General features: G+C 39.8%; 36 protein-coding genes, 1 tRNA gene and 1 pseudogene (2 of these 38 cut by a window edge). 27 read left to right on the forward strand and 11 right to left on the reverse strand.

The features are described from left to right. From ACED29_RS00205 to ACED29_RS00260, 12 genes are all read left to right on the forward strand, one after another. Nucleotides 1-864 carry the 3' portion of a cell division protein FtsZ gene (locus ACED29_RS00205; RefSeq protein ID WP_371696610.1) on the forward strand. It extends 111 nt beyond the left edge of the window, so the window shows 864 of its 975 coding nt (coding positions 112-975); its start codon lies off the left edge, out of view; the stop codon is at nt 862-864. A gap of 146 nt (nt 865-1,010) precedes the next feature. After that, nucleotides 1,011-1,943 (forward strand): hypothetical protein, encoded by a 933-nt coding sequence (locus ACED29_RS00210; RefSeq protein WP_371696612.1) that lies wholly within the window; start codon nt 1,011-1,013, stop codon nt 1,941-1,943. Beyond that, the gene (locus ACED29_RS00215; protein ID WP_371696613.1) at nt 1,930-2,919 is read left to right on the forward strand and encodes a hypothetical protein; all 990 of its coding nucleotides are present in this window, start codon (nt 1,930-1,932) and stop codon (nt 2,917-2,919) included. Before ACED29_RS00210 ends, ACED29_RS00215 begins: the two co-directional genes overlap by 14 nt. A gap of 43 nt (nt 2,920-2,962) precedes the next feature. Continuing rightward, nucleotides 2,963-3,991, forward strand: a complete 1,029-nt coding sequence (locus tag ACED29_RS00220) for a helix-turn-helix transcriptional regulator (RefSeq protein ID WP_371696615.1) — start codon at nt 2,963-2,965, stop codon at nt 3,989-3,991. A gap of 175 nt (nt 3,992-4,166) precedes the next feature. Next, complete coding sequence (locus ACED29_RS00225) at nt 4,167-4,868, forward strand: hypothetical protein (RefSeq protein WP_371696617.1); 702 nt, start codon at nt 4,167-4,169, stop codon at nt 4,866-4,868. A 179-nt stretch (nt 4,869-5,047) separates the two neighbouring features. Further along, nucleotides 5,048-5,551: a type II toxin-antitoxin system RelB/DinJ family antitoxin gene (locus ACED29_RS00230; protein ID WP_371696619.1), complete on the forward strand. Its 504-nt coding sequence runs from the start codon at nt 5,048-5,050 to the stop codon at nt 5,549-5,551. Nucleotides 5,552-5,576: 25 nt separating this feature from the next. Next, complete coding sequence (locus ACED29_RS00235) at nt 5,577-8,090, forward strand: type I restriction-modification system subunit M (RefSeq protein ID WP_371696620.1); 2,514 nt, start codon at nt 5,577-5,579, stop codon at nt 8,088-8,090. Next, entirely contained in the window at nt 8,087-9,613 is a 1,527-nt protein-coding gene (locus ACED29_RS00240; RefSeq protein WP_371696622.1) for a restriction endonuclease subunit S, read from the forward strand. Before ACED29_RS00235 ends, ACED29_RS00240 begins: the two co-directional genes overlap by 4 nt. After that, nucleotides 9,613-11,157 (forward strand): DUF262 domain-containing protein, encoded by a 1,545-nt coding sequence (locus ACED29_RS00245; protein ID WP_371696623.1) that lies wholly within the window; start codon nt 9,613-9,615, stop codon nt 11,155-11,157. Before ACED29_RS00240 ends, ACED29_RS00245 begins: the two co-directional genes overlap by 1 nt. After that, the gene (locus tag ACED29_RS00250; RefSeq protein ID WP_371696625.1) at nt 11,150-13,156 is read left to right on the forward strand and encodes a DUF262 domain-containing protein; all 2,007 of its coding nucleotides are present in this window, start codon (nt 11,150-11,152) and stop codon (nt 13,154-13,156) included. The genes ACED29_RS00245 and ACED29_RS00250 overlap by 8 nt, the downstream gene beginning before the upstream one ends. After that, nucleotides 13,149-16,301 carry a type I restriction endonuclease subunit R gene (locus ACED29_RS00255; protein ID WP_371696627.1) on the forward strand — a complete coding sequence of 1,051 codons (3,153 nt, stop codon included), beginning with the start codon at nt 13,149-13,151 and terminating at the stop codon, nt 16,299-16,301. Before ACED29_RS00250 ends, ACED29_RS00255 begins: the two co-directional genes overlap by 8 nt. Continuing rightward, nucleotides 16,301-17,026, forward strand: coding sequence for a M48 family metallopeptidase (locus tag ACED29_RS00260; RefSeq protein ID WP_371696628.1), 726 nt, complete (start codon nt 16,301-16,303; stop codon nt 17,024-17,026). Before ACED29_RS00255 ends, ACED29_RS00260 begins: the two co-directional genes overlap by 1 nt. 458 nt (nt 17,027-17,484) lie before the next feature. Here the strand turns inward: ACED29_RS00260 and ACED29_RS00265 are convergent, their stop codons facing one another. From ACED29_RS00265 to ACED29_RS00275, 3 genes are all read right to left on the reverse strand, one after another. After that, complete coding sequence (locus ACED29_RS00265; RefSeq protein ID WP_124014877.1) at nt 17,485-18,792, reverse strand: site-specific integrase; 1,308 nt, start codon at nt 18,790-18,792, stop codon at nt 17,485-17,487. Nucleotides 18,793-18,930: 138 nt separating this feature from the next. Beyond that, nucleotides 18,931-19,188, reverse strand: coding sequence for a hypothetical protein (locus tag ACED29_RS00270; RefSeq protein ID WP_165870017.1), 258 nt, complete (start codon nt 19,186-19,188; stop codon nt 18,931-18,933). Between the two features lie 447 nt (nt 19,189-19,635). Continuing rightward, nucleotides 19,636-20,088, reverse strand: coding sequence for a hypothetical protein (locus tag ACED29_RS00275; protein WP_124014876.1), 453 nt, complete (start codon nt 20,086-20,088; stop codon nt 19,636-19,638). Nucleotides 20,089-20,358: 270 nt separating this feature from the next. Here ACED29_RS00275 and ccoN point away from each other — a divergent pair, with 270 nt between their 5' ends. The 11 genes and pseudogenes from ccoN to ttcA all read left to right on the forward strand — a co-directional run bounded on the left by ccoN (nt 20,359) and on the right by ttcA (nt 30,746). Continuing rightward, the gene (gene ccoN, locus ACED29_RS00280) at nt 20,359-21,786 is read left to right on the forward strand and encodes a cytochrome-c oxidase, cbb3-type subunit I (protein WP_124014875.1); all 1,428 of its coding nucleotides are present in this window, start codon (nt 20,359-20,361) and stop codon (nt 21,784-21,786) included. 12 nt (nt 21,787-21,798) lie between these two features. Then, a complete protein-coding gene (gene ccoO / locus ACED29_RS00285; protein ID WP_124014874.1) occupies nt 21,799-22,425 on the forward strand; it encodes a cytochrome-c oxidase, cbb3-type subunit II in 627 nt (208 codons plus the stop codon). Nucleotides 22,426-22,434: 9 nt separating this feature from the next. Then, on the forward strand, nt 22,435-22,611 hold the full coding sequence (locus tag ACED29_RS00290) for a cbb3-type cytochrome c oxidase subunit 3 (RefSeq protein WP_124014873.1): 177 nt from the start codon (nt 22,435-22,437) through the stop codon (nt 22,609-22,611). Between the two features lie 5 nt (nt 22,612-22,616). Beyond that, nucleotides 22,617-23,585 carry a cytochrome-c oxidase, cbb3-type subunit III gene (gene ccoP, locus ACED29_RS00295; RefSeq protein ID WP_371696630.1) on the forward strand — a complete coding sequence of 323 codons (969 nt, stop codon included), beginning with the start codon at nt 22,617-22,619 and terminating at the stop codon, nt 23,583-23,585. 116 nt (nt 23,586-23,701) lie between these two features. Beyond that, nucleotides 23,702-24,181 carry a FixH family protein gene (locus ACED29_RS00300; RefSeq protein ID WP_124014871.1) on the forward strand — a complete coding sequence of 160 codons (480 nt, stop codon included), beginning with the start codon at nt 23,702-23,704 and terminating at the stop codon, nt 24,179-24,181. Between the two features lie 57 nt (nt 24,182-24,238). Beyond that, complete coding sequence (locus ACED29_RS00305) at nt 24,239-26,632, forward strand: heavy metal translocating P-type ATPase (RefSeq protein WP_371696632.1); 2,394 nt, start codon at nt 24,239-24,241, stop codon at nt 26,630-26,632. Further along, nucleotides 26,629-26,769 (forward strand): annotated as a pseudogene (gene ccoS, locus ACED29_RS00310) (cbb3-type cytochrome oxidase assembly protein CcoS); the annotation flags it as partial. The gene ACED29_RS00305 and the pseudogene ccoS, both read left to right, overlap by 4 nt. A gap of 137 nt (nt 26,770-26,906) precedes the next feature. Then, on the forward strand, nt 26,907-27,596 hold the full coding sequence (locus tag ACED29_RS00315; protein WP_182697356.1) for a sulfite exporter TauE/SafE family protein: 690 nt from the start codon (nt 26,907-26,909) through the stop codon (nt 27,594-27,596). 337 nt (nt 27,597-27,933) lie between these two features. After that, nucleotides 27,934-28,683: an electron transport transcriptional regulator EtrA gene (gene etrA, locus ACED29_RS00320; protein ID WP_124014868.1), complete on the forward strand. Its 750-nt coding sequence runs from the start codon at nt 27,934-27,936 to the stop codon at nt 28,681-28,683. A 98-nt stretch (nt 28,684-28,781) separates the two neighbouring features. Beyond that, a complete protein-coding gene (gene uspE / locus ACED29_RS00325) occupies nt 28,782-29,711 on the forward strand; it encodes a universal stress protein UspE (protein WP_273058074.1) in 930 nt (309 codons plus the stop codon). Between the two features lie 90 nt (nt 29,712-29,801). Then, on the forward strand, nt 29,802-30,746 hold the full coding sequence (gene ttcA, locus ACED29_RS00330) for a tRNA 2-thiocytidine(32) synthetase TtcA (protein WP_371696635.1): 945 nt from the start codon (nt 29,802-29,804) through the stop codon (nt 30,744-30,746). 61 nt (nt 30,747-30,807) lie between these two features. Here the strand turns inward: ttcA and ACED29_RS00335 are convergent, their stop codons facing one another. Next, complete coding sequence (locus tag ACED29_RS00335) at nt 30,808-31,455, reverse strand: DUF2987 domain-containing protein (protein WP_371696636.1); 648 nt, start codon at nt 31,453-31,455, stop codon at nt 30,808-30,810. Then, on the reverse strand, nt 31,448-32,266 hold the full coding sequence (locus ACED29_RS00340; protein ID WP_371696637.1) for a glucosaminidase domain-containing protein: 819 nt from the start codon (nt 32,264-32,266) through the stop codon (nt 31,448-31,450). Before ACED29_RS00340 ends, ACED29_RS00335 begins: the two co-directional genes overlap by 8 nt. Before the next feature lie 268 nt (nt 32,267-32,534). Between ACED29_RS00340 and yvcK the strand changes: the two genes are divergently transcribed. Further along, nucleotides 32,535-33,470: a uridine diphosphate-N-acetylglucosamine-binding protein YvcK gene (gene yvcK, locus ACED29_RS00345; RefSeq protein ID WP_124014863.1), complete on the forward strand. Its 936-nt coding sequence runs from the start codon at nt 32,535-32,537 to the stop codon at nt 33,468-33,470. 109 nt (nt 33,471-33,579) lie between these two features. Here the strand turns inward: yvcK and ACED29_RS00350 are convergent, their stop codons facing one another. The 5 genes from ACED29_RS00350 to thrS form a co-directional block, all read right to left on the reverse strand. Next, complete coding sequence (locus ACED29_RS00350; RefSeq protein WP_182697353.1) at nt 33,580-34,773, reverse strand: amino acid aminotransferase; 1,194 nt, start codon at nt 34,771-34,773, stop codon at nt 33,580-33,582. Nucleotides 34,774-35,217: 444 nt separating this feature from the next. Then, entirely contained in the window at nt 35,218-35,574 is a 357-nt protein-coding gene (gene rplT, locus ACED29_RS00355) for a 50S ribosomal protein L20 (RefSeq protein WP_025823422.1), read from the reverse strand. 15 nt (nt 35,575-35,589) lie between these two features. Then, nucleotides 35,590-35,784 carry a 50S ribosomal protein L35 gene (rpmI, locus tag ACED29_RS00360; RefSeq protein ID WP_011496149.1) on the reverse strand — a complete coding sequence of 65 codons (195 nt, stop codon included), beginning with the start codon at nt 35,782-35,784 and terminating at the stop codon, nt 35,590-35,592. Nucleotides 35,785-35,866: 82 nt separating this feature from the next. After that, complete coding sequence (gene infC, locus ACED29_RS00365) at nt 35,867-36,409, reverse strand: translation initiation factor IF-3 (protein ID WP_124014861.1); 543 nt, start codon at nt 36,407-36,409, stop codon at nt 35,867-35,869. 3 nt (nt 36,410-36,412) lie between these two features. Beyond that, the gene (gene thrS, locus ACED29_RS00370; RefSeq protein WP_371696639.1) at nt 36,413-38,341 is read right to left on the reverse strand and encodes a threonine--tRNA ligase; all 1,929 of its coding nucleotides are present in this window, start codon (nt 38,339-38,341) and stop codon (nt 36,413-36,415) included. Nucleotides 38,342-38,838: 497 nt separating this feature from the next. Here thrS and ACED29_RS00375 point away from each other — a divergent pair, with 497 nt between their 5' ends. Further along, nucleotides 38,839-39,039 (forward strand): CPXCG motif-containing cysteine-rich protein, encoded by a 201-nt coding sequence (locus tag ACED29_RS00375; RefSeq protein ID WP_124014859.1) that lies wholly within the window; start codon nt 38,839-38,841, stop codon nt 39,037-39,039. A 47-nt stretch (nt 39,040-39,086) separates the two neighbouring features. On the opposite strand, the gene ACED29_RS00380 is transcribed toward ACED29_RS00375, so the two are convergent. Beyond that, the gene (locus ACED29_RS00380) at nt 39,087-39,701 is read right to left on the reverse strand and encodes a riboflavin synthase subunit alpha (RefSeq protein WP_124014858.1); all 615 of its coding nucleotides are present in this window, start codon (nt 39,699-39,701) and stop codon (nt 39,087-39,089) included. Nucleotides 39,702-39,730: 29 nt separating this feature from the next. Between ACED29_RS00380 and ACED29_RS00385 the strand changes: the two genes are divergently transcribed. Further along, entirely contained in the window at nt 39,731-41,092 is a 1,362-nt protein-coding gene (locus ACED29_RS00385) for an MATE family efflux transporter (protein WP_371696641.1), read from the forward strand. A 177-nt stretch (nt 41,093-41,269) separates the two neighbouring features. Next, nucleotides 41,270-41,291: transfer RNA gene (locus tag ACED29_RS00390), tRNA-Val, on the forward strand (it continues 155 nt past the right edge of the window).

A 41,291-nucleotide genomic window follows, 5' to 3' on the forward strand; every position in this document is an offset into this window, starting at 1 on the left:
GCCATCAATACCGATCTACGCTCATTAAGGGGCAATGTAGCAGACGACACCATTCAAATTGGCCAATCTTTAACGAATAACTTAGGCGCAGGCGCTAATCCAGATGTAGGACGTCTTGCTGCAATTGAGTCTGAAGCGGAAATATCAAAGGCTATTGAGCAAGCCAGTATTATTTTTATGACTGCCGGCATGGGAGGCGGAACAGGCACTGGTGCTATATCAGAGGTTGCAAGAATAGCTCAAACTCACAATATTCCAGTGATTGCGCTAGTCACAAAACCTTTTAGTTTTGAGGGGATGAAAAAGGCTAGATTTGCTGAAGAGGGCATTAACGCATTACAGCAATATTGCAATGCATTAGTCGTGTTACCGAACGACCGATTATCCAAAGTGCTTGGCGGTAAAGTAAGGCTTATTGATGCGTTTAAGATCAGTAACCAACTGTTATTAGATACCTTGTCAGGGTTAAGCTTCATGCTAAGCGTAACAGGACTCATCAATATTGATATCAGCGACTTTAAAACGGTCATTCACACGCAAGGTTTTGCTTCAGTTGGCATGGCTAAGGCCAAAAATGCCAGCGATATCGAAACGGCAATTAATCGGATATTAGACAACCCATTGGTTGAAAACATCGACATCAGTTCGGCGAAGGGCACGATAATTAACATTGTATCCCAACATGAACTCGCACTAGATACCTATCATCTGATAGGTAATATCATCCAACAACGTATTAGTGCAGAGGCCAATCTCATTGTAGGATTAACCATCGATCCAACCATAAAAAATGCTATCGAAGTGTTTTTGCTCACAACAGGCATTGCGTTCAATCCCAAACCAATTTTACAAGTCTGTGGCTGATGTATTTAAGCTCAAGTTGTTATAGAAACATTGGGTAATCAAAAAGTTAATTTACCTTTTTAATTATAATACTTGATAAACATAAGACACAAGTTGTCGCACCGTTCAGTATAATAATAACCAACAAGGTGCTAATAGAGGTTCTTATGGATGGTTTGGTAACAGAGTCTATCAATTTACTGACTTTTCTAGAGTTAGGGGAAGTACCAGATTATGAGCAATTAAAGCCTGAAGATATGGTGCGACTATTTCCAGAACAATGGTTAACCTTAACCGATGATTGGAACGGATTATATTGTCATGCACAGCAAACTGTTGAGGGTTGGTACGATCATTTACTAGTTGCTCGAGTATTGCAAAATGAAGCTTCACAAGCTCCGAATTCCGATATATTAGCCATTAAGCAGTTAATCGTTTCACGTAATACTTATGAGCCTTATCAAGACTATCCTGCATTATCGCAAGTGTTGGATACCTTTTATCGCAATGAAGACGGTTTTAAACGTATTTTTAGTGCGGTTGCTGATGTAAATCGCTTCTTAATTGAAGAAGCTGAATCATTACTCCAGTCGTTATTAGTGACGTTTTCTGTGCAACAACCAAATATTGAATCACTCGATTGGGAAACTTATCAGCAAATGGCCGAAGCGATAAAGAATAATGGTGAATTATTTTTTTCGAGTTACTTCAATCATTTGATCCTTGCCGCTGAATTACTTATACAGTTAACACCTAATAGTGCTGTACTCAAGCAGGTTGCACTTTGTTGGCCTCCCTATGTATTGAGTTCGAGTACGGGAGAATTATTTTTAATCCGTAAGTTGCTAGCGCATTGTTATAAAAACGAAGGCGTTGAATTTCTACTCGCTTATGTTGAGCACATAATGCCGGAGCATTTATTGTTTTTATTGGCTCAATCGTCAGCTTCTGACTGCATTATTATGAAAAAGGCCTTTACTGATACATTTGCTGCACAAGGTTATTACCCTGGCGCAAATTGTTCTCTCCAAGTTTACGATGACTTTTTTACGTTAATCATTAACCGAAAATCTAAGAGGCTGATAAATGATCATCTTTAAATTATTTAAAAAAGAAACTGAATCGTTATTGTCTCTCCTTGATGATGAGAATAAATTTGGCATTGGTTATTCAGAGCGTCCAAGTCTGACAGCGCGCGTATGGATCCAAGAATCTCAGGAGTTTGATTGGATTGATAATTTTCTGAGAGATGACGACAACAACCCGTGGGCCGAAGAATATGATATGACATTATTGGTTCGTCTCGCATTAGATTGCTGGGAAAGTAAGCTTCCAAACCCCGCTAGAAATGTAAAAGCCCTTTGCGGTTCGCGCTCAGGAAAATACGCCATGAAAGAAGATTCGCCTTTTTATAGCTTATGGACACTGTTTCTCAATAGAAATGAATCATTGATGGATTTAATGTCAAAAAGCAGCGATCCCGCTTTGCAACCGAGTGTCTTACTTGAACAGGCTGAATTATTACTTGATGCGCATTATCTGACGATTCAAAGGTTAAATCGTCGCTATGGCGGAGACCCCCGCAGTTGTACTAAACATAAATGGTTTAAATCGAAATTACCCTTGCCAGCAGGGAAGAGTAAAACAAAGGCAAGTAAGTCAAATAAAGCCTTCAATCGGGATTTTGTGCCTATAATGCTGGCGGCAAAAATAGTCATGCATTTTCATCCCCAAAGTAGCTTACTGCAAGCCTTGGCGCTTGCGCAAGAACATTACTCCGTTGGAGAATGGGGCTATGAATACTGGTTTCGCAGAACCTTGCAAAAACACTGTGCCATGCAGCAAGGTTGGTTATTTATGTTGATGAACATGCCAAGGTTCGCACCCGAGGAATTAATGTATTTAATGAGCCGAGTCCCCGTTAGCACCAATGAATGTGACACACTAATCGACGTATTTGAAGAATATTATGATGAAGATAATCAAGAAAGAACAAAATATTGGTACCGAGATAAATCAGAATATATGGATTACTTTGAGAAATATTTTCAGGTAGGTTATCTGCTTAATCACTAAGTCTTTGTCGTGTCATGGTTCATCATTAGATTAAAGGTCTACTATGTCTAAGAATAAAAATGCTAATACGCTTCTAAGGCAGCAAACATTACTTAAATTTATTCCTGCGAATGCGGGAATAAAAAGTGCTGATCTGCTCAACAAGCTTAAAAGTGAAGGATTTGAGGTAACTCAACGCACATTACAAAGAGATCTCGAAGTGCTGTCGCAGTACTTTCCTATTTATTCTGAAACCGACACAAAACCCTATCTATGGCGTTGGTCTGGTCTTGGTATCAATCGAACACATATCGACAGCTTAAGTTTAACCGATGCATTGTCGTTAATGCTGGTAGAAAAGTCGCTACAGCAGCTATTGCCTCCGGCGATGCAACGCCATTTACAACATAATTTTGAGCATTCGCGGCAGCTATTAAACACTTTAAAAGATGATGATAATGCCCAATGGTTTGATAAAGTCGCCAGTGTAATGCCAGATAGTGGTTTTAAACCACCATCAATCGATGAGAGTTTGTTAACTGAAATACAAGGAGCATTATTAAAAGATCAAACCATTGTGGTTAGTTATCTCAAAACAAAAAACACAACAGCAGTGGAGTATTCGCTTATGCCACTGGCCTTAGTGCAACGAGGCCACGTGCTTTATGTTATTGCTCAAGATATCACTAAGGGTGCAAATACCGCACAAATCAAACGATTTGCTATGCACCGTTTTCAAACGGTAACCCGCATTAACGAACAAGGGATCCGTCCGCAAAATTTTAATCTTCAACAATATTTACAAGATGGTGCAATGCAATTTGGCAACGGTGACAAATTAGCACTCAAAGCAAAAGTGACCGAAGAACTTGCCTTTTACTTAAATGAAAGCCCTATGTCAGATGATATGAAGATTATCCAATCAGAGGATGGTGCATATCAACTCAGTGCAACAGTCATTAATGGTTGGCAATTAAACTGGTGGCTAAGGGGACAAGGGGCAAACATTGAGGTACTAGAGCCACAAGAGCTAAGGACTAGAATGCGTGACAATTTACTTAAAACGTTAGCTGCATATAAAATTGTTGATTAGTGAAGTTGATCGCAAAGTTACACCGATACAAATTTTATTATCTCAAACAACATTACACTAACAGAATAATTGTAAGACTCTAAACTCTTGAATAAACTTTAATTTTATAGTATTCATTTGTTTGCTAACAATCAGGACTATGTACAGTATTTGCTGTAACCAACAAGGAATATAGATGAAACATGTTGTAGAAGTGACTCAATCGGCGTTAACACAAATGCTACTGAACGGATTTGAAGCATTCGTAATAAAACATGGCAATAACAAGCGTAGTGGTATTGAGTTCTATGCATCCGTTTATGGTGATATTGAACTCAATGAAAAAGACGATGAATGCCGCAGTATTGTACAATTTGTCTCTGTTGATACATCCGCAACAATGAAGAGTGGTTCAGTTGAATCAAACGAAGCGGCAGAAGACCTAAAAGAACAATTAGCAGAACAACTGGGGTATTATCGTTTAGGAAACATGCACAGTCATCCATATTTACTTGCTGAAATGTCATTAGATGAAGTGAGAAAAAGAGGATGTGAGTTTTCAGATGGCGATATTGAATGCTTCAAGCAACAACTTGAAAATTACGAAGCAGACGATGCCTATGTTCTTGAGTTTGTACTGACAATTAAACAGTTAGAAAAACAAAACACTTCAAAAGATGGTCGAATAGACGACAATGTAATTGAATTCTCTGTTGGGAATTGTAAATGTTTCCTACGTGCACAAGTATTTACTAAAGATGATTCAGAAGGACTAATTGAATCACCTACTCAATTAGTCTGTGACTACCTTCAAGAATTCACCCACCTTACTGCTGAGTTTGGAAGAGTCAAAGCAAAGCCGAATCGTAAAAGAGTACTCGAATACAAACCCGTTTAACAATAGCGAGTACGGCTTTAAAGTTTCAAATAATATGTAATAATCACTAGTTGTTATAATCACCGTATTTCACAATTCCCACTGAAATACGGCGGTTTTATCTGGTTTACTCAGCACTTGAGTGATATCTTACAAATCGACAATTTTGTATTTTTGTATCGTTAAAAATTGAGGTTTGCATGGAGCTAAATATCGAGCAGGAATTGCTTAATGAAGCATCACAATTGTTTAGTAAGCTAGGTCTGACAACTGAGCAAGCCATCCGCATTTTTCTCACAAAATCAATTTCATCTAATGGCTTGCCTTTCCCCATAATCCTTGATGAACAAGACGGGTCTGCCAAAACCAGTATCACCAACAGCCAAATTACAGACACCTTGTTAACTTTGGTCGAAGATGGTTTACCAGAGTCAGAATTGCTCAATTTACAAAATCCAGACTACTGCAAAGAAGTCTTCGCTTTATCCTTTGCGGTACTCAAACTAGCTAAAACAAATCAACAAGCTGATATCAAAACAGCAGCGCAAGATGCAAAAGGCTATAACCGCTACTCCACTAAAAAAGTTGCTCGCCACCAAGGGCAATATTACGTCATTTCTACCCAGTGGACCGACAGGCATCGTGCGCTATTTACCCATTGGCATAAGCAAATTCAACGCAACACATCATCTGTTAGCCGTTAAAAAAATTCATTGATAGGAAAGCCTCATGGCCATTAAAAAGAACGAACTGTATTCATCATTATGGGCAAGCTGTGACGAATTACGTGGCGGTATGGATGCCAGCCAGTATAAAGATTACGTGCTGACCATGTTGTTCATGAAATACGTTTCCGACAAGTTCAAAGGCGACCCCTATGGCATGATAGTGGTGCCTAAAGGTGCCACGTTCGATGACATGATAGCGGCTAAAAACGATAAAGAAATTGGCGACAAGATTAACAAAATCATTGCCGCGCTTGCCGAAGAAAACGATCTTAAAGGCATTATTGACGTTGCCGACTTTAACGATGAAGACAAGCTTGGCAAAGGCAAAGAGATGGTTGACCGTCTCACTAAACTGGTAGGGATTTTCCAAGGCTTAGATTTGTCTGGCAATCGCGCCGAAGGGGACGATTTACTTGGCGATGCCTATGAATACTTAATGCGTCACTTTGCCACCGAGTCGGGTAAATCAAAAGGGCAGTTTTATACTCCCTCTGAAGTCTCGCAAATTCTGGCTAAAGTGGTCGGCATTACTAAAGACACCTCACAAGACGCGACTGTTTACGATCCTACCTGTGGTTCTGGCTCCTTGCTATTAAAAGCGAGCCATGAAGCGCCCCGTGGTTTATCTATTTTTGGTCAAGAAATGGATAACGCCACCAGTGCACTGGCTCGCATGAACATGATTTTGCACAACAATGAAACGGCTAAAATTGTTAAAGGCAATACCTTATCATCACCCGAATGGAAAGACGCTGCCGATAAACTCAAAACCTTCGACTTTGCAGTGGCTAACCCGCCATTTTCAAATAAAAACTGGACCAGCGGCTTAAACCCACAAAGCGATCTCTATGGTCGTTTTACCTGGGGGATACCCCCTGAAAAAAACGGCGATTACACCTTTTTACTGCACATTATCACCAGTTTAAAAAGTACCGGTAAAGGCGCGGTTATTTTGCCTCACGGGGTGTTATTCCGTGGCAATGCCGAAGCCAATATCCGCCAAAACTTAATTAAACAAGGTTACATTAAGGGCATTATTGGCTTACCTGCTAACCTGTTTTACGGTACTGGTATTCCTGCCTGTATTATCATTATCGATAAAGAGCATGCTCAAAGGGCAGTGCTGTCAAATGAGTCTGCAACAACTGGCCAAGCAGACATCGCCATAGCAGGTCGGTCAATCTTTATGATTGATGCCAATAAGGGCTTTATTAGAGATGGCAACAAAAACCGCCTGCGCAGCCAAGACATTCATAAAGTTGTCGATGTGTTTAATAAAGGCCTAGAACTCGAACGCTTTAGCCGTTTAGTCACGATTGATGAAATTGCTAAAAATGATTACAACCTCAATATTCCGCGCTATATCGACTCATCTGAACCCGAAGACTTGCACGATTTAAGTGCCCATTTACAAGGCGGCATTCCCAATCGTGATATCGATGCCCTTGAACATTTTTGGCAAGTATTCCCCAGCATTCGTGCCACGCTATTCAAGCCTGCCCCTGAACCTAAACGCAGCGGCTATAGCCACTGCATGATTGAGGCAAGTAAGGTTAAAGCCAGCATTCTTGCCCATCAAGAGTTTAAAGACTTTGCCGCGCGCAGTTTATTGCCCTTTAAAGCCTGGGTAAAGCAGGCCGCGTTAACTGAAATCGGCCTAGGCGATAGCCCTAAAGAGCTCATTCACGACATTTCAGAAAACCTGTTAACCGCCTACGCCAACAGTGAGTTACTCAGTAAGTACGACATTTACCAAATTTTAATGGATTACTGGAGCGACACACTGCAAGACGATGTCTACGTGCTTATTCAAGACGGTTGGCTCTCGGGTAACACCTTGCGTGAATTAGTGGTCACCAAAGGCGATAAGTCAGCTAACAGTAAAGAAACGCCTGACTTAATCGTTAATAAGAAGAAGTATAAAGCTGAGCTTATTCCACCGCGTTTAATCGTGGCGCGCTACTTTGCCGCTGAACAAGCCAAAGTCGATGCACTGCAAGCCAAACAAGATGAAGCCACTCAAACGCTTGAAGCTTACCTTGAGGAAAACTCTTCATTAGGCTCTGGCAGTAGCGATGACGGTCTGCTAGTTGATGCTATGAACGACAAAGACAAAATCAACAAAGTCAGTGTCGCTTCGCGCCTTAAAGTAGCTACCGCTGCCGATGAAATCGCAGCCCTTAAGCAAGCCACTAAATTGTTCACCTCTGATGCCAATGCTAAAAAAGCGGTGAAAGAAGCACAAGAATTGCTAGATTTGGCGGTATTTAACCAATATCCCAAACTTACACTTGAGGATATCAAAACCCTGCTTGTCGACGACAAATGGCTCGCCACACTACAAGCCAACATCATTGCAGAAATAGAACGGGTCACCCAGCAAATGGCTAATCGCGTAAAAGAGCTAGAAGAGCGTTACAGCACGCCATTACCCACACTCACAAAATCAGTTGAGATGTTAAGCGATAAAGTGGCTAACCACCTCAAAGCCATGGGTTTGGAGTGGACGCTATGAGCCAAGCTATAAATCAAGTGATACCAGAAGGGTATAAACAGACTGAGGTTGGGGTTATTCCAGAAGATTGGAATTACTCAGAGCTTGGAGATTTTGTTAGTTCATTAGAGGCTGGTATCAGTGTTAACTCAGTGGATAAAATTGACGCTTTTTCTCATGGCCTACACATACTTAAGACATCGTGTGTATCGAAAGGATACTTTTATCCAAATGAAATAAAGTCAGTTATCCCTAGTGATGTCCATAAAGCTAAAACTATTCCGTCAGATGGTTCCATTATCGTTAGCCGAATGAATACTCCTGACTTGGTTGGTGAACTAGGTTTTGTCGATGGTAACTACCCTAATTTGTTTCTGCCAGATCGTTTATGGCAAATGCGGTTTCGCTCCAATGTAAAAACAAATAACAGATGGTTAGCTTATATTTTAACTTTTCCTGCTACTTCTAAAAAAATAAAAGAATCTGCAACTGGTACAAGTAATAGTATGAAGAACATATCAAAGGGTTCTTTATTAAGTGTTAGTTTTCCTTCACCAGCTTATGAAGAGCAAACCGCCATTGCTAACGCTTTGTCTGATATGGATGCTTTGCTGAGTGAGTTAGAAAACCTCATTGCCAAAAAACAAGCGATTAAAACCGCCACCATGCAGCAACTGCTCACAGGCAAAACCCGCTTACCGCAGTTTGCCTTTTATTCAGATATTAACAGTCCAGAAGGTGCTGTCGAAGGTAAGCGCAAACATTCGTCGGCAACGAATGCTAACGTCAGCCCCTGCGACGACGGCTCTCTAGCTTCTCAAGAGAGCAGAGGCATGGTCAGCCGACGTAAAAGCACCAAAGCCAGCGAGCTAGGCGAAATTCCAGAGGATTGGGAGGTTGTTAGATTTGGTAATATTGTAAATTACATCAAGGGCTACCCATTTAAGTCAGGCGAGTATACAGACTCTGGTCTTAGAGTTGTGCGTGTTAGTGATACTTCATTTACTACTATTAAAAACGACAATCCAATCTTTGTTTCCCTAAAGTCAAAAAACAAATATAAGAAATGGAGCTTGGAAGAAGGTAATATTATCTTCACCACAGTAGGATCAAAGCCTCCAATGTATGACTCATTAGTTGGAAAAGCTATATTGGTAGAGCCACAACATAGCGGGTATTTGTTAAATCAAAACGCAGTGCTCATAAAACCCAAACTTAAAGCTAAAAACATATCAAACTTGCTTATCAGTCATTTTAGAACCGAACGATATATTGATCATATTGAACAAATTTATCGTGGTAATGCTAACCAAGCTAGTATTACCTTAGATGGTTTGTTTGAGTTTGAAATACCTTTACCAACTGAGCCAGAAGAACAAACCGCTATAGCTTCTATCCTCTCGGACATGGATAACGAAATCCAAACCCTTGAACAACGCCTAAGCAAAACTCGCCAAATCAAACAAGGCATGATGCAAGAGCTGCTCACGGGCAAAAACCGATTGCCGTTTTACAAAGACACAACATCTGAGGTCAGTTTGTAATGAGTAAAAAGGAATTGGTACCACAGGATGTGACGGTAAAGCTAGTGAGTTTTAGCTCATTAGCTAACGAAAAAAGTCCATTAGCGTTAGACAGTTACCAGCGAGCTTATGTTTGGGGGGAAGATAAAATCATTCAACTATTGAATGATTTTTCTGAATTCATCCAAACAAATAATAGGGCTAAACAATATTACATGGGCACTTTGCTGCTGCACCAGAAAGTTGGTGTTAAGCAAAACAAGCATTTCGTTATTGATGGCCAACAGCGCTTAACTAGCTTGTCGGTTTTGTATTGGTTGTTACACGGTAAGTTACCAGCACATATACAGTTTGAATTTCGCTCGTCTCGCTCTTTGGTCAATATCCAGCAAGCAAAATGCACTATGCAAGCATGGTTCAAAGAGCAGAAAATTGATAAGGATGCATTTACTAAGGTGTTTAAGCAATTACGCTTTACTGTCATTGCTGTGCAGCGAGAAGACTTAGCCTTTACCTTTTTTGATACTCAGAATAATCGTGGTGTGCCGCTTGGCAGCACAGATTTACTCAAAGCCTTCCATTTACGTGCCATTCAAGACGGTAATCTTAAATTGGTCGAGCAACTGCAAAGCCATTGTGCGAGGCGTTGGGAGCAAGTTCAACTTCAAGGCGAGTTAGGCAAAACTAGCCAGCATAATGATTTTGCTCCTGAATTATTTCATTATTATTTATGGCGTGGCCGTAATTGGACTGGCAATCAAGTAGAAGAGCTAGAAAGTAAAGATGAAATGCTTAAGCATTTCGGTGAGCACAGTAAAAAAGCCATGATTGGAGAAGTGGCGTTGTACTGTGGCGGAACAAACCAATGGGGAAAAAGCCTTACATTAACTACCACCAATGACTATTCGTTAACGCCAGCAAAACAAAATATTGGCCAACAAGCGGCTTATTTACCTTTTGCTTTGCGCCAACCCATTAGCCAAGGTGTAGGTTTTTTCCTCTATGCTGAAAAATATGCCTCAATGCTCAATGTGTTGTTTCATCAGACATCTGATAGCCCTGAAGTGTTAGCGCTACAAGGTTTTTATAATGACGTTGTTTCAACCTTATCTCCTTATTTACAGAGTCTATTCCGCTTAGCGACCTTGACATATTTCGACAGGTTAGGCAGCGAGGGATTGTTACGATTTGCTATTTGGTTAGATCATCGTTTGGGTGCAATTCGATTAACACAGGCCGACATCCGCCGTGAAACGCCACTTAAATTTTTACGGGATGCAAAACAGAATTTACTCGATGTGCTTGCACATGCCTACGATATCGATGATGTGATCCGCTTTTTACAGCAAGAAGATGTAAGCAAAGCTTATGCTACTAATGATGGTTGGCAAACAGAAAGTAAAAGTCACGTTCAATCTCGTTATGCTCGTGCTGTTTCTGGTTATTTTAATGTCGATGATTTGCGAATTAAGACTAACCAATATGTGGAAAGCACGATTAAAAATAAACTAAATCAGGTGAGTGCTGAAAAACTCGGTGTCCAGCAGGGAGCTCGTCATGTCTAAATTTGAGTCTGATTTAATTACTTTGGAAGATGTGATTAAAAAGCAGTATTTTTTTAATATTCCCATTTATCAGCGACTGTACGTCTGGGGAAAAGAGCAAATACATAGCTTATTGGATGATATTGTTACTGCCTGGCAAGAAGATAAAAATGAGTTTTATCTGGGCGGCACCTTAGTTATTGAGAGGACGTTACATGATACGACTGACACAAGTAAACTCTATGAGCTCATTGACGGACAGCAACGGTTTACCACCTTATGGCTGATAAGCGTGGTACTGGGTGAGCATCTTACTGAGTATCGACAAGTGCCAACTGAGCAAGGTGTTCGTCCGCGGATAAATTTTGCCATTCGTCCTCAAGTCACTGAATTTTTTAAAAAGTTATGCCCCAACGAAACGGCACCCAACGAAACGGCACCTTTAGCACAGGCTAAACAGTTAGAAGATGCGCTTCAATATATCAAGTCTTATTTTGACAATGCTGAAGTCAAGGTAGATAAAGTTACTTTAACTGATTTTATTCGCACGAAAGTTCAGTTGATCTTAACAAAAGTACCTAAAGAGACGGATTTAAATAAATTATTTGAAGTGATTAATAATCGTGGTGTGCAGTTACAGCATCATGAAATTCTAAAAGCTAAGCTACTTGAAAGCATAGACTCAAAAGAACGCGAAGCTTATGCACAGTTGTGGGATGCCTGCTCAGACATGAACGGTTATGTTGAACGCCATTTATACGATGCCACTCAAGTTAATACCCTTGCTTTATACAAAAGTGAAATCGAGACAGACGTTTATCAACGCGAACAACTCAGTAATGCTAAATATGTAGTTAAGAGCTTGAAGCAAAACAAGCAGCATATTCAAACCAAGCCGATGAGTTTGGCAGCCATTTTAAAGCACAAAAATAGTTTCACCTCGAATGAGTCTGAACCAGAAGACGAAGTTGATGATGGTTTACCCGACAGGGTATCAAGCATCATTACTTTTTCAATGCTTTTACAACATACATTGCGGATTTATTTGCAGAAAAGCAAAAAATTTGAACATAAGGATATCAGCAAAATTTCTGATAAAGATTTACTGCAAATATTCAAATTACATTGGCTTAAAGAACAACCAAATAGCAAACAAGTTGAGAGTTTTTTTAGACTACTTTGGGATGTTCGCTATCAATTTGATAAGCACATCATAAAATGGGTCCTAGTTGAAGAGGACAAACAACATGCTATTCGTAGAATTTACGTCAATCGGAATACAAAGAAAAAAACCGAATATTTACAACGTTATTCTACCGATGCTGAGCCGGATTTCGCACTTTTACAGAGTATGCTGTATCACTCACAGCAAATGACAACTCAATATTGGTTAACACCATTACTTAATTTTTTGTTAAAAAACAATGAGAAAAATGCACTTTTCTATTTGCAGCATCTTGATAATCATTTACTGTGTAGTAAAGCTGATGCTCCTCTGATTGAACGTACTCATCGTTATTTAGTGAATTGCTGGCATAAAGAGAAAGTGTTAACAGCGGCAACAAGTCTTAACCTACCTCACGAAAACGGGACTCAATATCCGCATTATTGGTTTTACAAACTTGAATACGTCCAGTATCTCAAATTGAAAGCTAAAAAAAGTAAACTTATCAATAATTTTAGAATGACAGCTAAAAACTCGGTTGAACATGTCACGCCGCAAAATCCAAGAATTCCGCAAGATGCAATACCTGCTGATTTACTTCACACTTTTGGAAACTTAGCCTTAGTGACTGGAAGTATTAACTCTGAAATGACCGATGATGGTTTTACTATCAAAAAAGCTAAATTCGAAGAAAGACATAAAGGCAAAGGTGTGTCGCTTAAGCTTGAAGATATATATTCAAATAAACAGTGGAAAAAAGATGAAATCAAGCACCATCATCAAAAAATGATTAGCGACTTTAATATTTATATTAAAAAGGTGAATGACAAAACAACGGAGTTGTTGAATGAGTAATGTCGGCCAAAAGGAACGTGCCACCCAAAACCGTGTGGTTGATTTTTTTCAACAGCAGTTGGGTTATCGCTATTTAGGCGATTGGAAGGACAGACAAGATAACCGCAATGTCGAAAGCCATATTCTAGCTAATTGGCTGCAAGACAGAGGCATATCTGAACCCCTTATTAAGCGCGCATTACGTAAGTTAGATATTGCTACGGCGCTGGGTGAAGGTAAAAAACTGTTTGATGCCAACAAAGAGGTGTATCGCTTACTGCGTTATGGGGTTAAAGAGAAAGAGGGCGCTGGTGAGCAAAATCAAACGATATGGTTAATTGATTGGCAAAACCCAGAGGCAAATGATTTTGCCATTGCCGAAGAAGTGACGGTAAAAGGTGAACTAAAGAAACGCCCCGATCTTGTCATTTACGTTAATGGCATTGCCCTTGGGGTGATTGAATTAAAGCGCTCGTCTGTGTCTGTGAGTGAAGGTATTCGCCAAAATCTTGATAATCAGAAAAAAGCTTTTATTCGCAATTTTTTTACCACCATGCAATTGGTGATGGCAGGTAATGATACCCAAGGTCTGCGTTACGGCACCATAGAAACCACTGAGAAATATTATTTAGAATGGAAAGAATCACAAGGCGCGGATGCGCTTCCTCGGGATCATATAGAATCCAAAACCATTCTTGATACTCACTTAGCACAGCTGTGCGATAAGCAACGTTTTCTTGAGTTGATCCATGACTTTATCGTGTTTGATGCTGGGGTTAAAAAGACCTGCCGCCACAATCAATTCTTTGGCATTCAAGCGGCTAAAAAGCATGTTGTTTCGCTGACGAACAATAAACAAGGCGGGATTATTTGGCACACTCAAGGTTCTGGCAAAAGCCTAACCATGGTGTGGCTAGCCAAGTGGATACGTGAAAACGTAAAAGATTCAAGGGTATTGATTGTTACTGACCGCACAGAGTTGGACGAACAAATCGAAAAAGTCTTTTCTGGTGTTGATGAAGAGATCTACCGAACTAAAAGTGGTCAAGACTTGGTACTCACTCTCAATAAACCCAACCCTTGGCTATTATGCTCCTTGGTACATAAGTTTGGCCGAAATGGTGAGCTTATTGACGATGAAAATGATGATGCTGCAGCAACAGACTTTATCGATGCAATAACAGAATGTGTAACGGGTGATTTTAGTGCCAAAGGCAATTTGTTTGTGTTTGTTGATGAATGTCATCGAACTCAGTCTGGCAAGTTGCATACCGCGATGAAAGCGATTCTTCCACAGGCCATGTTTATCGGTTTTACCGGTACACCACTGATGAAAAAAGATAAGAAGAAATCTTTAGAAGTGTTTGGCCCTTATATTCATACCTACAAATTTAATGAAGCGGTAAGTGACGGTGTGGTTTTGGATTTACGCTACGAAGCGAGAGACATCGACCAGCATTTAACCTCGCCTAAAAAAGTAGACCAATGGTTTGAAGCTAAAACAAAAGGCATTTCAAACCTTGCTAGAATGCAGCTTAAGCAAAAGTGGGGCACCATGCAAAAGGTGCTGTCGAGTAAGTCGCGCCTAGAGCAAATTGTTAGCGATATCTTGATGGATATGGAGATCAAACCAGCCTTACTTTCAGGTAGAGGTAATGCCATGTTGGTTTGCGCCAGTGTTCATCAGGCTTGTGTGGTGTACGACCTGTTTAGCAAGACAGACTTAGCGGGTAAATGTGCCATTGTGACCAGCTACTTGCCAAGTGCGAGCACCATAAAAGGTGAAGAGTCTGGTGAGGGACGAACTGAAAAAATCTTTAAGTATGAAACTTATCGCAAGATGCTAGCCGATTACTTTGAGCAAAGTGAAGATGAAGCCGCCAAACGCGTCGAAGAGTTTGAAATATCAGTAAAGCAGCGCTTTATTAAAGAACCTGGCCAAATGCGCTTATTGATTGTTGTCGATAAATTGTTAACGGGTTTCGATGCGCCATCAGCGACTTATCTTTATATTGACAAAAATATGGCTGATCACAATTTGTTTCAGGCCATTTGTCGAGTTAATCGGCTAGATGGCGAAGACAAAGAGTATGGCTATATCATTGATTATAAGGATTTATTCCGCTCACTCGATAAAGCGATTAAAGACTATACCGCAGAAGCATTTGATGGATACGACGAAGTCGATGTAGCGGGGCTGTTGAAAGACCGTTTAGTTCAAGCCCGTGAAGACTTAGATACTGCATTAGAAACCGTGCGTGCATTATGTGAACCAGTGAAAGCGCCACGTAATACTAGAGATTTTATCCATTACTTTTGTGGTGAATCCGGTGTTGAACCAACGGATGTAGACGAGAGAAGCGAAAAAGAGGCGTTACGATTAACGCTGTATCAAGCTGTTGCTAAGTTATTAAGGGCTTATGCAAACCTAGCCAATGAAATGGAACAGGCAGGGTATTTGGCAGAGAATGCCGAGAAGATTAAACAAGAAGTTATTTACTATGAAAAAGTGCGCGACGAAGTAAAACTGGCCAGTGGTGATTTACTTGAAATGAAGCGGTTTGAGCCTGCAATGCGTCAGCTATTAGACATGTACATCAGAGCGGATGACAGCGAACTGTTAATGGATTTTGAAGAGCTAGGCCTAATTGATTTGGTTGTGAATAATAATGGTGCGGGGCTAGGCGCTTTACCTGAAGATTTACGCAATGATGGTGAAGCAATGGCGGAAGCTATTGAGAATAACGTTCGTAAAACCATTGTTGATGAAAACCCGGTTAATCCTAAATATTTTGAGCAAATGTCTGCATTGCTTGATGAAATTATTAAACAGCGACGTGAAAAAGCCCTTAATTATCAAGAGTACTTAGAGCAAATTCGTGAATTAGCCAAAAAAGTGGTTAACCAAAGTGATAACAGAAGTTTAACCTATCCAAGCACCGTTGATTCGGCTGCAAAACAGGCGCTTTATGATAATTTTGGCAATGATGAAACGCTTACTGCCAAAATAGATACCGCTGTACGCGAGACAAAAAAAGCAGAATGGTTAGGCGATAGATTTAAAGAACGTGAAATCGCTAATGCGGTTAGGCAAGAAACAGCTGGTTATGATGTAGATATAGAAACGGTGATGGCACTTATTAAGGCACAAAAGGAATACTATTAATGTCGTCTAGTGAGGTCATTCAGATTGGTGGCATTGAAGTACAAGTCAATCGTAAACCGATTAAAAATTTGCATTTAAGCGTATTGCCACCCGATGGACGAGTAAGAATGTCTGTGCCTATGGGTGCCAGTGAACAAGCCGTTCGTCTTGCGGTGATTAATAAATTGGCCTGGATTAAGAAGCAACAAGCTGATTTTGAGGCGCAGCCTCGACAATCAATTCGTGAAATGGTCAGTGGCGAAAGCCATTATCTATGGGGTAAACAACATCGCCTTGATATAGTAAAAACCTCTGGTAAACACAAAGTATCTATTAAAGGTAATAGCATCATTGAGTTACAAGTAGCTGATAATACAACGGCAGATAACCGATTGAAGTTGTTAAATGGTTTATACCGTCAGCAAGTACAAAAGACTATTACCAAGTTGCTACCTTATTGGCAACAGAGACTGAATGTTGAATCGACATCAGTCGGCATTAAGAAAATGAAAACCAAATGGGGCAGCTGCAACATTGAAGCTAAAAGCCTGTGGATTAATTTGGAGTTAGCCAAAAAACCCGTGGAATGCATAGAGTTTATTCTGGTCCATGAATTGGTGCATTTAATTGAGCGTCATCATAATGAACGCTTCAAAGGGATTATGGATAAGCATCTTCCTAATTGGAGAGAAAGGCGCAGCTTACTGAACAGCTTGCCATTGGCATATGAAGATTGGAGTTACTAGACACCAGGCTTTATAAAGTAGGTCTAACGATAAAAAACATACCACAGGATTTTAAAAAGTCAGGTGGTAAAAGCAGCATCAAAAAGCGCTCTGAATAGAATATTGCACCGTAACAGGGCAAACAAATCGTTGATATCAATATAACCATCTGATTATAAAAACTATTACACCAAAGTCACTAAGTGAGACAAAACTCATTTGGTATGAGAAACCACACAAAAACAGTATTTGATTAGCTTACACAAATACTCTATTTAACATAATATACATTGTGCGCATACTTATGTGAGGTGATATATATGCGCGCATTTGCAGTTATGTTCAATAACGGTATGAATCAACAGTATGTTTCATTTACATGGGCATTCTAATCAAAACCTAGCATACAGACATCAATACTGTGTTTAACATCGTGCTGAGATTGCATACTTTAATTTTTTACGGTCTATTCCTAGCAATTATTTAATCTCAGCGAGATGATTTAATGGTTTATTGAATGCACTCTGATGTCGTTCAGTTTGCGTGGTGTGCAAATACTGTGATGTTGTGTCGATGCTCTCATGACCAGCGTCGGCCTGGACATGTGATAATGGCCGCCGGTTGATATTGATATCATGGGTGATCCCAGTGTGACGAATATTATGAGCACTGAGTTTTCGCATAAGTTGACTGTCATGTTCAAAACCATCTTTAGCGGCATTGTCTGCAGCTAAGTTAATGAGCTTGTCTATTTCGTCTCGTATATGCCGAATACCAAGATTGGCGTTAATGACACCAGATTCTCGTCCGTGGGCTGCGGCTTTGTGCCTGACAAATATAGGATGTTGATCGTTGATATTGGGTAAATCGCTGAGCTTTAAATAACGTCGATAATCAACTAATCCAGCCAGCAAGGCTTTTGATATGGCAATATTACGGGCTTTGCCGCTTTTGGAAAATGGTACATGGAAATACCAAATACCAGAATGTGGATCTTGTCTGAACTGGCTCATGATGGGTGCATAACCTGCACGAGCACTGATTTCAGATATGCGTAAATAGCAGCTATATAATAGTGTAATGAGAAATAAACTGCGTTGATGTTGTTCCGGCTGAGTGCTGGCCAATTGGCTAACGGTGCTAATAACATAAGACCACTGTAACTCGGTAAATGCGTGATGATTATTGTCTTCATCGATAGTGAATTTACGTTTTATGGCAAACCGACTGTGTTTAAGCCATAACTGAGCTGGGTTTCGCTCGGTATATTCCTCGCTAATGAGATAGCCATAAAATGACGATAATATCGCAACTTTGGTCTTAAGTGCATTATCACTTAGTTGATATGGTAAACATTTCCCAAGTTGTTTTTTGCCTATAAATGGTCGCCATTGTGGGTTTGGTGATCGCTCTCCAGAGGCTTTATTGAGTTTAAATTGCGCAACATTAAAATACCCGATTAATTCTTTTGGTGGTGATTGGCAGTAATCGATGTATTTGGCAATGTCTTTTCGTGTGACTGATATAGGCGATAATGCCACAACATCGAAACACCAATGTAGAAACGTAGTTAATTCGCTACGATAGGCTTTATAGTTATTTTCAGACTGCTTTTGCTCAAATAACCAATCAGCACAATGCTCTATTATGAGTCCTGCATCAGCAACTTTTTCGATTGATATTTTGGTAATATATTGATTTATGTAAGCATTACCGTGAAGTACATACTCTGCCGCATCAAATAGTGGCAATACTGGCGGTAACTCATCACTTATGTTCTTTGGCATATTATTAAATATAGGTTATTGATTACATTAGTTTATTATACTATTTTTTGCCTGATGCCGATAATGTTATTTATCGGCATCAATGATGATGATTCTTTAACAAACAGATTTCAATTGTAGGTTTTAATATGGGTCATTTTAATATGTGTTTACGGCAATATGCTGGTCTGATATCAGTTGCGACACACAATGATCTATGGGGTTTAATCTAGTACACGCCTGATGGCATTGCTTATTGTGGCAAGATGTTCGTTTTTGACAGCTCCATAGACATAGCTGCCAAACGGTTTGTTTACTTGCCTTATCTAAACATTGCAGGTCGGCAGCACATAAATGGCCTGCTTTGATTAATTGGGCCACTTTATCTGCATCAATAGAGACATTTAATCTGTTCATGTCTACCCCTTCTTTTTAGCTATATCTATTAAGCGTTTATTGTAATTAGCCACGTTGATTCTGGGCTCTCTCATGTTTACCCTCTTCCCTTCTCAGTTTGAAGATTGAGCGAGTTAGATTTATCATACATCAATGAGAATGATTATCAATTACGTTATTGGTGTTAACGTCACTTCTGCGCGGTTTGTCACAATTTAGTTAACATAAATAGTTATGTTTCAACAATGGATGGTGAGTAGAAATGATTGGCTTGCATAAGAATGGGGTCAAAAAGGTTAATAATCACATTTTACAGCAGCGTTTGGCGGTGAAATATCACACTATTAATAAATATAGGAACAGAGGTTCAATCTCAGAACAAGAAAAAGTCGTTTTCGTGTTGAGGTTTAAGTTACCTCTGCCCTAACCTGCAATGGTATTGATATGCAGGATGATTAAGCCATTGACCTACTGGTTATCGTTATCCGCTAAAAAGTCGTATATCAAGGTACGTGTTTGTTTTTGGTAATCAAATGAGATAAATACCCGCCACACCATATAATTACTGCTGCAAGAGCCAAAGATTAAAGAGCCTTGATAAGTATTGTCTTTAATTTCGGACAATGAAACGGGGATAATCCCCATAAACATATCGCGCCCTTCTATTCTCATTGAAATATTAGTGATCGCTTGATTGCTATTCAGCGTAACTATTAATGGTTTCTCGCTAGGAGTATTAACGGGATCAATCAGTAAACCAACTTGTAATTCGGCTACTTTTTTGTAACATTCTCCAGCAGAAAATTGACATAAACTGGTATCAATTGCTAAATCATCCTTTTCTTGTGTTTTTGGTTTGTCACAGGCTACTAAAAACATTAAGAAAATGGTCAAAATAAAAATCTGGATAATTTTGTGCACAATTTTTAACCTTTTAGGCTGAGTTAGTAACATTATCTTCCAGAGCTTGATCTAGATCAACTTTGGTATATTTTGTGAAGTATCTTTTTTGACTTAGCTCAAGTATCATAACACCGCCTCATGCTAGAGAGAATTAACATGAGGTAACACCTTGACAAATGGCTTTAAAAATAGCTTTTAAAAGCTCAATTTATAACCTCCTGTCAATCTAACTGGTAAAGCTCGCTTTACTAAATATTAAAAGTATAAGTAATAAGCCGTGGAAGCATTATGATGAACCATTCCCAGTCTACAGGCGCTGATTACAATTACACTATTGTTCGCCAATTCGCATTAACCACAGTTTTGTGGGGAATCTTTGGTATGGCAGTAGGTGTATTTATTGCTGCTCAGTTAATCTGGCCGCAACTGAACTTCGACACACCTTGGTTAACGTTTAGTCGTTTACGACCTTTACATACCAATGCTGTGATATTCGCGTTCGGAACATCAGCTCTTTTCGCTACATCTTACTATGTTGTGCAACGCACTTGCCAAGTCCGTCTATTTGCGCCTAAATTGGCCGCATTTACGTTTTGGGGTTGGCAAGCCGTTATTATTGCAGCTGCTATCACTTTACCAATGGGGTTTACTCAAGGTAAAGAATATGCAGAATTAGAATGGCCTATCGATATCGCAATTACGATTATTTGGGTTAGCTATGCAATTGTTTTCTTTGGCACAATCGCTAAACGAACTACGTCCCATATTTATGTGGCTAACTGGTTCTTTGGTGCCTTTATCATTACTGTTGCAGTACTTCACATTGTTAACTCAATGGCAGTACCAGTAAGCTTATTTAAGTCTTACTCTCTGTACTCTGGTGCAGTCGATGCGATGGTTCAGTGGTGGTATGGTCATAATGCGGTAGGCTTCTTACTTACTGCTGGTTTCTTGGGGATGATGTATTACTTCGTGCCTAAGCAAGCTGGTCGCCCAGTTTATTCATATCGTTTATCAATTGTTCACTTTTGGGCATTGATTGCGTTATACATCTGGGCCGGTCCTCACCACTTACATTACACTGCCCTACCTGACTGGACTCAGTCATTAGGCATGGTAATGTCATTAATCCTATTCGCACCTTCTTGGGGCGGTATGATTAACGGTATTATGACCCTGTCTGGTGCGTGGCATAAGCTTCGTACAGACCCTGTATTACGTTTCTTAGTTGTTTCATTGTCTTTCTATGGTATGTCTACCTTCGAAGGCCCAATGATGGCAATCAAAACAGTTAATGCTTTATCTCATTATACTGACTGGACTATTGGTCACGTTCACTCTGGCGCGCTAGGCTGGGTTGCAATGGTGTCTATTGGTTCGTTATATCACTTAATCCCAATTCTTTTCGGTCATGGTCGTATGTACAGCATGAAGCTGGTTAACGTTCATTTCTGGTTAGCGACTATCGGTACTGTATTGTATATCGTCAGTATGTGGATTTCAGGTGTTATGCAAGGTCTTATGTGGCGTGCGGTTAACGCAGATGGAACTCTAACTTACAGTTTCGTTGAGAGTTTAGAAGCCTCTTACCCATTCTACTTTGTACGCTTTATTGGTGGTTGTTTCTTCTTATCCGGTATGTTGCTTATGGCCTATAACGTTATTCGTACCGTTAAAGCGTCTAAAGATTCATTACCTGCTATTGCAGAAGCTTAAGGAGCCGATTCGATGAAATTTAATCATGAATTAATTGAAAAGAATGTCGGTCTGCTTGCTATCTTCACCGTTATCGCCATTAGTTTTGGTGGTTTAGTGCAGATTACTCCGCTGATATTTCAAAAAGACACAACTGAACCAGTTGAAGGTCTGATTCCGTATACAGCTTTACAAATTGAAGGTCGTGATATTTATGTTCGTGAAGGTTGTTACAACTGTCACAGCCAAATGATCCGTCCTTTACGAGCTGAAACTGAGCGCTATGGTCACTACTCTGTTGCTGGTGAGTCTGTTTGGGATCATCCATTCCAGTGGGGCTCTAAGCGTACAGGTCCTGACTTAGCACGTGTTGGTGGGCGTTATAGCGACAGATGGCATGAAGTTCATTTAAACAATCCTCGTGACGTTGTACCGCAATCAAACATGCCTGGTTTCCCTTGGTTAGCTGAAAATGTGCTAGACGGTGAACTGACCGGTGACAAGATGACTATCCTGCGTAACCTGCATAAAGGCGGCTACAAAGGTAATGATCTTTACACTGATGAAGAAGTTGCTGGCGCTAAAAAAGCGGTTGAAGGCAAGACAGAAATGCAGGCGCTGATCGCTTATTTGCAATCTTTGGGTCACGCACTCAAATAGGAGGCAATAATGGATTACGGTACTTTTCAAGGTATTTTGACCATAATTGTTATGGTGACTTTTGTGGGGATATTTTTCTGGGCATACAGTAAGCACAGCAAGTCAAAATTTGACGAAGCGGCGAACTTAGTGTTTACAGAAGAAGAACTTGCAAAAATGTCGAAAGACTCGGGAGATCAGAAGTAATGATTATGAGTAACTTCTGGAGCATTTGGATTTCTGTACTGACGATTGTGGTCATTGCTGGTTGTTTTATCCTTCTTAAGGTAGTTAACAATAACTACACTGGTGTAGAAGAAGGTAAATCGATGGGCCACAGTTTTGATGGTATTGAAGAACTGAACAACCCACTACCAAAGTGGTGGGCGTACATGTTCTACTTAACCATCGTTTTCGGTGTGATCTATTTAGCTCTATATCCAGGCCTAGGAAACTATAAAGGTCTGTTTGGTTGGACAAGTTCTAACCAAAGTATTGGCACTGACAAAGGCATTAAAGCTGACTCAGCGGCAGCGATTGAAGCAGCAAAAAATGATAACCGTTTATCACAGTATGACCGCGAAGTGGCTCACGCTGATGAAAAATACGGTCCTATTTTTGCGGCTTACTTAGCAACTCCGTTAGAAGAGTTGGTAAAAGATCCTGAAGCATTAAAAGTGGGCGGACGTTTGTTTTTACAAAACTGTTCACAGTGTCATGGTTCTGATGCTCGTGGCTCTAAAGGCTTCCCGAATCTAACAGATGACGATTGGTTATATGGTGGCGATTTAGCCACTATTAAAACCACGTTAATGAATGGTCGTAACGGTATGATGCCGCCTAAAGGTGGTTTACCTATCGAAGACAGCGAGATTAAAGGTCTAGCTGAATACGTCATAAAACTATCTGGTGGTGAACATGACGAAGCGTTAGCAGCCCAAGGTCAAGGTTCATTCATGAAAGGTTGTTTTGCATGCCATGGTATGGATGCAAAAGGTAACAAGTTCATGGGCTCACCCAACCTAACTGATAACATTTGGTTATATGGCGGAAGCCGTGGTGTGATTGCTGAATCTATCATTAATGGTCGTGCCGGTGTGATGCCAGCATGGAAAGACATTCTTGGTGAAGAGAAAGTTCACGTCATTACAGCTTACGTTTATAGCTTATCAAACAAATAGTTAGTTATGAGTAATATTAAGGCCTCGAGATTATCGAGGCCTTTTTTTTAAGTGATTATTAAGCCATTACGGGGTAAAATGTCCCCCGAATTATTACCACTATTTTAGGATGTATTATGTCGGATCAACTCCCTTGGTATAAGCAATTTTGGCCTTGGTTTTTAATCATCTTGCCTTTGTGTGCCGTTATTGCCAGTTTAACGACCTTAAAGATTGCTTTAGATAATTCTGACTCATTGGTAGCAGAAGATTACTATAAGCAAGGTAAAGCGATAAACATGGATTTGCGCAAAATAAAATATGCTCAACAAATTGGCATGAAATTTTTAGTCACGGTTGCAGATCAAGAATTAAAAATTACCCAACAAGGTGGTCCGGAATATCGTGCAGCGCTGAATGTGCAGTTTTACCATCCGACAATAGAAGCCAAAGACTTCAGTTTAAATGCTACTGCTGACGCAAATTACGTGTATCACATCCCATTAGATTCTGCGATAACAGGGCCTTGGGAAGTACGAATTGAAGGATTTGATGCCAAATGGCGTATCCAGCAACGAATTGATATTAAAGATGATGTTGAATATTGGCTCAATTAATAACACATTGACTGCGTATCTGATTAAAACATTATTAAATGAAGTTGGTATAGCCACATGACATCTTGCTTTCATTGCAATGAGCCAGTTCTTACGGGAGATCAGTTTACTACGATAATAAATGGGCAGGCACAGCCTATGTGCTGCCCAGGTTGCCAAGCCGTATCGCAGGCCATTATGGATGCAGGCCTGAGCAGTTATTATCAATTTCGCAGTGAACCTGGAAATCGTCAGACGGCACTGGTGCCAGAACAGTTGTCGCAATACAGTGCCTACGATTTACCGGAAGTGCAGCAAGATTTTGTCCATAAACAAGGTGCTATTGATTCAACCTCTTTATCTATCGACGGTATTACCTGTGCTGCTTGTGCCTGGTTAATTGAACATAAACTCAAACCGGTTGCGGGTGTCACTAATGTGTTGGTTAATTCCACCACACAACGGGCGTTAGTCAGCTGGGACAGTGAACGTATTCAACTCAGTGAAATTTTACAAATTATCAGTAAAATTGGTTATCAAGCTGCGCCCTACCAAGTTGATGAACAAGAAAAACAATCTAAAGCAGACAGTCGTAAATTCTTACTTCGCTTAGGGCTTGCAGGTTTTGCGACCATGCAAGTGATGATGTTTGCCCTCGCCTTATACACCGGATACTTTACTGATCTGGATGTTCAATTTCGTGACTACTTTCGCTGGGTAAGTTTAATTTTTGCAGCGCCTGTAGTGCTTTACTCAGCTCAACCCTTTTATTTTAGTGCTCTTCGTAGTGTATTAAGTGGCAAACTTAATATGGATGTGTCTGTTTCAATTGCAATTTTAGGTGCTTATATCGCCAGTTGTATTGCGACCATGCAAGGCAATGGCGAAGTGTATTTTGAATCCGTATCCATGTTTACCTTCTTTTTATTATTAGGTCGTTACTTTGAACAAGCTGCAAGGCAAAAAGCTTCTGTTAGTTCGAGTAATTTGCACAAACTGGTGCCGCTGACAGCGCATTTATGTCATGAGGGTGAGATCACTGAGATTGCCGCTAAACAATTGACCATTGGCGATGTTATTTTAGTCAAACCAGGCGAAGTGATTGCCGCTGATGCCGAAGTGGTAACCGGACAATCAAGTGTCAATGAGGCTATGCTTACCGGTGAACAAATGCCGATCAGTAAACGCGTTTTAGATAAAGTCTATGCCGGCACCATCAATATCGAGCAACCTATTGAAGTGCGAGTGACAGCCCTTGGGCAAGATCAATTGGTTGCAGAGATCATTCGTTTACAAGAACTTGCATCAAATAATAAACCTACCATTGCTTTAATTGCCGACCGTTTAGCGCGATACTTTTCCGGTACGGTTTTATCCATAGCGGCAATAACATATGTCGTCTGGTCGTTCGTATCTCCAGAAGACGCTTTTTGGATTACATTATCCGTGTTGGTCGCAACCTGCCCATGCGCCCTCGCCCTTGCCACGCCAACAGCCGTTACTTGCGCAACCGCTATTTTCACTAAGTTAGGTGTGATCCCACGAAAACCAGGTATTTTTGAAAAACTGACCAAAATTAATCATGTGGTGTTTGATAAAACTGGCACGCTTACCTGTGGCCAATTATCAATTGGTGATGTACAAACCTTTGCTGGATATTCATCAGCGCAAGTACTGTCTATTGCAGCGGCCATTGAACAAGGATCTCTCCACCCGATTGCATTAGCGTTTAGCCCTTTTTATGATAATCAACATCAAGTAGACACAGTTGAACATCATATTGGTTTAGGCATTCAAGCCAGTATGAACCAACAGCAAGTATCTATTGGAACGGCACAATTTGTTAGCCCAGATATGTTACCGATATCAGTTAAAGCCACTCAAAGTCAGTGGATTTACCTTTCTATTGATAACGAGCTAATTGCCAAAATCGAAATGCTTGATAAGTTACGTGTTGATAGCATCGCGACGGTTAATGCGTTAAAGGCTGCCAATATAAAACTGAGTATTGCCAGTGGTGATAATTCCGGACATGTTGAGTTTTTAGCACATAAAATTGGTATTTCAGATGTGCATTCAGGTTTATCACCTCAAGATAAGTTAGCCTTAGTGAATCGCTTACAGCAAGATGCTAATGTAGCCATGTTTGGCGACGGTATTAATGATGCGCCAGTACTTGCCGGTGCAAATTTGTCAGTAGCGATGGGAAGCGGAAGTGCAATTGCCAAAAACAGTGCGGACTTAATTTTACTCGGCGATCACCTATCACGTTTTAATGATGCTATTTATGTCGCTAAGCAAACCCAGCGCATCATTCATCAAAATCTTTTATGGGCTTTCGCTTATAACATTATTATTTTGCCATTAGCGGTTACCGGACATGTTGCTCCGTATATTGCCGCTATTGGTATGTCTGTTAGCTCATTGATAGTGGTGAGTAACAGTTTACGCCTTCTTAGGATCAAATTATGAGTATCATTTACGTATTAATACCTATTGCGATGTTGTTTGTATTAATTGCAGTTTCAATTTTCTTTTGGGCGGTAAAGTCTGAACAATTTGATGATCTTGATAGACAAAGCGTGTCGATTTTATTTGATGAAGACAGTACCAACAATAAAGGTAACGTCAGTGTAACCAGTGATATCGATAAGCAGCCATCAAACAATGATACTCATATCGCTGCTGTAAAAAATAAGCCAGAACCCATGGCCTCAGACACTGCACATAAACCAGAGTAAAGCTTGTGATTGAATATAATCTTGGTGGTGCATTTATTGTTGGCTTAATGGGGGCTGCACATTGTTTTGGCATGTGTGGCGGATTAATTGGTGCTTTTTCAGCCAACATTCCCACTAATGGCCAAAGTCGCCTAGGCAATCAACTGACGTTTCTTTTTAGCTATAATCTTGGGCGTATTTTTAGTTATACCATCGCGGGGGCCATTGTCGGTGGCAGTGTGTCAGCCTTAGGTCATTTATTTGATGCCGATAGCTATTTAATATTCCTGAGAATTTTTGCTGGAGTCATGATGATATTGACTGGGCTTTATATTGCTCAGATATGGTTCGGCATTGTGCATATTGAGAAAGTGGGTAAATTGCTGTGGCAATATATACAACCGCTAACCCGTAAATTTATACCGATAACTCACCCACTACAGGCTGTTATGGCGGGTATGGTTTGGGGCTGGTTACCCTGTGGACTGGTGTACAGCACACTCACTTGGTCAGTTGCATCAGGTAGCGCATTACAAGGCGCCTTGATCATGTTGGCGTTCGGTTTAGGCACTTTACCTGCTTTATTTGCTGCGGGATTAGCGGCAAAAACCTTGGCGCAATGGGTACAAAAGCGTGCAGTGAGATTATTCAGTGGTGGCTTATTAGTGGTATTTGGTTTGCAAACACTTTACATCGCTTTTCAACAACTCATATAGTTCGGTCACTGTTATTTTATGATATTGTAACAACCAATGATAAAACCACTTTAGCTGATATGCATTAGCAAAGGCTTAATCTAATTACTATTAAAATCAATAGTTTGATGTGTGCTTTATACATTGGGTTACTGTGAAAATAAGATAATATAACAAGCATTAATGTGTAGATTGTTGTCGGTGAACTCGCAATTAATACACATTTCCATGACGTATTGAGAGCTAACATGGTGTGATAAATAGACTTCTGTTTACTAATATTACTCTATAGCGTCGGAGTACCTTATTAGTTCAGAATGGTATAACATATAATTGTCTTCATAAATTGAGAATGGGTATGTCTTCAGATTTGATAAAAGCTCGTCCATCCACAACAGGTTGCGCCATTCATTGCCATGACTGCAGCATGGAAGCCTTGTGTATTCCTTTTACGTTAAGCAATGATGAGCTTGATAAACTTGATAACATTATTGAACGTAAAAAACCCATTCAAAAAGGTGACCTTATCTTCAAGTCTGGTGACACACTTAAGTCACTGTATGCTATTCGTTCTGGTACGATTAAAAGCTATACCATTACAGAACAAGGCGATGAACAAATTACCGGATTCCATCTTGCCGGTGATGTGATTGGTTTTGATGGTATTCATGCCCTACGACATCAAAGCTTTGCGCAAGCATTAGAAACGTCAATGGTTTGCGAAATTCCTTACGATACCCTAGATCAGTTATCAGGCACTATGCCTAAACTACGTCAGCAAATCATGCGATTAATGAGTAATGAAATTATGAGTGATCAAGAAATGATCCTCCTACTTTCTAAGAAAAATGCCGAAGAACGTTTAGCCGCATTTATTAATAATCTTGCGAATCGTTTTGGTAATCGTGGTTTCTCTCCCCATGAATTTCGTCTCACTATGACTCGAGGTGATATTGGCAACTATTTGGGATTAACGGTAGAAACGATTAGTCGTTTATTAGGACGATTCCAGAAATCAGGACTAATTGAAGTTAAAGGTAAATACATTTCGATTGTGGATCATGCAGCATTAAGTACTCTTGCCGGAAATGCGCGTATTGCCACTTAAATTAAATTTGTATGATCTATCTCATAGTTTATTCATTAGGAAACGGTAATACTATCAACAAATAAACAAGTAAAAAACTCAACAGCTTTGGAGGTTATATGAAGGATTATAAGAAGATATTAGTGGTGATTAATCCTACAACGGATCATCAACCCGCATTGGCACGTGCTGTTGAATTAGCGACAAGAAGTCAGGCAGATATTACTGCATTTTTATCTATTTTTGACTTCTCTTACGAGATGACCTCAATCCTATCTAGCCAAGAACGTGAAGCGATGCGTCAAGGTGTGATTGATCAACGTGTTGCTTGGTTAGAAAATGCGATTAGTGGTTTTAGTCAGTCTAATATCAAGATTAATACTGAAGTTGTTTGGCATAATCGTCCCTTTGAGAGCGTGATTAATCATGCAATGAAAGGTCAGTATGATTTGATTGTTAAAAGCACCCATGAACACGATAAATTAAAAGCTGTCATTTTTACTCCGACAGATTGGCATTTAATGCGTAAATCTCCAGTGCCTGTGCTGCTGGTTAAAGAACACGACTGGCCAGTTGAAGGCAAAATTGTCTGTGCCGTTAATGTGGTGAGTGAAGATGAAGATCATCAAAGCCTAAACGGTAAAATTATTAACCATGCGCTTGATTTAGCTAAAAAGTTCTCTGCTAGTGTGCATCTGGTTAATGGTTATCCTGGTACGCCAGTTAACTTAGCCATTGAGTTGCCCGATTTTGATGCAAATGTGTATAACAACACTGTGCGTATGCAGCATGAACAAAGAGTACAATATTTAGCTCAAGCTTATAATATTCCTCTTGAAAATTGCCATGTAGAAGAAGGTTTACCAGAAGATGTTATTCCTGAAATGGCAGCAAAGTTAGATGCAGAGTTAGTGGTATTAGGTACTGTTGGTCGCACTGGTTTTTCAGCGGCATTAATTGGTAACACTGCAGAGCATGTTATCGACAGCATAAATTGCGACTTGTTAGCGATCAAACCCGATGGTTATAAATCACCTTTACAAGATTAGTGTTCATTAGAATGGGTTAACTACTTTACCCTGACCTAGAATACTGGAATAATACGCGCCCTGAAACACTTGGTTACTGGGCGCATTTTTATGTCTGAAGTTGAAGTAGATACAATCGTTAAAAAAAATATTACTCGTATGAATAAACTGCAAAAGCGTCTGCGACATAACGTTGGTTCTGCCATTGCAGATTATAATATGATCGAAGATGGTGATCGGGTCATGTGTTGTCTTTCTGGCGGCAAAGACAGCTACACCATGTTAGATATTTTATTAAATCTTCAACAACGTGCCCCAATTAAATTTGAAATTGTGGTGGTTAATCTAGACCAAAAACAACCTGGCTTTCCGGAACACGTTTTACCAGCTTACTTAGATGAGATAGGCGTTGCTTATCACATTCTCGAAAAAGATACTTACTCTATCGTTAAAGAAAAAATCCCTGAAGGCAAAACTACGTGTTCTCTTTGCTCTCGTTTGCGTCGTGGTACTCTTTATGGCTTTGCTCAACATATTGGTGCAACAAAAATTGCATTAGGTCATCATCGTGACGATATTATCGAAACATTATTTTTAAATATGTTTTTTGCTGGCAAACAAAAAGCCATGCCACCTAAGCTCTTGTCTGATGACGGTGCCAATATCGTCATCCGTCCTTTGGCTTATTGTCGTGAAAAAGATATTCAAGAGTATTCGACACTGAAATCGTTTCCTATCATTCCTTGTAACTTGTGTGGTTCGCAAGAGAATTTAAAGCGTGGTGCCGTTAAAGACATGCTACAAATGTGGGACAAACAACATCCGGGTCGTCTTGAAACTATCTTTACTGCAATGCAAAACACCTCGCCATCGCAAGGTGTAGATCGTGAACAGTTTGATTTTGTATCACTAAAATGTAATCCAGATGTAGTTAACACTGGCGATGTAGCGGATGCAGACTTACCAGCGTTTGATTTTGTCGATATCAGTAATAATGGTCATATTAATTTAGACATCAGCAATCGAATCGATGTAGTGGCAACATTTAAACCCTAGTAAACATCTTAAAGAACGCGATTTAAATGAAAGGCGTTGATGAACATCAACGCCTTTATTATTACTGGGTCACCAGAGGGCTGATAATGCTAGGCTTTTGAGTAAATGAAATCTGTTTTAGCTGATTTATTTGTTCAACTGTTAAGGTATATTTTTCCTTAGCAATCGTTTCCACATCATCGATAACGACTTTCACTGTCTGGTTTTGCATATATGTAAACTCAAACGATAATCCATTAATCGGTTTACGGAAATACTTCATCGGGAAACCTTGTAAACCATCAAGCAGCTTATTCATATCCTCTGTTAAGGCTAACAGTTCAGTTTGAGTGAAACCTTGCTTGGTTTCTTTCGCTCTAACTTGCATGGCAATCGCACACTGTTTAGCCTCTCCAGCCACCTTAATATTGACTAACCCTCTATCAGACTTTAACTGTGGATCATAAGGAATAAATAATCGCTGTTGTTTACTATACGTTAATGGATATTGGTCATTCTCGGTAGTAATACTGCCTGACACTATGGTGCAATCTGGGGTGATTGGAACGCTAAATGCTAACTCAACTAATGGATAGTTTTGCTTATTGACTTGTTTTAATCGGTCATAAAAACCTTTGTATTCTAAAGACACGGTTTCAGCGCTACTGCTGTTGATTAAAAAAATAGACGATATAAAAATAAATCCGTTAATTAACGTACGATTACGCATTCGCGTTATTCCCTTGTAGATATTGTTTATTGTGTTTTAGCATTTCGAGTAATTCATCAATGTACTCATCTTTTCGTTCTGAATAATTAATTAAGCCATAGACTAACTTTTCAGCCGTAGGCTTAACTTTCTGCGCACGTAAATCAGCACGAATAGACCGAAATACGCGATATGCTGGATGGGTATTTAAATTAATCATGTAGGCAATAATAGAATCCTTGGGCGAATCAAAAACTGCAACTTCATGAGTTTTGCCATCGGTTCTTGCTAATGGAACTAAACCACAACCTTCAGTGAAACACCATTGACCAAAAAAGTTAAACCCTTCGATAGCAAACCGGGAACTGCCCCACCCGCTCTCATTAGCTGCTTGTATTAGCACCATATCAATAGGAATAATATCGATGCGCTTTAACAATGGCGTCAAGGTATTACGAGTAAATGATTTCACGTCATATTGGTATTTGTTTAAAAGTGATGTAAGCCTATTATTATCCGCTTCACTTAATCCTAAACCACTATCAATTTGCTCAATAACAGCCAATAAAAATTGACGTTCGTGAATAATAATTTGATTTTGAGCTTCTATAGCAGGACGAAAATAATTAAAGAAAGTTTGTTTTTTAGTAGGAATATCACTTATTTCAGCAAACTTCGGTACTTTACCAAGGTCAATGTTACTTAACTGCTGTGCTGCTGAGTCTACCGAGATCTGTGTCTGACTAGGGATAATCCATAGCCTAATTGCTAACAGTGCTAAAACGGCTAAGCCTAACGCAAATGTCACTTGACCTATAGTGCCTATTTTCAACAGTACCTGCCTTATCAAAATGCATTTTCAATTTATAAATATAATTAATTATAACCTTAAAGGTCGATAGGATACAGTAAAGCACTTTTGTGATTAGCGTGATCCAAATCTGAGAATGACATTTGTGATTGTCTCAGATAGCAAAACCTAAAAATAATTACACTTTAATGACCATATACAGTTAAAATTAATCGACAGTGACAACGGGGCAGTGTTTCATTAACTGCGTATCGTTTTATTCAACAACTCAAGGACTTGAGCTAAAATTATGTTGAATCAACAACTCAATAATTATCATCATGTTGTCGCCATTGGTGGCGGACATGGATTAGGCCGTATTCTAGCTGCATTATCTTTTTTAGGCCCAAGATTAACCGGCATTGTTGCCACCACTGATAATGGCGGTTCTACCGGACGACTTAGACAGGATCAGCAAACTATCGCGTGGGGCGATTTACGTAATTGTCTTTCACACCTTGCATCACGGCCTTCGTTAGGTTCGATGTTGTTTGATCATCGCTTCACCGGCGACAATGAACTTTCTGGGCATAACTTAGGTAACCTGGTGTTACATGCACTCGATCAGCTTTGCGTAAGACCTCTTGAAGCTGTTAATTTAATTCGAGGTTTACTTAAAATTGAAACCCAAATTATCCCTATGTCTGAAGCCTCGACTCACCTTGTTGCGCTTTCCCATTGTGGTAACAAAGTGTTTGGAGAACTCAACGTTGATGGCATGAGTGAGGCACCGATTGCTTTATCATTAGAGCCCGAAGTAGAAGCCACTTTTGAAGCCTGTAGCGCTCTAGCAAAAGCGGATTTAATTATTATTGGTCCAGGCAGTTTTTTAACCAGTATACTTCCACCTTTATTACTGCCACAAATTGCCAAGAGCATTCGTGACTCCAACGCACATGTGATGTTAATTGATAACTTAACCGCGGAGTACTCACCTGCAAGTACTTTTAGTATTGAAGATAAAATTGCTTGGTTCAATCAGGTAATAGGTAAAAAAGTCATTGCTGATGTTATTCAGCATGGTAAAGAAATTGATCTTTATCACTCAAATATCGACGGTGTTCGTTTTAATTGTTTCCCATTAGTCAGTCAACATCATCCTGGGCTTCATGATAAATTGGCATTAGCGGCAGCGATTGGCCAAGTTTGCGACTTACACCATAAACCGGTTGACTGCATAGCCTAAGTTCAAGTGGCCTTTGTTGCTGAGTTTGACTGACCTTGTCATGTCACTATAAAAAGGCATAAAAAAGGGCTACTTAAAGTAGCCCTTTTTGTGTCTTATGCATTCAATGCTAGATAACTTGTGCAATCGCCTTACATACTGCAGCCATATTATTTTTTGTTAAGCCTGCGACGCTAATACGACCAGAACCGACAATATAGATAGCAAACTCATCTTTTAAACGAGCCACTTGGCTTTTGTTTAAACCAGAAAAACTAAACATACCATTTTGGCGCGAGATAAAACTGAAATCTTGTTGTACGCCTTCAGATTTTAAACTCTCAACAAACAAAGTGCGCATTTCGGCAATACGTTCACGCATCAGAGTTAATTCGGCTTGCCATTCTTGACGCAGTGCAGCATCAGATAAAATGGTGCTAACGATTAAGCCACCGTGTGCCGGAGGATTAGAATAATTTGCGCGAATGGTTTTTTTAATTTGGCTAAAACTTGTCACTGCATCTTGTTGAGTTTCTGCAACTATAGTTACTGCGCCAACACGCTCATTGTATAAACCAAAGTTTTTAGAAAACGAATTAGCAATTAATAACTCTGGTACCACAGCGGCAACGGCACGCAAACCTTGGGCATCTTCTTCAATACCTGCACCAAAACCTTGGTAAGCAAAATCAAATAACGGCAATAATGATTTTTCTAAACAAATATTAGCGACTTGTTGCCACTGCTCCAACGATAAATCGATACCGGTTGGGTTATGACAGCAACCATGGAGTAATACTACGTCACCAACATTTGCAGTGGATAAATCGGCTAACATCGCATCGAAATCCATATCGTGGCTTTCAGCTTTATAGTAACGATATTCTTTAACCGTTAATCCAGCTGTTTCGAAAATATTTTGATGATTGGCCCAAGTAGGATTACTGACCCAAATGGTGGTTGATCCAGTATTTCGAACTAAAAATTCTGATGCTACTCGTAACGAACCTGTTCCACCTGGGGCTTGAGCTGTAACCGCACGTTTATCAGTAATAATAGTGCTTTGAGGTCCAAACAATAATTCTTGAACGACCTGATTATAGGCTTGCACACCTTCAATACCCAGGTAGTTTTTTGTCTTTTCGGTTTCAAGTAAAATGGCTTCAGCTTTTTTTACAGAAGATAGAATCGGCGTTTGCCCTGCTTCGTCTTTATAAATACCTACCCCTAAATTAACTTTGTGAGGCCGAGTATCAGCTTTGAAAGCATCTGTTAAGCCTAAAATTGGGTCTGCTGGAGCAAGCGTGACTTTAGAAAAGATCATTACTACTATCCTAAGTGAAGTGGATGGACAAAATTTATTTAGTTATACCACTGTATGCAAGCGCTGAGTAGTGAGACTTTTAATAGTTGCGACAAATTTGATAATAAATTACATATTCATCAAATTTAAGCCCATTTATTATCATTATTATCAACATTAAGGTTTAGTAAAACTGAATATAATCAGCCTTACTAGACACTTGTTATAGGTACGTCTTTAAAAATCACTCACAGGCCAGTATTTAATGCCTCACTTAAGTGATTAATAAAAAGCCCAGTATTGCGATTAATTTATATCAATGGCTACATTTATATAAGCGTGAGATACCTAAGTAAAATACACATAAATGTGATTTGGGTGAGTGATTATTGCAGATATTAAAATTGTTACAGGCATAAAAAAAGGAACCCGAAGGTTCCTCTTTTTAAGCGACAAACTAATTACTTAGTTTAACGCTTCTTTTGCTTTTTCAACTAAAGTTGCAAAAACAACTTTGTCGAAAACAGCGATGTCAGCCAAAATCTTACGATCGATTTCAATAGACGCCTTTTTCAAGCCGTTAATGAAACGGCTGTAAGACAGACCATTTTGACGAGACGCTGCATTAATACGTGCAATCCATAACTGACGGAATTGACGTTTTTTCTGACGACGGTCACGGTAAGCATATTGACCAGCTTTAGTAACTGCTTGAACAGCAACACGGTAAGTACGGCTACGAGCGCCATAATAACCTTTAGCTAGTTTAAGTACTTTCTTGTGACGAGCACGTGCGGTTACACCACGCTTAACTCTTGGCATTTTCTATCTCCTAAATTAAGCGTATGGTAGTTGACGCGCGATTGCTGGAACGTCAGATTTAGCAACTAAACATTTAGCACGTAAGTGACGCTTACGCTTAGTGCTTTTCTTGGTCAAAATGTGACGTAAGTGTGCTTGCTTGCGCTTGAAACCATTAGCGGTTTTCTTAAAACGCTTCGCTACACCCTTGTCTGTTTTCATTTTAGGCATTTCTAAAACTCCGCATTGGGACGTTAATAAACGTAAGGCGAGCAAAAGCCTCAAGAGACTTTTGCTACTTTAGGTTGCCCTACTATTTCTTTTTAGGTGCTAGCACCATAATTGCTTGACGGCCTTCCATTTTCGGGAAAGATTCGACAACCGCATATATTTCCAAATCAGCCTTGATACGGTTCAAAAGATCCATACCTAGGTTTTGGTGTGCCATTTCGCGACCACGGAAACGCAGCGTAATTTTCGCTTTGTCACCATCTTCCAGAAAACGAATCAGGTTGCGTAGTTTTACCTGATAGTCGTTTTCATCAGTGCCAGGACGGAATTTAATTTCCTTAACCTGGACCTGTTTTTGCTTCTTTTTTTGTTCCTTTTGAGCTTTCGCTTTATCAAAAAGGAACTTACCGTAGTCCATTATACGACAGACAGGAGGCTCAGCATTGGGACTGATCTCTACTAGATCAACTCCGGCTTCATCTGCAACGATCTGAGCTTCTTTTATAGTTAATATACCAATTGGCTCACCATCTAAACCTGATAAACGGACTTCAGGTACACCAGTGATTTCATCATTGATTCTATTAGGGGCTGGCTGTCGCCCTGCTGTTCTTTTGATCTTTATGACCTATTCCTCCAACAATTTGAGACTACGGAGCGAAATCTGTTGACGTATCATCGCGGCGAAATCTTCTAGTTTTAACTTGCCTATATCGATACCGTCACGTGTACGCACCGCTACTTCCTTATTTTCCATTTCTTGATCACCAACGACCAATAAATAAGGCACACGTCTAAGTGTGTGTTCGCGTATTTTAAAGCCTATTTTCTCATTCCTCAAGTCAAAAGATGCTCGAATACCCTGTTCTTTAAAGAATTTAACGATTTCTTCAACATAATCAGCTTGTTTGTCGGTAATATTCATTACAACAACTTGCATTGGAGCAAGCCATGTTGGGAATTTGCCGGCGTATTCTTCTATCAATATACCTATGAAACGTTCTAAAGAGCCTAAAATAGCACGATGGATCATTACTGGCGTTTGGCGACTGTTGTCTTCTGCGACATAAGTAGCACCTAAACGAGTCGGTAATGCATAATCGAGTTGTACTGTACCACATTGCCATGCACGATCTAAACAGTCATGCAAAGTAAATTCGATTTTCGGGCCATAAAATGCACCTTCGCCCGGTAATATTTCATATTTAATATTATTATTGGCAAGCGCTTGCTTTAAAGCATCTTCTGCTCGGTCCCACATATCGTCGTCGCCAATCCGTTTTTCAGGACGCGTAGACAATTTAACCACGATATTTTCAAAACCAAATGTCGCGTATGTGTCATATACCATTTGAATACATTCACTAACTTCTGCTTGAACTTGGTCGTCAGTACAGAAAACATGTGCATCATCTTGTGTAAAGCCGCGTACGCGCATTAAACCATGAAGAGAACCCGATGGCTCATTACGATGACAACAACCAAACTCAGCCATACGTAACGGTAAGTCACGATAAGATTTTAACCCTTGGTTAAAAATCTGCACATGACCAGGACAGTTCATTGGCTTGATTGCGTATTCACGGTTTTCACTGTTAGTGGTGAACATGGCTTCGGCGTATTTATCCCAGTGGCCAGAACGTTCCCATAACACTCGATCCATCATAAGTGGACCTTTCACTTCTTGATAAGTGTATTGGCCTAACTTTTGACGAATGAACTTCTCGAGTTCTAAAAATATGCTCCAACCATCGTTATGCCAAAACACCATTCCTGGCGCTTCTTCTTGCATATGGTACAAATCTAATTGTTTACCAATTTTACGGTGATCGCGCTTAGCCGCTTCTTCTAGACGGACTAAATGTGTTTTGAGTGCTTTTTTGTCTGCCCATGCTGTACCGTATATACGTTGCAACATTTTATTGTCAGAATTACCACGCCAATATGCACCTGCCACGCTCATTAACTTAAAGTTTTGGCAAAAACGCATGTTTGGTACATGAGGGCCACGACACATGTCGATGTATTCTTCATGGTGATAAAGCGCTGGTGTTGCATCTTTACTGATGTTGTCATCAAGAATCGCAATTTTGTACTCTTCACCGCGAGCGGTAAATGCATCACGAGCTTCTTGCCAAGAGACAACGTTTTTGACCACATCGTAGTTAGTTTTTGCAAGACTAAGCATGCGTTTTTCTAAGGCTTCAATGTCTTCATGGGTCAGTTTATGGTCTAAATCGATATCGTAATAAAATCCGTTGTCGATTGTGGGACCAATCGCCATTTTAGTTTCAGGCCACATTTGTTTGATCGCGTGACCAAGTAAATGCGCACAAGAATGGCGAAGGATTTCAACACCTTCTTCGTCTTTAGCCGTAATAATAGCTAATTCAGAATCTGCAGTAATTAAGTCAGTTGCATCTTTCAGTTCACCGTTAACGCGGCCAGCAATACACGCTTTTGCTAAACCAGGGCCGATGTCTAATGCAACATCAAGAGTCGAGACAGGCGTAGCAAACTCACGTTGGCTACCATCAGGCAGTGTAATAATAGGCATTAAATTTCCTTTTCCAGTGGTGACCCACACGTAGGGCCACATGGTAATTAAGTATGTTCTATTTGAACGAGAAACACGTTAATGAAATCAAGACAGTACAGGAGTCTTAGTTACCCAAAAACGTAATCGTTTATTTTATGCGATAAGCGCTTTAGCACGCAACCACACAATAGTGATTTAGTGATAAAATTCAGGTTTTATGCAGGAAAATAAGGTTAATACAAGCTATTGCAGGGTTAATCAAAAAAACCATTTTTAAGATTATTGACGGATATCGCTAAGCATAAGAAAAATAATAGTCTACAGCCGCTATAATGAATGATATAAATTCACCACACAACTAGTTGAAATAAAATACTTTATACATAAAATTGTAAGCTTAACTTTATTTTGAATGAATTAATTTTTAACCATGAGAATCATTCTTATGGATGATCCAAATGTTGAAATGCTCACTATACTTATTAAAACGAGTTAGTCAGTGAGGAGTACTCGCTATGAGATTACTTTCGCGTGTCATCAGTTGCCCCCACTGCGGGCATCATCAACATGTTGCTTTAGATACCAGTTCTGGTGATCAAGAATATTACGATAATTGCCGTATGTGCTGCAATCCGATATATATTCGGATGCATCTTGATGATAATCGTAAAATGATAGAACTTCATATCGACGCTGACGATGAACAAATTTACTGATCGATATGGCTTGCATAAAATGAAGCAAGCCATATCGTTTTAACAGCTTATGCAAGTTGCTTTTTTGCGAGCACTCTTTCGACCGTATCAACGATCACTTGAGTTTGACTGTCAATTTCGATATTGATTGTGTCACCAACACCGTATTGATTTAGATTGGTTAGTTTTAACGTTTCAGGAATTAAGTGCAAAACAAACCCACTGTCATTGACCTTTCCTACGGTTAAACTACAACCATTAATTCCCACAAAACCTTTATAGAAAATGTAGTTCATCCACTGCGGATCAACTTGGAGCTCTATATTATAATGTTCAGCGGTATTGCTAACCGCTTTAACTGTCGCCAAAGTATGCACATGACCAGATAGTATATGTCCACCTATTTCGGTGCCAAACGTCAACGAACGTTCTATATTCACTGAGTCACCAACCTGGGTATTGCCTAAGTTAGTCACGGCTAATGTTTCTTCCATTACATCAAAAAAAACCTTATCATTTAGTATCTTGGTTACCGTAAGGCAAACACCATTATTGGCTACGCTAGCACCTGTCACTAATCCTTGTGTTAACGCTGGTGTCATAGCGACTTCAAAGGTTTTAAGGCCGGTCGCATTGTTAATTGATACCACTTCACAAGTGGCTTGAACTATACCAGTAAACATAATTCTCTCGTTCCGTTATAGGTTTTTTAATGAATAATACAGGGTTTCAAATATCACGCTTAATCAAATTGGCGCTGCCAGTGCTGATAGCACAAGTTACACAAACCATGATGGGCTTTATTGATACTGTCATGGCTGGTCGCGTCAGTGCAGTCGATATGGCTGCTGTTGCGGTAGGAACCAGTCTTTGGTTACCGGCAATCTTATTCGTTCAAGGTTTATTAATGTCTTTTACGCCTGTCTTTTCTCAACATCATGGGGCGAATAATCAGCAAGCCATTCCCAAAATACTGTTTCAGGCAGGATATATTGCCATAATTGGCGGTATTGGTGTGATGTTCTTTCTTGCATCTTCTACTTATTTACTCGATTTAATGCATTTAGAACCTAAACTGCATGAATTAACGGTTGGATATATAGATGCTATTTTATGGGGAGCTATGCCGTTTGTCTTGTATCAAGTGCTTCGTGGTTGCAGTGAGGGGATCTCTTATACAATGCCAACCATGGTTATCGGATTTATTGGTTTAGCCGTCAATATACCGGCCAATTATGTGTTTATCTATGGCGGTTTTGGTATTCCTGCAATGGGTGGTGCCGGTTGTGGCGTCGCTACCGCACTGGTATTTTGGGCAATGCTAGCGGCGATGATTATTTATATGTTGGTTGATAAAACCTTTAAAGAACTTAAACCGTTTCAACAGTTTTATCGTCCGCACTTGGCGAGCATGTGGTCGATGATTAAACTGGGTATGCCAATTGCCTTGGCATTATTTTTTGAAGTGAGTCTATTTGCCGTGATCGCGTTATTTCTTGCCCCATTAGGCGCTAATGTTGTTGCAAGTCACCAAATCGCGCTTAATTTCTCTTCAATCATATTTATGCTGCCACTATCTATTGGTATTGCGGTCTCCATTCGTATTGGTTACTACCTTGGCCGTGGACAACCTGAAATATCGGCTCTTGTGGCCAAAGTAGGATTAGGTTTGTCTTTGTCATTAGCGGTATTAACCGCCCTACTGACAGTGATGTTTAGGCATGAAATAGCCTTGTTATACAATGACAACCCTGAAGTGGTCGCCTTAGCGGGTAGCCTAATGATGTTAGCTGCATTTTATCAAATCTCAGACTCAATCCAAGTTGTCGCAGCTGGTGCACTCAGAGGTTATAAAGATACTCGAAGTGCATTTTACATTACCTTGTTTTCCTATTGGTGTGTTGGTATGACTACCGGATATGTATTGGGCTATACCGATATGATTCGACCATCAATGGGGGCTCATGGATTTTGGATTGGATTAATTGCAGGATTAACATCAGCAGCAATTCTGTTTGCTATTAGGTTAAAGTATATTCAAAAGAAAGGCTTGGTATTTAACCCAATAGGGTAATAATTGTAAATTATCAACGTTAAGCATGTAATTTTGCTTAACGTTGAAGCAAGTTGCACAGCAAATCACCATTTAGGCATAAATATGTTTTTTTTGCTTGCAAGCAGTAGGCTATCCAACTTACTATAGCGGCCGCTTTGAAGCGAAATGTTTTGAAGTGATACTGTAGTAAACAATACACCCGTAGCTCAGTTGGTTA

Source organism: Shewanella sp. 5S214, assembly GCF_041439795.1.
Classification (GTDB): domain Bacteria; phylum Pseudomonadota; class Gammaproteobacteria; order Enterobacterales; family Shewanellaceae; genus Shewanella; species Shewanella vesiculosa.

Bases quoted from the DNA above. Each gene is read 5' to 3' on its own strand.
- ACED29_RS00215 (WP_371696613.1), top strand. From the start codon at position 1,930: ATGATCATCTTTAAATTATTTAAAAAAGAAACTGAATCGTTATTGTCT.
- ACED29_RS00300 (WP_124014871.1), top strand. From the start codon at position 23,702: ATGTCGGATCAACTCCCTTGGTATAAGCAATTTTGGCCTTGGTTTTTA.
- ACED29_RS00230 (WP_371696619.1), top strand. From the start codon at position 5,048: ATGGAGCTAAATATCGAGCAGGAATTGCTTAATGAAGCATCACAATTG.
- ACED29_RS00375 (WP_124014859.1), top strand. From the start codon at position 38,839: ATGAGATTACTTTCGCGTGTCATCAGTTGCCCCCACTGCGGGCATCAT.
- ACED29_RS00290 (WP_124014873.1), top strand. From the start codon at position 22,435: ATGGATTACGGTACTTTTCAAGGTATTTTGACCATAATTGTTATGGTG.
- ACED29_RS00220 (WP_371696615.1), top strand. From the start codon at position 2,963: ATGTCTAAGAATAAAAATGCTAATACGCTTCTAAGGCAGCAAACATTA.
- ACED29_RS00380 (WP_124014858.1), bottom strand. From the start codon at position 39,701: ATGTTTACTGGTATAGTTCAAGCCACTTGTGAAGTGGTATCAATTAAC.
- ACED29_RS00385 (WP_371696641.1), top strand. From the start codon at position 39,731: ATGAATAATACAGGGTTTCAAATATCACGCTTAATCAAATTGGCGCTG.
- rpmI (WP_011496149.1), bottom strand. From the start codon at position 35,784: ATGCCTAAAATGAAAACAGACAAGGGTGTAGCGAAGCGTTTTAAGAAA.
- ACED29_RS00305 (WP_371696632.1), top strand. From the start codon at position 24,239: ATGACATCTTGCTTTCATTGCAATGAGCCAGTTCTTACGGGAGATCAG.
- yvcK (WP_124014863.1), top strand. From the start codon at position 32,535: ATGTTGAATCAACAACTCAATAATTATCATCATGTTGTCGCCATTGGT.
- ACED29_RS00335 (WP_371696636.1), bottom strand. From the start codon at position 31,455: ATGCGTAATCGTACGTTAATTAACGGATTTATTTTTATATCGTCTATT.
- ACED29_RS00225 (WP_371696617.1), top strand. From the start codon at position 4,167: ATGAAACATGTTGTAGAAGTGACTCAATCGGCGTTAACACAAATGCTA.
- etrA (WP_124014868.1), top strand. From the start codon at position 27,934: ATGTCTTCAGATTTGATAAAAGCTCGTCCATCCACAACAGGTTGCGCC.
- uspE (WP_273058074.1), top strand. From the start codon at position 28,782: ATGAAGGATTATAAGAAGATATTAGTGGTGATTAATCCTACAACGGAT.
- ACED29_RS00350 (WP_182697353.1), bottom strand. From the start codon at position 34,773: ATGATCTTTTCTAAAGTCACGCTTGCTCCAGCAGACCCAATTTTAGGC.
- ACED29_RS00210 (WP_371696612.1), top strand. From the start codon at position 1,011: ATGGATGGTTTGGTAACAGAGTCTATCAATTTACTGACTTTTCTAGAG.
- ttcA (WP_371696635.1), top strand. From the start codon at position 29,802: ATGTCTGAAGTTGAAGTAGATACAATCGTTAAAAAAAATATTACTCGT.
- ccoP (WP_371696630.1), top strand. From the start codon at position 22,617: ATGAGTAACTTCTGGAGCATTTGGATTTCTGTACTGACGATTGTGGTC.
- ACED29_RS00250 (WP_371696625.1), top strand. From the start codon at position 11,150: ATGTCTAAATTTGAGTCTGATTTAATTACTTTGGAAGATGTGATTAAA.
- ACED29_RS00270 (WP_165870017.1), bottom strand. From the start codon at position 19,188: ATGAACAGATTAAATGTCTCTATTGATGCAGATAAAGTGGCCCAATTA.
- ccoN (WP_124014875.1), top strand. From the start codon at position 20,359: ATGATGAACCATTCCCAGTCTACAGGCGCTGATTACAATTACACTATT.
- ACED29_RS00235 (WP_371696620.1), top strand. From the start codon at position 5,577: ATGGCCATTAAAAAGAACGAACTGTATTCATCATTATGGGCAAGCTGT.
- ACED29_RS00255 (WP_371696627.1), top strand. From the start codon at position 13,149: ATGAGTAATGTCGGCCAAAAGGAACGTGCCACCCAAAACCGTGTGGTT.
- ACED29_RS00260 (WP_371696628.1), top strand. From the start codon at position 16,301: ATGTCGTCTAGTGAGGTCATTCAGATTGGTGGCATTGAAGTACAAGTC.
- ACED29_RS00240 (WP_371696622.1), top strand. From the start codon at position 8,087: ATGAGCCAAGCTATAAATCAAGTGATACCAGAAGGGTATAAACAGACT.
- ACED29_RS00265 (WP_124014877.1), bottom strand. From the start codon at position 18,792: ATGCCAAAGAACATAAGTGATGAGTTACCGCCAGTATTGCCACTATTT.
- ACED29_RS00245 (WP_371696623.1), top strand. From the start codon at position 9,613: ATGAGTAAAAAGGAATTGGTACCACAGGATGTGACGGTAAAGCTAGTG.
- ccoO (WP_124014874.1), top strand. From the start codon at position 21,799: ATGAAATTTAATCATGAATTAATTGAAAAGAATGTCGGTCTGCTTGCT.
- rplT (WP_025823422.1), bottom strand. From the start codon at position 35,574: ATGCCAAGAGTTAAGCGTGGTGTAACCGCACGTGCTCGTCACAAGAAA.
- thrS (WP_371696639.1), bottom strand. From the start codon at position 38,341: ATGCCTATTATTACACTGCCTGATGGTAGCCAACGTGAGTTTGCTACG.